Source organism: Streptomyces sp. NPDC030245 (assembly GCF_055572995.1).
Window position 1 is genome coordinate 447,816 of sequence record NZ_JBVICF010000002.1, and the last position, 57,671, is coordinate 505,486.

A 57,671-nucleotide genomic window follows, 5' to 3' on the forward strand; every position below is an offset into this window, starting at 1 on the left:
ACATGCAGGGTCCCTTTCGCCCTGTGAAATCCGTGGCGATTTCCGGTTCCCGGAGCGCTGCGGTCCCGACCGGGAATTTGTTCCTCCTCACTCCTTCCGGAGTCACTCCTTTTCGTTGTCGGCCGCGGCCCTGAGCTTGTCCGCGACGACTCCTCCGATCCGTGCCGAAGGCGCGGGTTGCAGCATGGTGTAGTGGCTGGCGGCGATTTCGTGGGACTCGATGTCGCCGCCGATGTACGGCCGCCAGCTCTCGCCGGAGACGGCTGCCGGGGTGTCCGCGGGCCGGTCCTCGGCCGCGACGAAGAGCAGCAGGTCGCCCTCGAAGCGGCGGGGCGTGTGGTGCGGGGTGAGCCGTCCCACGTTGTCGATGACCTGGCGCATGTTCGCCCGGAGTCCTTCGTCCATGTCCTGGCCGATGTTCTCGTCGGGCGGCAGCCCGAGGTCGCTCGCCCTGGGCGTGGACGTGTCGTCCTGTCCGGCCTCGGGTTCGACGTTGCTGTACTGGGCTCCGCCGAACCCCTCGGGGTAGCCGTCGATCACCGCGAGGAGTTCGACCCGTTCGCCCTGCTCCTCCAGGTGGGTGGCGACCGCCTGGGCGATGAGGCCGCCGAGGGACCAGCCGAGCAGGTGGTAGGGGCCGGTGGGCTGGACGGTCCTGATCCGCTCCGCGTAGTCGGCCGCCATCTCCGCGAGGCTCCGCGGCAGCGGTTCCGGTACGGCGAGTCCGCGGGCCTGCACGCCGTACACGGGCCGGTCCTGCGGCAGGTGCCGCAGCAGGGCGGCGTACGCCCAGCTCAGTCCGGTACCGGTGTGCATGCAGAACAGCGGCGGCAGGCTGCCCTTGGGGCGCAGCGGCAGCAGCATCTCCAGGTCGCCGTGGTCGCCGCCCGCGCGCCGCCCGGCGGTGCGGGCTTCTTCGCGGCCCTTGCCGCGGAGCGCGAGGAGGCCGTCGGCGGTCCGCCTGGCGCGTTCGCCCGTGCGCAGCATCCGTTCGCCCCCGGTCCCGAACGGGCAGGCGACGAACCGTGCACCGGTCTGCCCCGGCGCGTCGGCGTAGCCGCGGGCGAGGGACGAGCCGGCGACGTACAGGTCTCCCGTGGCGCCCGGCGGGACCGGTCGCAGGAAGTCGTCGAGGACGAGGGCGCGGGTGTTGGGCACGGGCCGCCCGGCGGGCGCGAGGTCGGGCGGGTTCTCGCCCGGCCCGGTCCGGTGGCCGAGCCAGGGGCCACCGGTCTCCGCGGCGCCGTGGGCGCTGACGAGGGTGGTGCCGGGGTGGTCCGCGAGCCAGGCCCGGGTGTCGTCGACGGCCGCGGGGCCGCCGGTGTCGACCACGGTCACCTCCGCGAACGGCGCCTCACCGGCCGCCCTGTCCGGCGCGGTCGCCAGCAACTCCCGCGCGGTGACGAGGTGTTGTGCCCCGCCGGGACCCGCGGTCGGCGCGGCGTCCGCGCCGGGGATGCCGAGGCGTACGCCGCCGCCCGCGCACAGGGCGGAGAGCAGCGGTGTCAGCAGTGCGGACACCGGGGCCCGTACGTCGAGGAGTGTCACCCCGTGGTGTGCGGGGGCGGCGTGCTGGTGGTGCACCGCGTGGTCGACGAGGGTGCGGTGCTCGACGACGGCGGCCGCGACGGTCCCGTCGGCGCTGTCCGCCGCCGTGGCGCCGAGCACGAGTGCCGCCTGCCGGGGCAGGGGCGGCGCCAGTGGTGAACCGGCCGGTGCGGGTGCGCCGTTGGTGGCGGCGAGCCGCGGGTCGTCGAGCAGCAGGACGGGCACCGTCACGCCGTCGCCGAGCAGCGGCGCCATGGCCGTCGCGCAGACCAGGGCGGCGGGGGTGACCTGCCGCAGGCAGGAGGCGACGTCCTCCATGGGCCGGTTCGGGTCGGCGATCAGGCAGGCGGCACCGGACCTGAGCACGCCGAGCAGCGCGACGACGAGGCCGGTGGTGGGCGGCAGCGCGAGGACCACCACGTCCTCGGCGCCGATGCCCCGCTCGGTGAGGCGCCGGGCGAGCCGGCCGGACGCGTCGTCCAGCGCGCCGTGCGTGAGCAGCCCGTCGTGGTCCATGACGGCGACGGCGTCGGGAGCCAGCGCCGCCTGCTCGGCGAGCAGTTCGACGACGGTTCCGTCCGGGACCCGCGCCGCCGTGGCGTCGTGGGTCTCCAGCACCTGGCGGCGCTCCGCCTCGTCCAAGAGGAGGTCCACCTGGCTCAGCCGCAGTTCGGGGTCGTCCGCGACCTGCCGGAGGACGCGGGTGAGCCGCTGGGCGAGTGCGGTGGCGGTGGTCCGGTCGAACAGTTCGGCGGCGTAGCGGATCGTGCCGTCGACGCCGTTCGGGCCGCTGTCGGAGCCGTGCCGTTCGGTGAGACCGACCACGAGGTCGGCCTCGGCCGCCGGTGTCCCCACGGGCAGACGGGTGGTGCGCAGGCCCGGCAGCTCCGGCGACTCCCACATCTCGGCGGAGTCGCCGAGGATTTCGAGCACCGCCTGGAAGACGGGGTGATGGCCCGCGGCGGGCAGCGACAGCGCGTCCACGAGCCGGCCGAAGGGCACGTCGGGGTTCTGGACCGCGCGCTGGTAGGTGTCGCGTGCGCGCCGCAGCAGTTCGCGGTACGTGGGGTCGCCGGAGGTGTCCGTGCGCAGGGCCAGCGGATCGGCGAACGGGCCGACGAGGCCGTCCAGGTCGCCTTCCTCGTCCCGGCGCGGCAGCACCGTGCCCAGCGTGACGTCGGTGCCGGCGCCGAGCCCGGTGAGGAGCAGTGCGAGCGCGGCCTGCACGACCATGAAGAACGTCGCGCCGTCGGCCTCGGCGATCTCGGTGAGCCGGATGTGCGTGGCGCTGTCGAGGGCCAGCGGCACCTCGTCGGCGCGGTGGGACGGCTGGGGCGGCCGCGGCCTGTCGGCCGGCAGCTCCAGTTCGGCGGCGGCGTCCGCCAGGGCCTTCTTCCAGTAGGCGAACTGCTCGCCGATCAGACTGTCGCGGTCCTCCTCGTCCCGGAGCATCTCCTGCTCCCAGAGCGCGTAGTCGGCGAACTGGAGCGGCAGCGGGGCGCGTTCGGGCGTGCGGCCCTCCCTGCGTGCGCCGTACGCGGCCGCCAGGTCGCGGACCAGGACGATCAGCGACGCGTCGTCCGTGGCGATGCGGTGCACGACGAGGAGCAGCACGTGGTCGGTCTCGGCGAGCGCGAACAGCCGCGCCGTCCAGGGGGTTTCCCGGGCGAGGTCGAACTCGTGCGCGGCGTGGTCGGCGAGGAGACCCGGCAGGTCGTCCTCGGTCGCGGAGGTGACGGGCAGGGCGGGCCGGGCGGCTTCGGCGGCCAGGACCCTCTGGTGCACCCCTTCGTCGCCGCTTCCGGCGAACGTCGTCCGCAGGATGTCGTGGCGTGCCGCGACGTCTCCCAGCGCGGCCTCCAGGGCCTCCCGGTCGAGCCTGCCGCCCAGGCGCAGCGCGATCGAGGTCCGCTGTGCGGCGGAGCCGGGGTTGGCCTCGGCGAGCCGCCAGGTGCGCAGCTGCCCCGCGGTGACGGGGATCTCGTCGGGGTGGTCGACCGGCCGCAGCTCCGGCAGCTCCTTCGACGTCAGCATCCGGGCCACGCCCAGCGGAGTGGACTCGCCGAAGAACCGCCGCATGCTCAGTTCGAGGCCGAGCTCCTCGCGGATCCGCGCGGAGAGGCGCATCGCGAGGCCCGAGTCGCCGCCGAGGTCGAAGAAGTTGTTGTCGACGCCGACCCGCTCCAGGCCGAGGACTTCGGCGAACAGCGCGCACAGGGTCGCTTCGAGCTCGGTCTCCGGCTCCCGGCCCGAGATGCGTCCCGCGAAGTCGGGCCGGGGCAGCGCCGCGCGGTCGACCTTGCCGTTACTGGTGAGCGGCAGCGTCTCCAGGACCACCACGGAGGCGGGCCGCATGTACTCGGGCAGCTCCTTCGCCAGGTGGTCGTGGACGGACTGGATCTCCAGATCCTCGGACTCCGGCACGACGTAGCCGACGAGGCGTTTGTCGCCGGGGCGGTCCTCGCGGGCGATCACCGCGGCCTGCCGTACGCCGGGGTGTGCCGCGAGCGCCGCCTCGACCTCGCCCGGCTCGACGCGGAAGCCGCGGACCTTCACCTGCTCGTCGGCCCGGCCGACGAACGACAGCTGTCCGTCGGCGGTCCAGCGGGCGAGGTCACCGGTGCGGTACATCCGGCCGCCGTCCCCGAAGGGGCACGCCACGAAGCGTTCCGCCGTCAGGTCGGGCCGTCCCACGTAGCCGCGGGCCACGCCCGGCCCCGCGACGTACAGCTCGCCCGTCGCCCCGGCCGGGACGGGGTGCAGGAAGCCGTCAAGGACGTACGTCCGTACGTTGTCCAGCGGACGCCCGATGGCGGGGGGCTTGTCCTGCGGCCTGATGTTCTCGTCGACGGGTCCTGCGGTCGCCATGACGGTGGCTTCGGTGGGGCCGTAGGTGTTCCACACGCGCGCCTGCGTCGTCCAGCGGGCGGCGAGGCCGGCGGTCATCAGCTCGGCGCCGAGTACCCAGTTCCGCACTCCGGGGACGGAGGCGGGGTCGAGCATCGTGAGCAGGGAGGGCACGACGCTGGCCGTGCTCACCCCGGCCGACTCGACCATGTCCGCCAGCGCCGAAGGCTCCGCGCGCTCCTCGGACGAGGCGATCGCCAACGTGCCGCCGCCGGCCAGCGTCACCGCCACGTCCAGCACCGCCGCGTCGAAGCTGAACGACGCGAACTGGAGGACCGTGGTGCCCTCGGCCACGCCGAGGACCGGACGCATCGCCGCCGCCAGGTTCGCCACGCCACCGTGCGCCACCGCGACGCCCTTGGGGCGGCCCGTGGAGCCCGACGTGTAGATCACGTAGGCGAGTCGGTCCGGTCCGGTGGGCGTGCTCAGCGGTTCGGCGGACTCGGCCGCCAGGGCCTGCGCGGTGTCCGCCGCGTCCAGCGGTACGGCCCGTGCGTTGCCGAGCGTCACCTCGGCCAGGCTCTCCGCGACGCCCAGCACGACGGCCGCACCACTGTCGGCCACCATGAACGACAACCGGTCCACCGGGTATTCGGGGTCCAGCGGAACGAACGCGCCACCCGCCTTCCACACCGCGAGCTCCGCCACCACCATGTCGACCCCGCGCGGCAGACACAGCCCCACACGCGACTCAGCACCGACCCCGAGCCCGATCAGGTACCGCGCCAGACGGTTCGCCCGCGCCTCCAACTCCCCGTACGACAAGGCGTCCCCGCCGCACCGCACCGCCAACGCCTCCGGCGAGCGCACCGCGTGCGCGGCGAACAGTTCGGGGACGGAGGTGTCCGGGTGGGAGACGTCCGTGGTGTTCCAGGTCTCCAGGACACGGGTGCGTTCCGCGGCGTCGGAGAGCTGGAGCCTGCCGACGGGTGCCTGCGGGTCGGCGGCCATCTGTCGCAGGGCGCGCAGCAGCCGGTCGAGGAGGGCTCGGGCGGCCTCCTCGTCGAAGGCGTCCGGTCGGTGGGTGAGCCGCATCCGCAGCCCGTTGAGGGGGTCGACCACCAGGCCGAGCGGGTAGTTGATGGACTCGCGCATGCCGGCCTCGGTGAGCTCCACTCCGGCCGGGCCCGGCTCGCGGGTGCTCCCGTCGTCCTCCGTCGACGCGTCCATCCCGGTGGGGAAGCTCTCGAACGCCATGAGGGTGTCGAACGTCGCTCCGCGCCCGGCCACGCGCTGGATGTCGCCCAGGCTCAGGTACTGGTGGTCCATCAGGGCGGACTGCCGGTTCTGTACGTCCGTGAGGACGTCGGCGACGGTCGTCGCCGGGTCGAACCGCACGCGTACGGGGACGGTGTTGATGAACAGCCCGAGCATGTTCTCCATGCCGGGCAGGTCCGCGGGCCTCCCGGCCACGGAGGCGCCGAACACCACGTCCTGGCGCCCCGCCAGCTGGCCGACGACCAGCGCCCACGCGGTCTGCACGACCGTGTTCAGGGTGACGCCGCGGGCGCGGGCCAGCTCGCCGAGCGCACGGTCGAGGACGGGGCCCGCCACGGCGAAGACCTCGCCGGACGTCGCGTTCGGGTCCGTCCCCGCGACCGCGCCCGGCGCCATGGGGACGACCTGTGTCGGCTCGTCCGTGCCTGCCAGCTCCGCCCGCCAGGCCTCCTGGGCCGCTTCCTTGTCCTGCTCCGCCAGCCAGGCGAGGTAGGCGCGGTAGGGCGTCACGGGCGGGAGGCCCGCCGCGGTGCCGCCGGCTTCGTAGCACGCCCACAGCTCGCGCCGCAGGACCGGCAACGACCAGCCATCGAGGACGATGTGATGGAGCGTCACCATCATGCGGTAGCGGTCCTCACCGATCCGGGCGAGGAGCACCTTCACGAGGGGCGGCTTGGCCAGGTCGAAGCCCTTGGCCCGCTCCTCCTTGCCGATCCGCTCGGACTCCTCCCACGCCGCGTCCTCGTCGAGCCCGCAGAGGTCCTCCTCGCGCCACGGCAGCGTCGCGCGGTCGGCGACGACCTGCACGGACTGACCGGATCCCGCCACCTGGCGGAAGCCCACGCGCAGGCTGGCGTGCCGGTCGAGGAGCGCCTGCCAGGATGCGCGCAGGCGTGCCGTGTCGAGCGGCCCTTCGAGGCCGACGATCATCTGCTCGACGTACACGTCGGTGCTCTGCCGGTCGAACAGGGCGTGGAAGAGGAGGCCTTCCTGCAACGGTGAGAGCGGCCAGATGTCCACCAGGTCCGGGGCTGCCGTCTCCAGCTTCTCGATCTGTGCCTGGTCGAGGGTGACCAGCGGGAAGTCGGAGGGGGTGTGGCCGCCCGCGGTGGGTTCGTCGACGTGCGCGGCCAGGCCGGTCAGCATCGCCGCCCAGGCGTCGACCAGCGCCCGTGCCGCCGTCTCGTCGAGCAGCCGCCGCGGCCAGGCCAGGCTCAGCGTGAGCCGCGGCCCGCCGGCGGCGTCGTGGACCACGCCGGTGACCTCCAGCGGATGCGCCACGGGGAACCGGCCGCCCGCGGGGTCGCCCGCCGGTGCCTGCCCGGTGTCGTCCGGCGCGCCGCCGGGGATCCGGCCGAGGTAGGTGAAGCCGATCCGGGCGGTGGGCAGGGCCGCGAGCCCGGCGGCGGTCTCCGCGTTGAGCCGGCGCAGCAGGCCGTGGCCGAGCCCGTCGCCGGGCACCGCGCGCAGTTGTTCCTTGACGCGTTTCACGGCGTCGCCCGCGGCCGGGCCGCCGTCGCGGAGGTCTTCGAGGTCGTCGGCGTCGGTGAGGCCGGCGTCGATGCGGACCGGGTGGGTGCCGGTGAACCAGCCGATGGTGCGCGAGAGGTCCATGGTGTCGGTCAGGGTTTCGCGGCCGTGGCCCTCCACGTCCACGAGGAACCCGCCATCCGGCGTGCCGCCGTCGCACCACTCGGCGACGGCGGCGGCGAGCCCGGTCAGGAGCACGTCGTCGACGCCCGCGTGGAACGCCTCGGGTACGCCGGTCAGGAGCGCCGACGTGACGTCGGCGGAGACGGTCACCGACACCCGCCGCACGGTGTCGGCGAGGTCGAGGGCCGGGTCCATGGGCAGGGCGGTGAGCTGCGGATCGGGCCCCTGGAGCAGCTCGGTCCACGCGTCGAGCTCCGCGGCGCGTGCGGCGTCCGTCGCCTGTGCCGCAAGGGTGCGCGCCCAGTGCCGGAACGAGGTGGGCACCGGCGCCGGTTCGGGCGTGCGGCCCGCGACCGTCGCGGCGCACGCCTCCTCCAGGTCGGGCAGCAGGATCCGCCAGGACACGGCGTCCATCACGAGGTGGTTGACGACCAGGACGAGGCGTCCCGCGGTGTCCGGGCCCAGGTCGAGCCAGACCACCTGCACCATGACGCCGGCCCGCGGGTCGAGCCGCTCCACGGCGGCCCGGGTCTCCTCGGCGATCGTCCGCGGCAGGTCGTCGGGGTCCGTACCGGTCGCGTCGAAGCGGCGGACGAACGATCCGGCGGGCACGGTGCCGGGCGCGGACACCACGAGGCGGCGCTCCGGTCCGGTCTCCAGGCGGGCCCGCAGCGCGTCGTGGTGGTCGACCAGCGCCCGGACCGCGTCGGCCAGGGTTTCGGTGCGCAGGCCCGCGGGGGCCTCGACCACGGCGGACTGGACGACGCGGCCCACCGCGTCGACGCCGACCCGGTCGAGCAGTTCGTGCATCACCGGCGTGAGCGGCACCTCGCCGATGCCGGAGTCGCCGCCGTCGCCGTCGCTGCCGGCGCCGGCGGACGGTACGGCGACCAGTGCCAGGGCCGCCGGGGTGCGGTGCTCGAAGACCTGCCGGGCGATGATCGCGAGGCCCGCGCGCCGGGCGCCGGACACCAGCATCATCGACGAGATCGAGTCGCCGCCGAGCGCGAAGAACGAGTCCTCGGCACCGGCCCGTTCGACGCCGAGCACCTCGGCGAACAGGTCGCACAGGACGGCCTCGACGGGCGTCCGCGGGTCGCGGCCGCCGGGCACGGCGAGTTCGGGGGCGGGCAGCGCGGAGCGGTCGAGCTTTCCGCTGACGGTGAGGGGCAGTGCGTCGAGGACGACCACCGTGGCCGGGACCATGTACTCGGGGAGCCGGGTGGCGGCGAAGGCGCGCAGGGCCTCGGTGTCGACGGCGGGACCCTGCCCCTGCCCGGGGTGTGGGGCGTCCGCCGCCGGGACGACGTACGCCACGAGGCGTTTGTCGCCCGGCAGATCCTCGCGGGCGATCACCGCCGCCTCGCGCACGGCCGCGTGGCCGGCGAGGACGGCCTCGACCTCGCCCGGCTCGATGCGGAAGCCGCGCAGCTTCACCTGCTCGTCCGCGCGCCCGGCGAACGACAGCTGTCCGTCGGCGGTCCAGCGGGCCAGGTCCCCGGTGCGGTACATGCGCCCCGCGTCCCCGAAGGGGCAGGCCACGAAGCGTTCCGCCGTGAGGTCGGGCCGCCCCACGTAGCCGCGCGCGACGCCCGGCCCAGCGACGTACAGCTCACCGGTCACGCCCGGGGGCACCGGACGCAGGAACCCGTCGAGGACGTAGGTCCGCATGTTGCCCAGCGGGCGGCCGATGGCCGGTGGGGCGTCCACCGGTTTGATGCCCTCGTCGACCCGCCCGACGGTCGCCATCACGGTGGCCTCGGTGGGCCCGTAGGTGTTCCACACCCGGGCCCGCGCCGTCCACCGGCTCGCGAGGTCGGCGGTCAGCCACTCGCCGCCGAGGACCCAGTTCCGTACGCCGGGGACCGTGTCGGGGTCCAGGGCGCGCAGCACCGAAGGCACGACGCTGGCGGCCTCGACACCGGCCGTGCGGATCATGTCCGCCAGCGCGGCGGGCTCGGTGCGCTGCTCCGCGGAGGCGATGGCGAGCGTGCCGCCGGCCGCCAGGGTGACGGCGACGTCCAGGACCGCTCCGTCGAAGCTGAAGGACGCGAACTGGAGCATCACGACGCCGTCGCGCAGGTCCAGCGCGGGCCGCATCGCCTCGGCGAGGTTCAGCACGCCGCGGTGGGCGAGGGCGACGCCCTTGGGGCGGCCCGTCGAGCCGGACGTGTAGATGACGTAGGCGAGTTGGTCGGTGGCGACCGGGGCGCCCAGCGGGGTCGCGGGCTCCGCCGCGATGGTCCGCGCGGTCTCCGGCTCGTCGACGAGGACGACCCGGGCGGCGCCGACGGGTACTCCGGCGACGGCGGCGCCGGTGGCCAGGACGACGTCGGTGCCGCTGTCGGCGATCATGTAGCCGAGCCGGTCGGCGGGGTGGTCGGGGTCGAGCGGTACGAAGGCGCCGCCCGCCTTCCACACCGCGAGCTCCGCCACGATCATGTCGGTGCCGCGCGGCAGGCAGAGGCCCACGCGGTGTTCACGGCCGACGCCGAGCCGGGTCAGGTGCCGGGCGAGCCGGTTCGCCCGCTCCTCCACCTCGCGGTAGGTGAGGGCGTCTTCGCCGCACCGCACGGCTGCCGCGTCCGGTGCCCGGCGGGCGTGCCCCTCGAACGCCTCTATGACCGAGCCCGCCGACAGGGGGCGGCCGGTCGCGTTCCACTCCTCGACCACCGAGGTCCGCTCGGCCTGTTCCAGTACGTCGATGTCGCCGACGCGGACGGACGGGTCGGCCACGACCTGCTCAAGGACGCGTACGAACCGCTGGACGACGGACTCGGCGGCGGCCCGGTCGAACAGGTCGGGCCGGTGGTCCAGCTTGAAGCGCATGCGGTCGCCGCCCGGCACGGCGACCAGGGTGAGCGGATAGTGCGAGGCGTCGCGGGACGCCCCCGACGGCCTGATGGTCACGGTGTCCGGGCCGGGTTCGGGTCCCGCGGGCGGCAGCGGGTAGTTCTCGTACAGGACGAGCGTGTCGAAGACCGCGGCGGGCCCGACGAGCTTCTGGACCTCGGCGAGTCCGACGTGCTGGTGGGCGATCAGCCCGGACTGGGCCTCTTGCAGGCCCGCCAGGAGTTCGGCCACGGGCTGTGCCCCGTCGAGGCGTACGCGTACGGGAAGCGTGTTGATGAACAGGCCGACCATCGACTCCACGCCCGGCAGCTCCGCGGGGCGGCCCGCGACGGTCGCGCCGAAGACGACGTCGGTGCGCCCGGCGAGACGGGCCAGGACCAGCGCCCACGCGCCCTGCACGACGGTGTTGACGGTCAGGCCGCGACCACGCGCCAACTCGACGAGTCCGGCGGTGAGTTCCCGCGGGAGGTCGGTGAGGACGTGGTCGGGCAGGACCGGGGCGCGGCCCGGGTCCGCCGGCGCGACGAGCGTCGATCCGTCGGCGCCCGCGAACTCGGCCCGCCAGGCGGCGTGGGCCGCGTCCTTGTCCTGGCGGGCCAGCCACGCCACGTACTCGCCGTAGGGTGCCACGCGCCCGAGGACGGAGGCGTCGCCGTCGGCCTCGTACACCTGCGAGAGCTCGTTCAGGAGGACGGGCATCGACCAGCCGTCGAGCAGGATGTGATGGAGCGTCACGACGAGGCGGTGCCGTCGGTCGCCGAGCCGTACGAGCAGGAGCCGAAGGAGCGGCGGGACGGCGAGGTCGAACCGCTGGGCGCGTTCGCGGGCCGCGAGGCGGTCGATCTCGGCGAGGGCCTCGGGCTCCACGAGCCCGCTGACGTCCGCCTCGTGCCAGGGCAGCGCGACCTCGCGGGGGATGACCTGCACCATCCGGGCGCCGGTCACCGGGCGGAAGCAGGCCCGCAGCGCGGCGTGCCGGGCCAGCAGCGCCTCCCACGACACCCGCAGCCGATCCGTGTCCACGGGCCCGTCGATGTCCAGCGCCGACTGCACGGTGTAGACGTCCGGGCCCTGGTCGTCGTAGGAGGCGTGGAAGAGCATCCCCTCCTGCAACGGCGAGAGGGGCCACACGTCCTCGACGAGGGATCGGGGTCGGGTCGTCATCGGTCTGTCTCCTCATAACGGCTGGTGGCTGTGGGCCATGGCTTCTCGCCGGCGAATCCGGCTTCGAGTTCCTCGATCTGGTGTTGTGCGAGGTTGAGGAGGTGGAAGTCGGATGGTGTGTGTCCGCCTGCCGTGGGGTCGGCGGTGTGGTCCGCGAGGCCGGCCAGCATCGCCAGCCAGGCCCGGCCGAGCTGTTCGGCGTCGGCCTCCTCCAGCAGCCGGCTCGCCCAGCTCAGCGTGATGGTCAGTGCGGGTCCGTCGGCGGTGTCCCTGACCACGGCGCTCGCGTCCAGTACGTGGGTGGCGGGCATGTCCGGGTCCACCGAGCCGCCGATCGCGGTCTCACCGGCCATCTCCCACGGCCCCGGCTCGCCCGCGGCGCGGCCGCCGCCCGCGGCGAACCGGCCCAGGTAGTTGAAGCCGATCTGCGCGGCCGGCGCGGCCTCGAACACGGGGCGTGTCGCGGGGTTGAGCCGGCGCAGCAGTTCATGGCCGAGTCCGTCGCCGGGCACCGCCCTGGCCTGCTCCTTCACGGCCTTCACCAACGTACCGGCAGGGGGCCCGCCGGCCCTAGCGGCGTCCAGGTCGGCGCCGGTCACCTCAAGTCGCACCGGGTGCACTCCGGTGAACCAGCCCACCGTGCGCAACAGGTCGACGTCGCCGAGGGGCCGGCGGCCGTGGCTCTCGATGTCGACGAGGAGGCCGGACGCGGTCTCCGGCCGCCACTGCCCGACCGCGCCCGCGAGGGTCGCGAGGAGCACGTCGTCGACGCCGCAGTGGAAGGCGGTGGGCGTGCGGCCCACGAGGGTGGCCGCGTGCTCGGCGGGCACGGTCCACGAGCGGTGGCGCAGGGTGCGCACGGTGTCGACGGCCGGGTCCAACGCCCGGGTGGCGACGGCTTGTTCGTCCTTGCCCAGCAGGGCGAGCCAGTCGTCCGTCTCCGCGACCCGCCGTTCGTCGACGGCCTCCGCGGCCAGCAGCTCCGCCCAGCGGCGGAACGACGTGCCGACGGGTTCGAGGCGGGGGGCGCGGCCCGCGGCCGCCGCCTCGCACGCGGCGCGCAGGTCGGGCACGAGGACGCGCCACGACACGCCGTCGACGACGAGGTGGTGCACGACCAGCACGATGCGGCCGGTGCGGCCGGGGCCCACGTCGACCCACACGGCCCGGGCCAACAGCCCGGCGGCCGGGTCGAGTTGTCCCGCCGCTTCCGCCGCGGCCCGGCCCGCGACCTCGTCCAGGGCGTCGGCGGTGACGGTCGTCGCGTCGACGCGGGCCACGAGGGCCGCCGCGTCGACCGAGCCCCGCTCCCCGACGAGCAGCTTCGGCTCGCCGGGCACGGTCCGGGCGCGCAGCATGTCGTGCGTGTCCAGGACGGCGGCGAGGCCTGCCGAGAGGACGTCGAGGCCGAGCGCGGCCGGGGCGCCGACGACCACCCACTGCGCGAACGCGGGCCTCGTCGCCCGTTCGCCCAGGGCGTGCATCACGGGGGTCCAGGGCACCTCTCCGACGCCGATGTCGTCGGGTGCGGCCTCCGGTTCGGCGGCCACCGCCACCTGCGCGAGGCGCTCGGGGGTCTTCTCGTCGAACACCTGCCGCGAGGTGAGCGTCAGCCCTGCCCGGCGCGCCCGTGACGCGAGCTGCATCGACATGATCGAGTCGCCGCCGAGCTCGAAGAAGCTGTCGTCGACGCCGACCCGGTCCAGGCCGAGCACCTCGGCGAACAGGTCGCACAGGGTCCGCTCGGCCGCCGTCCGCGGCGCGCGGCCGGTGACCCGCCCGGCGAAGTCGGGGGCGGGCAGGGCGGCCCGGTCCACCTTCCCGTTGGGGGTGAGGGGCAGCCGCTCCAGGGGGACGAAGGCGGTCGGCACCATGTAGTCGGGCAGGCGCTCGCGTACGTACGCGGGGAGCCCTGGTAGCTCGGGGAGCCCGGCCGGGCCGGGCGGCCCGGGTGGCCCGGGTGGCTGCTCGCCGTCGGTGACCACGTACGCCACCAGGCGGTGCGCGTCGTCGGGACCGTCGCGGCGCGCGACGACCGCGGCCTGCTCGACGTCCGGGTGCGCGGCAAGGACCGCCTCGATCTCGCCCGGCTCGATCCGGTGGCCGCGGATCTTGATCTGGTCGTCGGCGCGGCCCACGAAGCGCAGTTCGCCCCGGTCGGTCCACCGGGCCAGGTCACCCGTGCGGTACATGCGCTCCCCCGCGCCGAACGGGCAGGCCACGAACCGCGTGGCCGACAGTCCCGCGCGCGCCAGGTAGCCGCGGGCGAGCCCCGCGCCGGTCACGTACAGCTCGCCGGTCACTCCCGGCGGTACTGGCAGCAGGAACTCGTCCAGGACGAAGACCTGTACGCCGGTCATCGGGCGCCCGAGGGGGACGGTGTCACGGCCGGACGTCAGCGGTTCGCTCATCGCCGCGCAGACCGTGGTCTCGGTCGGCCCGTACGCGTTGACCATGCGCCGGCCCGGCGACCACCGGTCCACCAGGGCCGGCGGGCACGCCTCCCCCGCCACCACCAGCGTCTCCAGCTCGTCCGGCAGGGCGTCCTCGGCCGCCAGTACGCTCGGCGGCACCGTCACATGCGTCGCGCGCGTCTTCCGGAGGGCCGCGTCCAGCGACACGCGCGGCGGCAGCTCGTCCGCCTCCGCGACGACCAGCGTCCCGCCCGAGAGCAGCGCCATGCACAGCTCCGAGACGGCGGCGTCGAAGCTGAGCGACGCGAATTGCAGCACGCGCGAGTCGGCCCGTACGCCGAAGCGGTCGATCTGGGCCCGCGCGAGGTTCTCAAGGCCGGTGTGGGTGACGACGACGCCCTTGGGCGTGCCGGTGGAGCCGGAGGTGTAGATGACGTACGCGGCGTGGGCGGCCGTCAGCGGCACCGACCGCTCCGCGTCCCGCACCGGCCCACCCGGAAGCCGCCCGACCTCACCCGCCACCACCGGGTCGTCCACCACCACGACCCGCCCCGCGAACGCGTCGGGCACCACACCCCGCGAAGCCGTCGTACACACCACCACCGACGGGCCCGCGTCACCCAGCACAAACGCGACCCGCTCCGCCGGATATCCCGCATCCACCGGGACGGACACACCACCCGCCGCCGACACGGCAAGCAGCGACACCAGCAGCTCCACCGACCGCTCACCCACCACGGCCACCCGCACCTCCGGCCCCACCCCGGCGCCGATCAGATACCGGGCAAGACGGCTCACCCGGCCGCCCAACTCGCCGTATGTGAACCGCTGTTCGCCCGACACCAGCGCCACCGCCTCCGGCGATGCCGCCACCTGCCGGCCGAAGAGCTCCGGGAGCGGCGCCGGGGCCGCCGACGCTCCTGTGGTGTTCCACTGGCGCAGGACCCGGTCGCGTACGTCGGTGTCGGCGACGTCGACCCGGCCCACGGGCACCGACGGATCCGCGACCAGCTGCTCAAGGATGCGCACCAGCGAGGCGACCATGCGCTCGGCGCGGGCGCGGTCGCAGACGTCCGGCCGGAAGACGAAGTCGCCCTGCATGCGTTCGCCCGGTGAGACGACGAAGGTCAGCGGGTAGTGGCCCATGTCCTGCGGCATGCCCGCGGGGCGGATGGCGAGGGCCTCGGGGGACGTGTCACGTGCGGGCGGGTGGGGGTAGTTCTCGTAGACGACGAGCGTGTCGAAGTCCGCGCCGGGACCGGCCAGTTGGCGTATTTCGGAGAGACCCACGTGCTGGTGGGCCATGAGGGCTACCTGGCGTTCCTGGAGCCCGGCCAGCAGCTCGGCGGCCGGCTGCCGGGCGTCGAGGCGGACGCGCACCGGGAGGGTGTTGATGAAGAGGCCGATCGCCGTTTCCGCGCCCGGCAGCTCGGGGGGCCGCCCCGCCACGGTGGCGCCGAACACCACGTCGGTCCGCCCGGCGAGGCGGGCGAGCAGCAGCGCCCACGCGCCCTGCACCAGCGTGTTCACCGTCAGTCCGCGGTCGCGGGCCAGTGCGGCGACGCCCCGCGACAGCTCGGCGGGGAACGCGAAGCGCACCCGGTCGGGCACGACGGGCACCCGCACCGAGTCGGCGGGCACGACGAGCGTCGGCTCGTCGAGGCCCGCGAGTTCCGTGCGCCAGGCCTGCCGCGCCTGCTCCTTGTCCTGCCGGTCGAGCCATGCCAGGTACTCGCGGTACGACGTCACCGCCGACAGGTCCCGTTCGTCGCCGCCCGCCGCCAGGGCCTCGTACGCGGCGGACAGGTCGCCGATCAGGACGGGCAGGGACCAGCCGTCCATGATGATGTGGTGGCTGGTGATGACGAGGTGGTGCCGGTTCTCGCCGAGGCGGATCAGGAGCAGCCGCATCAGCGGCGCCTTGGTGACATCGATCCGTTCCGCGCGTTCGCTTGCGGCGAGGCGCTCGGTCTCGGACTCCGCCTCGCCCTCCGTGAGGCCCGTCAAGTCGGCCTCGCGCCACGGCAGTTCGACGTTCCGCGCCACGACCTGCGCCGCCTCGCCCGAGGCCAGGCGGTGGAAGCTCGCGCGCAGAGTCGGATGCCGGCGCAGCAGGGCCCGCCACGCGTCGCGCAGCCGGTCCGGGTCCAGGGGGCCGTCGAGCCGGAGGGCCCGCTGGCCTTCGTAGACGTCGGGGCCGTCCTCGTCGTAGGTGGCGTGGAACAGCATGCCTTCCTGAAGAGGCGACAGCGGCCATACGTCGGCGAGTCCCGGCACGGCGGCAGCCAGGTCCTCCACGTCGCCCTGCGTCAGGGCGGCGCCCATGAGGGGGAAGTCGGAGGGTGTGTGCCCGCCCGCCGCGGGGTCGGCGGTGGTGTGTGCGGCCAGCCCGTCGAGCATCGCCACCCAGGTTTGGCCGAGCCGCTCGGCCTCCGCCTCCGGCACCAGTTCGCCCGCCCAGCTCAGCGTGAGCGTCAGCTCCGGCCCTTCCTGGGTGTCGCGCACCGCGGCCCCGGCGTCCACGGCGTGGTGCAGGGGCATGTCGGGGGCGACGGTGCCGCCGATCGCGGTCTCGCCGAGCAACTGCCAGGCGGTGGGCGCGGCCGTCGCCGCGGACGCCCGCGCCGAGAAGCGGCCCATGTAGTTGAAGCCGATCTCGGGGGCGGGGCGGTCGCGCAGCAGGGGTGCTGTTTCCGGGTTGAGGTGGCGCAGCAGTTCGTAGCCGAGTCCGTCGCCCGGGACGGCGCGCAGCTGCTCCTTGACCGTCTTCAGCAGCGTCCCGGCCGCGGGCCCGCCCTCGATGACCTGGTCCAGTGCGATACCGGCCGTGTCCGTCCGCACCGGGTGCCCGCTGGTGAACCAGCCCACCGTGCGCGACAGATCCACGTCGCCGACCGGTTCGCGCCCGTGGCCCTCGACGTCGATGAGGAGGCCGGACGCCGCCGTCTGCGGCGAGCAGTGCGCGACGGCACCCGTCAGTGCCGCAAGCAGGACGTCGTCGACGCCGCAGTGGAAGGTGGCCGCCGTACGGCCCAGCAGCACGTCGGCCTGTTCCGGCGGCACCACCCAGGTGTGGCGGCGCGCGGTCCGGGCGGTGTCGACGCCGAGGTCCAACGCGCGCCGCCCGATGGGGCGTTGCTGGTCGCCGAGCAGGGTCAGCCAGTCCTCCAGCTCCGCGGTGCGGCTCTCGTCGGCCGCTTGCGCGGTCAGCAGCTCCGCCCAGCGGCGGAACGACGTGCCGACCGGGTCGAGCCGGGGCGTCCGCCCGTCGGCCGCCGCCTCGCACGCGGCCCGCAGGTCCGGGACCAGGACGCGCCAGGAGACGCCGTCCGTCACCAAGTGGTGTGCCGCGAGTATCAGTTGACCGTCCTGTTCGGGGCCGGCGTCGACCCATACCGCCCGCAGCATCACGCCCGCCGCCGGATCGAGTCGGCCCGCCGCCGACCGGGCCAGCTCGCCCAGGTCCGGGCGGTCCGCACCGGTGTCCGACGCGTCCACGCGGACGATCAGGTTCTCGGCGTCCGGTGATCCCGGCTCGCCGACGATGAGTTTCGGCTCGCCCGGGACGGTGCGGGCCCGCAGCATGTCGTGCGTGTCGAGTACGGCGGTCAGGCCCGCCGCGAGGACGTCCCGGCGCAGCCCGGCCGGGGTGGCCAGCACCACCCACTGCGCGAATTCCGCGTCGGTGACGCGGTCGCCCAGCGCCCGCATGACGGGTGTCCAGGGCACCTCGCCCACGCCGACGTCGGCGGCCGCGACCTCGCGGGACGCCGTCTCCACGACGAGCGCCAGCCGTTCCGGCGTCTTCTCCTCGAACACCTGGCGGGGCGTGAGGACCAGGCCCGCCTGACGGGCCCGCGATGCCAGCTGCATGGAGCTGATCGAGTCGCCGCCGAGCTCGAAGAACCCGTCCTCGACCCCGACCCGCTCCAACCCCAGCACCTCGGCGAACAGGTCGCACAGGACCCGCTCCACCTCCGTGCCCGGCTCACGCCCCGACACCCGCTCACCGAAGTCCGGGGCGGGCAGAGCCGCCCGGTCCACCTTCCCGTTCACCGTCAACGGCAAAGCGTCCAGAACCACCACCGCCACCGGCACCATGTACTCCGGCAACACCCCACCCACGTACGCCCGCAGCTGCTCGGGGTCGACGTCCTCGTGGCTGTGCGGCGCGACGTAACCGACAAGGCGCTTCTCCCCGGGGCGGTCCTCGCGCGCCACCACCGCGGCCTGACCGACCGACTCGTGTCCGGCGAGTACGGCCTCGACCTCGCCCGGCTCCACCCGGAACCCCCGGACCTTCACCTGCGCGTCCGCGCGCCCCACGAACAGCAGCTCCCCCTCGGCGGACCAGCGCACCAGGTCGCCGGTCCGGTACATCCGCCCGCCGCCCTCACCGCCGAAGGGGCACGCCACGAAGCGCTCCGCCGTCACCCCGGACCGGTTCAGGTAGCCGCGCGCGAGGCCGGGCCCCGCGACGTACAGCTCGCCGACGGTCCAAGGGGCGACCGGCTTCAGGAAGTCGTCGAGAGCGTAGGCACGGGTGTTGACCAAGGGGCGGCCGACCGGCACGGGGTCCTCCCCCGCCGCGGGTCGCAAGGGTTCACTCATCGCCGCGCAGACGGTCACCTCGGTGGGTCCGTACGCGTTGACCAGGCGCCGGTCGGACCAGCGCCGCGCGAGCCAGGAAGGGCACTCCTCGCCCGCCACCACCAGTGTCTCCACGGTGTCCGGCAGGGCGTCCACGGTCCCTAGGACCGACGGGGGCACGGTCATGTGGGTGACACCGAACTCGGCGGCCACCTCCTCCAGCCTGCCGTGCGGCGGCAGCCTGTCGCCGTCGGCCACGACCAGGGCCGCGCCGGACAGCAGGGCCATGCACAGTTCGGAGACGGCAGCGTCGAAGCTCCACGAGGCCAGTTGCAGGACACGGGAGTCCGGCCGTACGGCGAAACGTTCGATCTGGCCGGTGGCGAGGTTGCCGATGCCGCCGTGCGTGACGACCACACCCTTGGGCACGCCCGTCGAACCGGACGTGTAGATCACGTACGCCGGGTCCTCCGCGCGGCATGCGGGCCGCGCCGGCCGGGTCGCGCTCCGGGTGAGCGCGGAGACGGACACCGGGGTGTCCAGCACCCAGCGGGTGGTGCCCGCGGGGATCACCGGCTCGGTCGTGGTCGTGCACACGACCAACGCGGGGTCCGCGTCGGCGAGCACGTGCGCGATCCGCTCCACCGGGTACGCGGGATCGACCGGTACGAACGCCGCCCCCGCCCGGACCACGCCCAGCAGCACCGCGACCACGTCCACGGAACGCTCCATGACCACGCCGACCAGGTGCCCCCGGCGCACGCCGCGCGTCATCAGCTCATCGGCCACGCGGTCGGCTGCCCGGCCGAGTTCCGTGTAGGTCCACTCCCGTTCGGCGCCGATCACAGCCGGCGCGTCCGGGGAGCGGCGCACCTGCTCGTCGAAGAGCGCGCCCAGCGTCCCTGCGCGGACCGGGCCCGCCGTGTCGTTCCACCGCTCCACGACCGAGGTGCGCTCGGCCGTCTCCAGTACGTCGATGTCGCTCACCCGCAGCGCCGGGTCGGCCGCGAGCTGTTCGAGCACCCGCAGGAGCTGCCGGCCCACCTGGAGGGCCCGCCGCCCGTCGAACACGTCCGGCCGGTACGTCACCCTGACCTCGATGCGGTCGTCCGGGACGACGCCGATGGCCAGCGGGTAGTGGGTGCCCGCCTGACTGCTGAGCTGGGTGAGGGTGACCGGTGTGGGGGCGGTGGCGGTGGAGTCGGTTCGGGTGGTGGTGCCGGTGTCCACGGTGGTTTGGGTGTCGGTGAGCCGCGTGGTGTTCCGTGGGTAGTTCTCGACCATCAGCATCGTGTCGAAGACCGCGCCGGACCCGCCGAGCGCCTGAATCTCGGCGAGGCCTGTGTGCTGGTGGGGAAGTAACGCGGCTTGTCGCTCCTGGAGTGCGGTGAGCATCTCCGCGACGGGCTGCGCGCCGTCGAGACGTACGCGTACCGGCAAGGTGTTGATGAACAGACCGATCATCGACTCGATGCCCGGGATCTCCGGCGGCCGTCCCGCGACCGTCGTACCGAACACGACGTCCGTACGCCGCGCGAGGCGGGCGAGTACCAGCGCCCACGCGCCCTGCACGACGGTGTTGACGGTCAGCCCCTGGGTACGGGCCCATGCGGTGACGGCCCGCGTCGCCTCCGTGGACAGCCGCACCGAGCGTTCCTCGGACAGGACGAGGCCGCCGCCGAGGTCGGCGGGTGCCACGAGCGTCGGCTCGTCGGCCCCGGCGAGCTCCGCCCGCCAGGCGGCCCGCGCGGCCTCCTTGTCCTGGCGTCCCAGCCAGGACAGGTAGTCCCCGTACGAGACCGGCCGGGGTGCCGGTGTGCCGGTCGCTTGGGCAGTGCCGAGCGCGGTGGCCGCCGCGTAGGTCGCGGAGACCTCGTTGAGCATGACCGGCGTCGACCATCCGTCGGCCACGATGTGGTGGCTGGTGACGACGAGCCGGTGCTGGTCCGCACCCAGGCGGATCAGCAGCAGGCGCAGCAGCGGCGCGACCGTCAGATCCAGCCGTTCCGCCGCCTCGTTCTCGACGAGCCGGTCCGCTTCGGCGAGGGCGTCTTCGCGGGAGAGCCCCGCCAAGTCGACGACTCGCCAGGGCAGTTCGACGCTCCGGGCCACTGCCTGCACGGCCTCACCCGAAGCGAGACGGTGGAAGCCGGCGCGCAGCGCGTCGTGCCGGGCGACCAGTGCTTCCCACGCCGTCCGCAGCCGCCGGGTGTCCAGCGGGCCGTCGATGGCGAGCACACGCTGACTCTGGTACGCGTCGGGGCCTTCACGGTCGTACGTGGCGTGGAACAGCATGCCTGCCTGCAACGGCGACAGGGGCCAGACGTCGGCCAGGCCCGGCACCGCCGCCTCCACCCTGTCGACGTCGGCCTGCGTCAGGGCGGCGCCGAGGAGAGGGAAGTCGGAGGGTGTGTGCCCGCCCGCCGCGGCGTCGGCGGTGGTGTGCGCGGCCAGTCCGGCGAGCATCGCCACCCAGGTACGGCCGAACTGCTCGGCCTCGTCCTGCGTCAGCACTCCGCCCGGCCAGCTGAGGCGGATCTCCAGCGCGGGCCCGTCGGCCGTGTCGTGAACGGACGCGTTCGCCTCCAGGGCGTGCGGCAGGGGCAGGTCCGGGGCGACGGTGCCGCCGATGGGGGTCGTGCCCGACAACTGCCAGGGGCCGGTGTCACCTTGCTGTGCGTCGGCGGTGAAGCGGCCCATGTAGTTGAAGCCGATTTCGGGGGCGGGGCGGGCGCGCAGCAGGGGTGCTGTTTCCGGGTTGAGGTGGCGGAGCAGTTCGTAGCCGAGTCCGTCGCCCGGGACGGCGCGCAGCTGCTCCTTGACCCTTTTCAGCAGCGCCCCGGCCGCGGGCCCGCCCGCCAGGACCTGGGCCAGGTCGATCCCGCTCGGGTCCGTCCGTACCGGGTGCGCGCTGGTGAACCAGCCCACCGTGCGGGACAGATCCACGTCGCCGATCGGCTCGCGCCCGTGGCCCTCGACGTCGATGAGGAGGCCGGACGCCGCCGTCTGCGGCGAGCAGTGTGCGACGGCGGCCGTCAGCGCCGCGAGGAGGACGTCGTCGACGCCGCAGTGGAAGGCGGCCGATGCCGGGCCCAGCAAGGCTGCGGTCTGCTCCGGCGGCACCACCCAGATCTGCTGGCGCAGGGTTCCGGCGGTGTCGACGGCGGGGTCGACCGCCCGTTGCCCGATAGGCCGTTGGGCCTCGCCCAGCAGGGCCAGCCACTCCTCCAGCTCCGCGGTGCGGCTCTCGTCGGCCGCTTGTGCGGTCAGCAGCTCCGCCCAGCGGCGGAACGACGTGCCGACCGGCTCCAGCTTCGGTGCACGCCCCTCGGCCGCCGCCTCGCACGCGGCCCGCAGGTCCGGGACCAGGACACGCCATGACACACCATCCACCACCAAGTGGTGTGCTACGAGCACGAGTTGACCGGCTCGATCGGGTCCCGCGTCCACCCAGACGGCCCGCACCATCACCCCGGACGCCGGATCCAGCCGCCCCGCCGCCTCCTGCGCGGCCCGCCCCGCGGCCTCCTCCAACGCGTCCGGGGTGACACCCGTCGCGTCGACACGAGAGATCAGAGACCCGGCATCGACCGACCCCGGCTCACCCACGATCAGCTTCGCCTCACCGGAGACGGTCCGGGCCCGCAGCATGTCGTGCGTATCGAAGACGGCGGCGAGGCCCGCTGAGAGAACATCCAGGCCCAGTCCGGCCGGGACCCCCAGCACCACCCACTGCGCGAAGCCCGGCCGTGCGGCCCGCTCACCCAGCGCCCGCATGACCGGCGTCCACGGAACCGGACCGGTACCGACGTCGGCAGGCCGCACCTCACGCCCGGCCACCGCCCCCACGACCAGCGCCAGCCGTTCCGGGCTCTTCTCCGTGAAGACTTGGCGGGGCGTGATGACGAGCCCGGCGCGGCGGGCCCGGGACGCCAGCTGCATGGAGCTGATCGAGTCGCCGCCGAGCTCGAAGAACCCGTCCTCGACCCCGACCCGCTCCAACCCCAGCACCTCGGCGAACAGGTCGCACAGGACCCGCTCCACCTCCGTGCCCGGCTCACGCCCCGACACGCGTTCCGCGAAGTCCGGGGCGGGCAGAGCCGCCCGGTCCACCTTCCCGTTCACCGTCAACGGCAAAGCGTCCAGAACCACCACCGCCACCGGCACCATGTACTCCGGCAACACCCCACCCACATACGCCCGCAGCTGCTCGGGATCGGCATCCCTCTGCCCATCGGGCACGACGTAACCGACCAGGCGCTTCTCGCCGCCCGGGGTGTCCCGGCGGGCCACGACCACCGCCTGGCCCACGGTCTCGTGACCCGCCAGGGCCGACTCGACTTCCCCGAGCTCCACCCGGAACCCTCGGATCTTGACCTGCGCGTCCGCGCGCCCCACGAACAACAGCTCACCCTCGGCCGACCAGCGCACGAGGTCGCCGGTCCGGTACATCCGCCCGCCGCCCTCACCGCCGAAGGGGCACGCCACAAAGCGTTCCGCCGTCAGGGCCGGCCGCCGCAGGTAGCCGCGAGCCAGGCCGGACCCGGCGATGTAGAGCTCGCCGATGACGCCGGGCGGTACCGGACGCAGGAAGGCGTCGAGCACGTACGTGTGGCGATTGGTGAGCGGTCGGCCGATCGGCAGGACGGGCCGGTCGGGCGCGCCGACGGGCAGGACATGCCATGTCGCGCAGAGGGTGATCTCAGTCGGGCCATACAAGTGCCGTACCGCCACCTCCGGGCAGGCCTCACGCACCCGCGCCACCGCACCGACCGGCACCACATCACCACCGGTCAACACCTCACCCAACCCGGCAAAGCACTCCGGGGACTCCTCCGCCAGCACCCGGAACATCCCCGCCGTCACATGCAGCACCGACACGCCATCCGCCACTGCCGCACGAATCCGGCCCGCGTCCACGACACCCGGCTCCGCGACCACCACACGGCCGCCCGCAGCCAGCGGCACCCACACCTCGAACAACGACACATCAAAGGCATGCGGCGCATGCATCAACACCGCATCCCCAGGCCCCACCGACCAGCCCGAATCCGCCACCAGCCCGGTGACACTGCCGTGGGGCACCGCCACGCCCTTCGGCACCCCCGACGACCCCGACGTATACATCACATACGCCACGTCATCCGCACCGACGCCCACCACAGAGCGGCCAGCCGGGCATTCGGCGACAGCCGCACGAACCCCCGGATCGTCCACCACCACCAACCGCGCCCCGGCACCCGCAGGAAGCAGCTCTCGATACACCTCCGTGCACACGACCACCACCGGCGCCGAGTCCTCCAGCAGGAACGCCACCCGCTCCGCCGGATACTCCACATCCACCGGCACATACGCCGCCCCCACACGCCACACCGCCAGCAGAGCGACCACCAGGTCGACCGACCGCTCCATCACCACCGCGACACGATCACCACGCCCCACACCCACATCCGCCAAGTACGACGCCAGACGGCCCGCCGCCACGTCCAACTGGGCATAGGTAGCGGCCCGTTCGCCGTCGACGACCGCTACCGTGCCCGGAGCGTGTGCCACCTGCCGGGCGATCAGTTCGGGGACCGTTCCCAACGGTGCCGGTCGTCGTGTCGCGTTCCACCCCTCCACCACCAGCGACCGTTCCGCCGCGCCCGTGACGTCGACGCGTCCCACCGGCAGCGACGGATCGGCCACCAGTTGTTCGAGGACCCGCGTGAGCCGGTCGACGACCGACTGGGCAGCGGCACGGTCGAACAGGTCGGGGCGGTAGTCGAGCTTGAAGCCCATCCGGTCGGCCTCGGGCGCCACGACCAGCGTGAGCGGATAGTGCGCCGCCTCCTCGCCGCCGAGGAACCGGATGGCGAAGGTGCCGGGGGCGGGCTCCTCCTCCGGGGGGCGTGGGTAGTTCTCGTACACGACCATCGTGTCGAAGACCGCTCCGGGGCCCGCGAGCCGCTGGATCTCGGGCAGCCCGAGGTGCTGGTGGGCCATGAGGCCGGCCTGGCGCTCCTGGAGGGCGGTGAGCAGTTCCGCGACGGGCTGCGCGCCGTCGAGACGTACGCGGACCGGGAGGGTGTTGATGAACAGGCCGATCATCGATTCCACGCCCGGGAGTTCGGCCGGGCGACCGGCCGCCGTGGCGCCGAAGACGACGTCGGTACGGCCGGCGAGACGGGCCAGGACCAGCGCCCACGCTCCCTGGATCACCGTGTTCACCGTGACTCCGACGGCGCGGGCGGCCTGCGCGAGGCCGCGTGTCAGCTCCTCGGAGACGTGGGTGATCAGGCTCTCGGGGGGCACGGGCGTCCGGCCCGGGTCCGCCGGTGCCACCAGCGTCGGCTCGTCGGCTCCGGCCAGCTCCGCCCGCCAGGCGGCCCGCGCGGCGTCCTTGTCCTGCCGGTTCAGCCAGGCGAGGTATTCGCGGTAGGACGTCGTGCGGGGCAGGCCGCGGGTGTGGCCGCCCGCCTCGTACACGGCGGGCAGTTCGTTGAAGAGGACCGCCATGGACCAGCCGTCCATGACGACGTGGTGGCTGGTGACGACGAGGCGGTGCCGTTCCTCGCCGATGCGGACCAGGAGGATGCGCAGCAGCGGGGCGTTCGCCGGGTCGAAGCGTTGCGTCCGCTCCCGGGCCGCGAGCCGCTCGGTCTCGGCGAGTGCGGCGTCCTCCGGGAGGCCGGACGCGTCCACCATGTCCCACGGCAGTACGGCCTCGCGCGCGATGACCTGCACCGCCTCCCCGGACTTGCGGCCCCGGAAGCTCGCCCGCAGCGCACCGTGCCTGGCCAGGAGCGCCTGCCACGAGTCGCGCAGCCGTGCCACGTCCAGAGGCCCGACCAGCTCCAGCATGCGCTGCCCCTGGTAGACGTCCGGGCCCTGGCCGTCGAAGGCGGCGTGGAACAGCAGCCCCTCCTGCAACGGCGACAGCGGCCAGACATCCTCGACAAGGGATCGGGTCATCGTCTCTGTCTCCTCATGGCGGCAACAGCGGTGTGCTCGACGGCGAGTTGGTGTCGGTCGTGGTCGGCTCGGGTCGGTTGGGTCAGTGGCCTTCGAACTCGTCGACTTCGTCCTGCGCGAGGTCGAGGAGAGGGAAGTCGGAGGGCGTGTGGCCGCCCGCGGCGGGAGCGTCGGTGTGGGCGGCGAGGCCGCCCAGCACCTCCACCCAGGTCCGGCCGATACCTTCGGCCTCGGCGTCCGTCACGAGGTGGCCGGGCCAGCTCAGGGTGACCGTCAGCTCCGGCCCACCCGGCGTGTCCCGAACCAGCGCGCCCGCCTCCAGCAGGTGCTGAAGGGGCATGTCCGGGTCGGTCGAGCCGCCGATGGCGGTCTCGCCTGCCAACTGCCAGGTACCGGGGCTCTGTTGCGCCGTGTCGGCGGTGAAGCGGCCCATGTAGTTGAAGCCGATTTCGGGGGCGGGGCGGGCGCGCAGCAGGGGTGCTGTTTCCGGGTTGAGGTGGCGGAGCAGTTCGTAGCCGAGTCCGTCGCCCGGGACGGCGCGCAGCTGCTCCTTGACCGTCTTCAGCAGCGCCCCGGCCGCGGGCCCGCCCGCCAGGACCTGAGTGAGGTCGATCCCGGTCGTGTCCACCCTGGCCGGGTGGGTGCTGGCGAACCAGCCGACCGTGCGCGACAGGTCGGCTTCCCCGATCGGCTCACGGCCGTGTCCCTCGACGTCCACCAGGAACCCGGCAGCCGCAGGCGCTGCCACCTCGGGCTTCCAGTGCGTGACGGCGCCGGCGAGAGCCGCCAGCAAGATGTCGTCGACGCCGCAGTGGAACGCGGTCGCCGTGCCGCTCAGCAATGTCGCGACCTGCGCCGACGGCACGGACCACGCCTTGTGGCGCAGCGTGCCCACGGTGTCGATGTACGAGTCCAACGTCCGGCGCGCGAGGGCGGGTCGGTCCTCGCCGAGCAGCGCCAGCCACTCATCCAGCTCCGCGACCCGGCGCTCCTCGGTAGCCTCCGTCGCCAGCAGGTGCGCCCAGCGGCGGAACGACGTGCCGACCGGCTCCAGCTTCGGCGCACGCCCCTCGGCCACCGCCTCGCACGCGGCCCGCAGGTCCGGGACCAGCACACGCCAGGACACACCATCCACCACCAAGTGGTGCGCTACGAGGACGAGTTGACCGACGCGATCGGGTCCCGCGTCCACCCATACCGCCCGCACCATCACCCCGGACGCCGGATCCAGCCGACCCGCCGCCTCCTGCGCGGCCCGCCCCGCGACCTCCTCCAACGCGTCCGGGCTGACACCCGTCGCGTCGACACGAGAGACCACAGACCCGGCATCGACCGACCCCGGCTCACCCACGATCAGCTTCGCCGCACCAGGAACGGACCGGGCCCGCAGCATGTCGTGCGTGTCCAGGACAGTGTTCAGGCCCGTCGCGAGGACATCCAGGCCGAGCCCGGCCGGGACCCCCAGCACCATCCACTGCGCGAAGCCCGGCCGTGCGGCCCGCTCGCCCAGCGCCCGCATGACCGGCGTCCAGGGCACCTCGCCCACGCCGACATCGGCCGCGGGGCGAGCCTCGCCCGGTGTCTGCACCACGGCCGCCAGCCGTTCCGGAGTCTTCTCCTCGAACACCTGGCGGGGTGTGATGACGAGCCCGGCGCGGCGGGCCCGAGAGGCCAGCTGCATGGAGCTGATCGAGTCACCGCCGAGCTCGAAGAACCCGTCCTCGACCCCGACCCGCTCCAACCCCAGCACCTCGGCGAACAGGTCGCACAGGACCCGCTCCACCTCCGTGCCCGGCTCACGCCCCGACACCCGCTCACCGAAGTCCGGGGCGGGCAGAGCCGCCCGGTCCACCTTCCCGTTCACCGTCAACGGCAACGCGTCCAGAACCACCACCGCCACCGGCACCATGTACTCCGGCAACACCCCACCCACATACGCCCGCAACAGCTCCGGATCCACCTCCTGCCGACCATCGGGCACGACGTAACCGACAAGGCGCTTCTCGCCGGGGCGGTCCTCGCGCGCCATCACCACCGCCTGCCGTACGCCGGGGTGTGCCGCGAGCGCCGCCTCGACCTCGCCCGGCTCGACGCGGAAGCCACGGATCTTCACCTGCTCGTCCGCCCGGCCGGCGAACGACAGCTGACCGTCGGCGGTCCAGCGGGCCAGGTCGCCGGTGCGGTACATGCGCCCCGCGTCCCCGAAGGGGCAGGCCACGAAGCGTTCCGCCGTCGGGCCGGGGCGGCCCACATAGCCCCGGGCGACGCCCGGTCCCGCGACGTACAACTCGCCCGTCGTGCCCACCGGGACCGGGCGCAGGAACGCGTCAAGGACGTACGTCCGTACGTTCGCCAGCGGGCGGCCTATCGGGGGTGGGGCGTCGGACGGGCCGGTCGTGGCGTCCACCGGTCCGGCGGTGGACATCACGGTGGCTTCGGTGGGGCCGTAGGTGTTCCACACCCGCGCCTGACCGGCCCAACGGCTCGCCAGTTCGCCGGTCAGCAGCTCCGCGCCGAGGACCCAGTCGCGTACGCCCCGCACCGCCGACGGGTCAAGCACACCCAGCAGGGAGGGCACGACGCTGGCCGTGCCCACCCCGGCCGACTCGACCATGTCCGCCAGCGCCGAAGGCTCCGCACGCTCCTCGGACGACGCGATCGCCAACGTGCCGCCGCCGGACAGCGTCACCGCAACATCCAGCACCGCCGCGTCGAAGCTGAACGACGCGAACTGGAGGACCGTGGCCCCCTCGGTCACACCGAGGACCGGACGCATCGCCACCGCGAGATTCGCCACGCCACCATGCGCCACCCCGACGCCCTTGGGGCGGCCCGTCGAACCCGACGTGTAGATGACGTACGCCAGTTGGTCCCACGCCACGCGCAAGGCCAGTGGAGCCGCCACCCCTGTGGCGAGCGTCCGGGCGACCTCCGGATCGTCCAGCCGCACCGCCCGTGCCTCGCCGAGCGTCACCTCCGCCAGGCTCTCCGCGACACCCAGCACGACGGCCGCACCACTGTCGGCCACCATGAACGACAACCGCTCCACCGGATACTCCGGGTCCAGCGGGACGAACGCGCCACCCGCCTTCCACACCGCGAGCTCCGCCACCACCATGTCGACCCCGCGCGGCAGACACAGCCCCACCCGCGACTCAGCACCCACCCCGAGCCCGACCAGGTACCGCGCCAGACGGTTCGCCCGCGCCTCCAACTCCCCGTACGACAAGGCGTCCCCGCCGCACCGCACCGCCACCGCCTCCGGCGAGCGCACCGCGTGCGCGGCGAACTGATCCGGCACCGGCGTGTCCGGGATCGCGGCCGCCGTGTCGTTCCAGCGGTCCACCACCAGTCCGCGCTCCCGGGTGCCGAGTACGTCGATGTGGGCCACCGGCGCCGACGGGTCGGCGACGATGCGCTGAAGGACCCGTATGAGCCGTCGGCCCATTTCGGCGGCGTCCTCGCGGGCGATCAGGTCCGGTCGGGACGTCACGCGCAGGTGGAGGCGGTCGGTCGTGAGGATGCCGAGCGTCACCGGGTAGTTGGTGGCCTGGTGGCCGGCGGAGGCGGAGAAGACGGGCGTGTCGCCGGTCGTCGGCCGGGCGGGTGGCGCGGGGTAGTTCTCGTAGACCACGAGGGTGTCGAAGACCGCTCCGGGCCCCGCGAGCCGCTGGATCTCGGCGAGGCCCAGGTGCTGGTGGGGAAGTAGCGCGGCTTGTCGCTCCTGCAACGCGGTGAGCATCTCCGTGACGGGCTGCGCGCCGTCGAGGCGCACGCGGACCGGCAGCGTGTTGATGAGCAGGCCGATCATCGACTCCGCGCCCGGCAGTTCGGTCGGGCGGCCCGCGACGGTCGCGCCGAAGACGACGTCGGTGCGGCCCGCGAGACGGGCGAGTACGAGCGCCCACGCGCCCTGTACCAGCGTGTTCACCGTGAGCCCGCGGGAGCGGCCCGCCTCCGTCAGCGCCCGTGTCTCCTCCTCGGAGAGCCACAGGGAGGTCTCCTCCGGCAGGACGAGGGCGCCGCTCGGGTCCGCCGGTGCCACGAGCGTCGGTTCGTCGGCCCCGGCGAGCTCGGCCCGCCAGGCGGCGTGCGCGGCCTCCTTGTCCTGGCGTCCCAGCCACGCCAGGTAGTCCCCGTAGGAGGCCGCGCGCCCGAGTACGGACGGGTCGCCGCCCGCCTCGTACACCTGGGAGAGCTCGTTCAGGAGGACCGGCATCGACCAGCCGTCCATCAGGAGGTGGTGGGACGTCACGACGAGGCGGTGCCGTCGCTCGCCGAGTCGTACGAGGAGGAGGCGGAGCAGCGGGGGCACCGTCAGGTCGAGACGCTGGGCCCGTTCCTGTGCGGCGAGTTTCTCCGCCTGGTCGGTGATGTCGGGTTCGGCGAGGCCCGAGAGGTCGACGTCGCGCCAGGGCAGTGTCACCGTCCGGGTGATGAGCTGCACGGCCTCGCCGGACTTTCTGCGGTGGAAGCTGGCCCGCAGCGCCGCGTGCCTGCCGAGCAGCGCCTCCCACGAGGCGCGCAGGCGGCCGGCGTCCAACGGTCCCGTCACGTCCAGGAGGAACTGGACGGCGTAGACGTCGGGGCCCCGGTCGTCGAAGTCCGCGTGGAACAGCATCCCTTCCTGCAACGGGGACAGCGGCCACACTTCGGCCAGGGCCGAGCCGTGCGCGGCGGTTGGAGACTTCACCGGGACAGACCTCCCTCGAGGTTCGCTGCTATCGCTTGGAACTGGTCGACCTCGTCCTGCTCCAGGCGGAGGAGGTGGAAGTCGGACGGGGTGTGCCCGCCCGCGGTGGGGTCGTCGGTGTGCGCGGCCAGGCCGGTCAGCATGCGCACCCAGGTCCGGCCGAGACGTTCCGCGTCGGCCTCGGTCAGGAGCCGGCCCGGCCAGCTGAGCGTGACGGTGAGTTCGGGGCCTTCCGGTGTGTCCCGGACGGCCGCGATTCCTTCCAGGGCGTGCGGTGCGGGGGTGTCGGTGCCGTCGGTGCCGCCGGCTGCCGCGGGTCCCGCCTGCTGCCAGGCTCCGACGTGTCCGGCCTGGGCCGCCGCGCCCTCCCGCGCCTCCGCCCCCGCCCCGGCCCCGGCTCCCGCGGCGAACCGGCCGAGGTAGTTGAAGCCGATCTGTGCCATCGGGGCGGCTTCGAGGACCGGAGCCGTCCGGGAGTTGAGGTGACGCAGCAGGCCGTAGCCGAGTCCGTCGCCGGGCACCGCCCTCACCTGCTCCTTGACGGCCTTCACCAACGTACCGGCAGCCGGGCCGCCCGCCATAGCGGCGTCCAGGTCGGCGCCGGTCACGTCGAGCCGCACCGGGTGGGCGCTCGTGAACCAGCCCACGGTCCGCAACAGGTCGGTGCTCTCCGCGCCGTTCAGGGGTTCGCGTCCGTGCCGTTCGATGTCGAGCAGCAGCCCGGCCGCCCGGTCGGGGCGCCAGTGCGCCACCGCGCCCGCCAGGGTGGCGAGGAGCACCTCGTGCAGTCCGCAGTGGAAGGCGGCGGGTGTCCGGCTCACCAGGGTCTCCACCTGTTCGCAGGGGACGGTCCACGACCGGCGGCGCAAGGTCCGTGCGGTGTCGATGGCCGGGTCCAACGCGCGGTGCGTCAGGGGTTGTTGGTCGTCTCCCAGCAGGGTCAGCCAGTCCGGCAGTTCGGCGACGCGCTGCTCGTCGGTCGCCTCCTGGGCCAGCAGTTGCGACCAGCGGCGGAACGACGTCCCCACCGGGTCGAGTCGAGGCGTGCGCCCCGCGGCCGCCGCCTCGCACGCGGCCCGCAGGTCGGGGAGCAGCACCCGCCAGGACACGCCGTCGACCACGAGGTGGTGGGCCACGAGGACCAGGCGCCCGGTGTGTCCGGGGCCGGCGTCGATCCACACGGCCCGCACCATCTCCCCGGCCGCCGGGTCGATCCGCCGTGCCGCCTCCCGTGCGGCCCTGCCCGCGGTCGCGTCCAGCGTCTCGGCGGCCGTCCCGTTCCCCCGCCCCGTCGAGGTGGCCGTCGCGTCGACGCGCGACACCAGCTCGGTCGCGTCGACACGCGACACCAGCTTGGCCGCGTCGACCGAGCCGGGCTCGCCGACGATCAGTTTGGGCTCGCCGGGCACGGTGCGGGCCCGCAGCATGTCGTGCGTGTCGAGGAGCGCGGCGAGGCCCGCCGTGAGGATGTCGAGGCCGAGGCCGGCCGGCGCGCCCACCGTCATCCACTGGGTGAACCCGGGGCCCGCGACCTTCTCTCCGAAGGCCCGCATCACCGGAGTCCACGGCACCTCGCCGACACCGGTGTCGTCCGCCGCGGCCTCGTCCCCGACGGGCTCCGCCACCTCCGCGAGGCGTTCGGGGGTCTTCTCCTCGAAGACCTGCCGCGGCGTCACGACGAGGCCCGCCCTGCGGGCCCGCGACACGAGCTGCATCGAGCTGATCGAGTCGCCGCCCAGCTCGAAGAAGCTGTTTTCGGCGCCCACCCGGTCGAGTCCCAGCATGTCGGCGAAGAGGTCGCACAGGATCCGCTCGGCCGCCGTGCGCGGCTCCCGGCCCGTGGCGCGCCCGGCGAAGTCGGGGGCGGGCAGCGCGGCCCGGTCGACCTTCCCGTGGGCGGTGCGCGGCAGGGCGTCCAGGACCAGCACCGCCGTCGGCACCATGTACTCCGGCAGCACACCGGCGACGTACTCGCGGACCGTCCCGCCGTCGACCGTCCGGCCGTCGGCCGCGACATAGCCGATGAGGCGGCGCTCGCCCGGCCGGTCCTCCCTGATCGTCACCGCGGCGTGGCGCACGCCGGGGCAGGACGCGAGGGCCGCCTCGATCTCGCCGGGTTCGACGCGGTGCCCGCGGATCTTGAGCTGGTCGTCGGCGCGGCCCGCGAAGACCAGCCGGCCGTCGTGGGTCCAGCGGACGACGTCGCCGGTGCGGTACATCCGCCGCCCGGGTGCGAAGGGGTCCGGTGCGAAGGGGTTCGCCACGAAGCGCTGGGCGGAGAGTCCCGGCCGTCCGAGGTAGCCGCGGGCGAGTCCGGCCCCCGCGACGTACAGCTCCCCGGGCACGCCCACCGGCACGGGGCGCAGGGACGCGTCCAGCACGTACGCCTGGGTGTTGGTGACCGGAGCGCCGATCGGGGGCGGGCCTTCGCCGTCGGGGGCGCCGTGCCGGATCAGGCCGGCCGTGGAGATGATCGTCGACTCGGTGACCCCGTACTGGTTGTACATGGCGCGGCCCTTCGACCACCGCCGTCGCACCTCCGCGGGCATGGCCTCGCCGCCCGTGATCAGCAGGCGGAGGTCCGGCAGTTCCTCCGGGGGCATCTGCGAGAGGAAGGTGGGCGGGATCGCGGCGTGGGTGATGCGCCGGGTGCGGACCAGGCGGGCCAGTTCCTCGCCGGAGATGTCGAGGCGTGTCGGGGCGAGCACGAGCCGGCCGCCCGCGCACAGGGTGGGCCAGATGTCCGCGAGCGACACGTCGAAGCTCGGTGAGACCAGTTGCAGCACGCGGCTGTCGGGGTCGATCGCGTACCGCCGCACGTTCTCCGCCACGAGGTTCCGCAGCCCGTGGTGCGACACGGTGACGCCTTTGGGGGTGCCGGTGGAGCCGGAGGTGTAGATGACGTACGCGGCGTGGGCGGCCGTCAGCGGCACCGACCGCTCCGCGTCCCGCACCGGCCCACCCGGAAGCCGCCCGACCTCACCCGCCACCACCGGGTCGTCCACCACCACGACCCGCCCCGCGAACGCGTCGGGCACCACACCCCGCGAAGCCGCCGTGCACACGGCCACCGACGGATCGGCGTCACCCAGTACGTACGCGACCCGCTCCGCCGGATATCCCGCGTCCACCGGCACAAAAACGCCACCCGCCGCCGACACGGCAAGCAGCGACACCAGCAGCTCCACCGACCGCTCACCCACCACGGCCACCCGCACCTCCGGCCCCACCCCGGTGCCGATCAGATACCGGGCAAGACGGCTCACCCGGCCGCCCAACTCGCCGTATGTGAGCCGCCGTACGCCCGACACCAGCGCCACCGCGTCCGGCGACGCCGCCACCTGCCGGTTGAACTGCTCGGGTGCCAACGCGTCCGGGACCGGGGACGCCGTGTCGTTCCAGTGCTCGACGACGCGGATGCGTTCGGCGGGCGTCAGGATGTCGATCTCGCTGAGGCGGAGGCGCGGATCGGCCGCGACCTGTTCGAGCACGTGGGCGAGGCGCTCCGCGAGCGACCGCGCCGTGTGTTCGTCGAAGAGGTCGGTCGCGTAGAGGATCTCGCCGTCGAGTCCCGCGGGCGCGCCGCGCTCGTCGCGCCGCTCGACCATGGAGACCGCCAGGTCGAAGCGGGCGGAGAGTTCGGGCGGCAGTGGTGCGGGCCGGACGTCGACGCCCGGAAGTTCCCAGGCGACCTCGGGGGCGTTCTGGAGGGCGAGCATCACCTGGAAGAGCGGGTTGCGGGAGAGCGTGCGGGTCGGGTTCAGCTCTTCGACCAGGCGCTCGAAGGGGACGTCCTGATGTGCGTACGCCGCCAGGTCAGCGGCCCGGACGCGCTCAAGGAGCTCGGCGAAGGTGGGGTCCCCGCTCACGTCCGCGCGCAGGACGAGCGTATTGACGAAGAACCCGGCCAGCCCCTCCAGCGCCGCGTCCCCGCGGCCGGCCGCCGGGGTCCCCACGGCGATGTCATCGCCCGCGCCCAGGCGGGAGAGCAGCAGCGCCACCGCCGCGTGCACCACCATGAACATCGTCGCCCGGCCCTGCCCCGCCACCTCCACCAGCCGGCCGTGCGTGAAGGCATCCGCCGCCACCGGCACCAGCCGCCCCTGGAACGAGGGCACCGCGGGTCGCGCCCGGTCCACCGGCAGCACCAACTCCTGCGGAATGCCCTGCAACGCATCGCGCCAGTACGCCAGTTGACCACTCAGCACACTCGCCGGGTCGTCCAACTCCCCCAGCACCTCGCGCTGCCACAGCGCGTAATCCGCGTACTGCACCGGCAACGCATCCCAGCCGGGCGCCCGACCCTCGCACCGCGCCGCATACGCCACCTCAAGATCACGCGCCAGCACACCCATCGACCAGCCGTCCACCGCCACGTGATGCGCCACCACCGACAGCACGTACTCACCCGCACCGACGACCACCAGACACACCCGCCACGGCAGATCCGTACGCAGGTCGAAGCCGGTGGCCAGCTGCCCGGCGAGGGTCCGGTCGAGGTCGGCCTCGTCGACCCGCACCACGGCCAGCGGCGGCCGCCCCGCGTCACCGTGCCTCACCTGCTGGTGCGGAACACCGTCGACGTCCGGCAGGACGGTGCGCAGGCTCTCGTGGCGGTCGGCCACATCACCCAGCGCGGCCTCCAGCGCGGCCACGTCCAGCACGCCCGAAATCCGTAGCGCGAGCGGCAAGTTGTACGCGGACGAGGCGCCCGGGACCGTCTCGTCAAGCCGGTTCAGGAACCACATCCGCTGCTGCGCGAACGACAGCGGCACCACGTCCGGCCGCACCCACGGCCGCAGCTCCAGCCGCCCCTCGCCCACGCCGGCGCGCCCACCGATCAGCCCGGCGAGGCCCGCCACCGTCGGCGCCCCGAACAACTCCCCGATCCCCACCTCGACATCCAGCACCGCACGGACCCGCGCCACCAGCCGCATGCCCGACAGCGAATCCCCGCCCAGGTCGAAGAAGCCGTCGTCGATCCCGATCCACTCCAGGCCGAGCACCTCGGCGAACAGGCCGCACAGGATCTCCTCGGTCTGCGTGCGCGGCTCGCGCCGGGAGACACGGGCGGTGAAGTCCGGTGCCGGGAGGGCGGCGCGGTCGAGCTTGCCGTTGGCCGTGATCGGCAGGGCGTCGAGGAGCAGAACGGCGGCCGGGACCATGTATTCGGGCAGCGCCCGCGCCGCGTAGTCCCGTATGTCCCGAGGGTCGAGGCTCCGCCGTGTGGCGGGCACGACGTAGGCGACCAGCCGTTTGTCGCCGGGGCGGTCCTCGCGGGCCACCACCGCCGCCTGGCCGACCGACGCGTGCCCTGCCAGCACGGACTCGATCTCGCCCGGCTCCACCCGGAACCCGCGGATCTTGACCTGCTCGTCGGCGCGCCCCACGAAGAGCAGCTCGCCGTCAGCCGTCCACCGAACGAGGTCGCCGGTCCGGTACATCCGCCCGCCGCCGTCACCGCCGAAGGGGCACGCCACGAAACGTTCCGCCGTCAGGCGGGACCGGTTCAGGTAGCCGCGTGCCAGGCCGGACCCGGCGATGTAGAGCTCGCCCGTCACGCCCGGCGGGACCGGTCGCAGCGCCGCGTCCAGGACGTACACCTGCCGGTTGGCGAGCGGTCGGCCGATGGGGAGCGTACGACCCGTCTCGTCCCCGGGCCGCAGCAGGTGTGTCGTCGCGCAGAGGGTGATCTCGGTGGGCCCGTACAGGTGCCGTACGGCCACCTCCGGGCACACCTCACGCACCCGCGCGACCGCACCGACCGGCACCACGTCGCCACCGGTCAACACCTCACCCAACCCGGCGAAACACTCCGGGGACTCCTCCGCCAGCACCCGGAACATCCCCGCCGTCACATGCAATACCGACACGCCGTCCGCAACAGCGGCACGAATGCGACCGGCGTCCACTACACCCGGTCCAGCCACCATCACCTGGCCACCGGCCACCAGCGGCACCCACACCTCGAACAACGACACATCAAAGGCATGCGGCGCATGCATCAACACCGCATCCCCAGGCCCCACCGACCAGCCCGAATCCCCCACCAGCCCGGTGACACTGCCGTGCGGAACCGCCACACCCTTCGGCACCCCCGACGACCCCGACGTATACATCACATACGCCACGTCATCCGCACCGACGCCCACCACAGAGCGGCCAGCCGGGCAATCAGCGACAGCCGCACAAACCCCCGGATCGTCCACCACCACCAACCGCGCCCCTGCACCCGCAGGAACCAGCTCCCGATACGCCCCCGTGCACACGACCACCACCGGCGCCGAGTCCTCCAACAGGAACGCCACCCGCTCCGCCGGATACTCCACATCCACCGGCACATACGCCGCCCCCGCACGCCACACCGCCAGCAGAGCGACCACCAGGTCGACCGACCGCTCCATCACCACCGCGACACGATCACCACGCCCCACACCCACATCCGCCAAGTACGAGGCCAAGCGACCCGCCGCCACATCCAGCTCCCCATAGGACAAGGCGTCCGAGCCGCACCGCACCGCCACGGCGTCGGGTGTGCGCTGCGCCTGTGCGGCGAACAGGTCCGGCACCGATGCGTCCGGGACCGGGGACGCCGTGTCGTTCCAGCGCTCCACGGTCTGCGCGCGCTCGGTGGGCGTCAGGATGTCGATCTCGCTGAGGTGCAGGTCGGGGTCGGCGGCGACCTGTGCGAGGACGCGGCCCAGCCGGTCCGCCAGCGCCTGGGCGGTGCGGTCGTCGAAGAGGTCGGTCGCGTAGAGGATCTCGCCGTCGAGTCCCGCGGGCGCACCGCGCTCGTCGCGCCTTTCCGTCAGGGTCACCTCGAGGTCGAAGCGGGCGACCGGAGAGACCATCGACGCCGAGCGCACGTCGACGCCGTGGAGCCGCCACTGCGGTTCGGGCACGTTCTCCAGGGCGAGCATCACCTGGAACAGCGGGTTGCGGGATACCGAACGGGCCGGGTTGACCTCCTCGACCAGGCGCTCGAAGGGGACGTCCTGATGCGCGTACGCCGCCAGGTCAGCGGCCCGGACGCGCTCAAGCAACTCGGCGAAGGTGGGGTCCCCGCTCACGTCCGTGCGCAGGACGAGGGTGTTGACGAAGAACCCGGCCAGCTCCTCCAGCGCCGCGTCCCCGCGGCCTGCGATCGGCGTGCCCAGCGGGATGTCGTCGCCCGCGCCCAGGCGGGACAGCAACAGGGCCACCGCCGCGTGGACGACCATGAACATCGTCGCCCGGCCCTGCCCCGCCACCTCCACCAGCCGGCCGTGCGTGAACGCATCCGCCGCCACCGGCACCAGCCGCCCCTGGAACGAGGGCACCGCAGGCCGCGCCCGGTCCACCGGCAGCACCAACTCCTGCGGGACACCCCGCAACGCGTCGCGCCAGTACGCCAGTTGACCACTCAGCACACTCGCCGGGTCCTTCAACTCCCCCAAGACCTCGCGCTGCCACAACGCGTAATCCGCGTACTGCACCGGCAACGCATCCCACCCCGGCGCCCGCCCCTCGCACCGTGCCGCATACGCCACCTCAAGGTCACGCGCCAGCACACCCATCGACCAGCCGTCCACCGCCACGTGATGCGCCACCACCGACAGCACGTACTCACCCGCACCGACGGTTATCAGGCTCACCCGCCACGGCAGGTCGGCGCGCAGGTCGAAACCTCGTGCCGCCTGCTGCGCCAGTACCTCGTCGACGTGCTGCTCGGTGCACTCGCAGGTCAGCAGGGGTGGCCGGCCCGCTTCGCCGTCCAGGACACGCTGCTGGGGTACGCCGTTCATCTCGGGTAGGACGGTGCGCAGGCTCTCGTGGCGGTCGGCCACATCACCCAGCGCGGCCTCCAGTGCGGCCACGTCCAGCACGCCCGACATCCGTACGGCCCAGGGCAGGTTGTACGCCGCTGACGCGCCCGGAACCGTCTCCTCGAGCCGGTTCAGGAACCACATCCGCTGCTGCGCGAACGACAGCGGCACCACATCCGGGCGCACCCACGGCCGCAGCTCCAGCCGCAGCTCCAGCCGCTCCTCCGCCATACCCGCACGCTCACCGACCAGCCCGGCGAGGCCCGCCACCGTCGGCGCCCCGAACAACTCCCCGATGCCCACCTCCACGTCCAGCACCGCCCGCACCCGCGCCACCAACCGCATGCCCGACAGCGAATCCCCGCCCAGGTCGAAGAACGACGTGTCGGTCCCGACCTGTCCGAGGCCCAGGACCTCGCCGTACAGGCCGCACAGCACCTCCTCCACAGGAGTCGCCGGACCACGGACGGCGCCCGCGCCCGCTCCCGCGAAGTCGGGGGACGGGAGGGCGGCGCGGTCGAGCTTGCCGTTGACGGTGATCGGGAGCGCGTCCAGGACGAGGACGGCGGCCGGGACCATGTACTCCGGCAGGTGGTCCGCCACGTGACCGCGTACCGCGCGGGGGTCGAGGGCGCCCCGCTCCCGCTGCTGTTCGTCCGGCACGACGTAACCGATCAGCCGCTTGTCGCCGGCTGTGGCGCCGTCCTGGCGGGCCACCACGACGGCCTGCCCGACCCCCGCGCATCCGGCGAGCACCGACTCGATCTCGCCCGGTTCCACCCGGAACCCGCGCACCTTCACCTGCTCGTCGGCGCGCCCCACGAACAGCAGCTCGCCCTCGGCGGACCAGCGGGCCAGGTCACCCGTGCGGTACATGCGCCCTGCGCCGAACGGACACGCCACGAAACGTTCCGCCGTCAGGCCGGACCGGTTCAGATATCCGACCGCCAACCCGGAGCCCGCCACGTACAACTCCCCCACCACGCCGGGCGGGACCGGTTGCAGCGCCGCGTCCAGGACGTACACCCGCCGGTTGGCGAGCGGACGGCCGATCGGCAGCACGGGCCGGGCGGGCGCGCCCACGGGCAGGACATGCCATGTCGCGCAGAGGGTGATCTCAGTCGGGCCATACAGGTGCCGTACCGCCACCTCCGGGCACACCTCACGCACCCGCGCCACCGCACCGACCGGCACCACATCCCCACCGGTCAACACCTCACCCAACCCGGCAAAGCACTCCGGGGACTCCTCCGCCAGCACCCGGAACATCCCCGCCGTCACATGCAGCACGGACACCCCGTCCGCAACAGCGGCACGAATTCGGCCCGCGTCCACGACCCCCGGCTCCGCGATCACCACACGGCCGCCCGCAGCCAGCGGAACCCACACCTCGAACAACGACACATCAAAGGCATGCGGCGCATGCATCAACACCGCGTCCCCAGGCCCCACCGACCAGCCCGAATCCCCCACCAGCCCGGCGACACTGCCATGGGGCACCGCCACACCCTTCGGCACCCCCGACGACCCCGACGTATACATCACATACGCCACGTCATCCGCACCCACCGACACCGGAGGACCATCGGCATGGCACCCCGCGACAGCCGCACGGACCACCGGGTCGTCCACCACCACGACGTGCGCACCCATACCCGCAGGAAGCACGTCCCGGTACGCCCCCGTGCAGACGACCGCCGCCGGTGCCGAGTCCTCCAGCAGGAACGCCACCCGCTCCGCCGGATACTCCACATCCACCGGCACATACGCCGCCCCCGCACGCCACACCGCCAGCAGAGCGACCACCAGGTCGACCGACCGCTCCATCACCACCGCGACACGATCACCACGCCCCACACCCACATCCGCCAAGTACGAGGCCAAGCGACCCGCCGCCACGTCCAACTGCCCGTGGGTGATGGACCTTTCGGCGTCCTCGACCGCCACCGCGTCCCCCGCCCAGCCGAGCTGGCGGGTCAGCAGCTTCGGCACCGTGTCCGCCGCTGTCGGGCGGTCGGTGGCGTTCCACGCGGTGAGCAGCACGCCTTGCGCGGGCTCGGCCATCAGCGGCACGTGTCCCACCCGCTGCGACGGGTCGGCCGTCAGCTGTTCCAGGAAGTGCAGGAAGGAGAGGTGGCTGCCGCGGAGCCAGGCGCGGTCGTACGTCTGCGCGTTGGCCTCGAAGGTGATCTCCATGCCCTGGTCGGCGGAGGCGCCGCTCACCAGTACGCCGAACTCCTCGACCCGGCGGCTGGACAGGTCGCGCACGACGGCCCGTCGGCCTCCGAAGGACAGGGTTTCGCCGGCCATCGGCATGACGTTCACGTACGGGCCGAAGTACCAGCGGTCGCCGGTGGGCCAGTTGAGCTCGCGGCGCAGCCGCTCGCCCCGGAAGTCCTGGTGGTCGACGAGGTCGCCGATCTCACTCGCCGCCGTCCGCGCGAGGTCGAGGAGGTTCGTGTCGGCGGTCACGGGGAGGCGGAGCGGCAGGATGTTCGCCATGGTGCACGGGGTGCGCCGTGCCTGGTCGCTCGTGCGGCCGGCCACCGGGAGGCTCAGGATCGCCTCGTCGGAACCGCTCAGCCTGCCCACGAAGGCGGCGACCGCCGCGACGACGAGGCGGGGCCAGCTCACGTCGGCGCGGGTGGCCGCCGCGCGCAGTGCCATGACGGCGCGTGGGCTCAGGTGCCCCGTCTCACGCAGGACTGTGTCCGGTCCCTCTGGCCCTTCGGCGTCGGCAGGGCCGGTCGTCGTCCGGTGGCCGGGGACGCCGGTCAGGTCGGGGCGGTCCGCGAAGCGCTCGTGCCAGTACCGCCGGTCGGCCTCGTACCGGCCGGAGGCGCGGTGGGCGGTCTCCTGCTCCATCAGTTCACGCAGGGGGGCGTGGTCCGCCGGGGCGAAGGGGCGTCCGTCGAGGAGCGCCGTGTAGACGTCGGCGGCGCGGCGGGCGAGCAGGGAGCAGCCGTAGGCGTCCATCAGGAGGTGGTCGTAGCGCTGGTACCAGATGTGGTGGTCGGGCGCGAGGCGGAAGAGGGCGTACGAGAAGGGGCGGTCCGCGTGGGCGGTGATCTCCTGGTTCAGTTCCGCCCGCATCCACCTTTCGGCGGCCGTCATCGGGTCGTCCTCGGCGGTGAGGTCGAGGAATTCGGCGAGCGGGCGGTCCGTGTCCGCGCCCCTCTCTACTGCGCCCGCTCCTGCGCCCGCTGCTGCGTTTGCTTCGGCGTCTGCTTCGGCGTTTTTCGAGGTGTCGCTCTCCGGATCAGAGAAGATCATCCGCGATCCGCCGGCGCCGTCGTCCTCGAAGCGCGCGTGCAGGATTTCCGTCTCGTCCGTCAACTGCCGCAGTACGCGCTCGAATAAGTTCTCGTCGACGGGTCCGAATATCTCGACGTACTGCCCGACGCTGTACAACCGGCGGGAGCCCGCCACGCGTTGTGCCAGCCATATTCCCTCCTGGGCGTCGAGGAGGGGCAGAGCACGAGCAGCGTTGCCGTTCATCATTCCCCCTGGCCGAGCAATTCCTGTCAAGGCCGTACGAGCCGTCCAACCGCTCACTTTCCGCACTTGGACAGAGTTACGGGTACGCGCTCAGGCATGCCGGACGGGCATGCAAAGGAAAAGGCGCGCGGCCTCGCACGGAGAATTAAATGCTATGACCCAGGGGGGAATGGGCGCGACCGTCCGCGGTGGGCATTCCCGGCCGGTCCACCGGTGCCTGGTGCGGGAGCGGTGGGGCCGGTGTCCGCAGCGGGAAGCCCACTTCGACGACGAGGCCGCCCTGGGGCCGCGCGTGCGCGCTCAGGGTCGCGTCGTGGGCCGCCGCGATGGAGCGGACGATGGAGAGGCCGAGGCCGTGGTGTCCGTTGTCGGCGGTCCGGCCGAGGCGTTGGAACGGTTCGAAGAGGCGGCTCACGCCGGCGGGCGGGATCTGCGGGCCGGTGTTGGAGACGCGGACGAAGGCGCGGCCGCTCCTGACGCCGGTCACGACCGTCACCCAGCCGTCGGGCGCGTTGTAACCCATGGCGTTGTCCACGAGGTTGGCGACGAGACGCTCGACGAGCGCGTCGTCGCCCCAGGTGGCCGCCGGTTCGATGTGCGGGTCCACGCGCAGCCCCCGCCGGTCGGCCTCCGGCCGGGACGCGAGGACCACGTCGGCGGTCAGCTCCGCCAGGTCCAGCGGTTCCCTGCGGTCGAGGCCGCGCTCACTGCCGGAGAGGGTGAGCAGCGACTCCAGGAGGCGGGCCTGCTGTTCGCTGAGGGTCAGCAGCCGTTCGAAGTTGGCGCGGAAGGAGTCGACGGTGGCCTCGCGGTCGATCAGGGACTCCTCCAGGAGGGCGTGTTCGACGGTCAGGGGGGTGCGCAGTTCGTGCGCGGCGTTGGCGACGAAGCGTTTGTGGGAGTCGAGTGCGGCCTCCAGCCGGCCGAGGAGGCCGTCGACGGTGTCGGCCAGGTCCTTCAGCTCGTCGCCCGGCCCTTCGACGGCGAGGCGCTCGTGGACGTTGTGCGCGGAGATGCGCTGGACGGTGGTGGTGATGGTGCGCAGTGGTCGCAGTACGCGGCCTGCGACCAGCCAGCCGAGGCCTATGGCGATCACCGCCATGATCGCCAGCGCTATGCCGGACTGGGTCAGCAGGTGCTGCATCTCGGCGTCGTGCTGGCGCATCGCCTGTTGCTGCTGTGCGTGGGCGAAGCTGTCGACGGAGCCGGGGACCTGGTCGCGGGAGTACATGTGGACGCCGGCCTCGCCGGCGTCGCCGGGTGAGCGGGAGCCGCCGCGGCGGCTGACGAGCACGGTGCTGTTGGGGCGGTTGACCAGCAGGTAGGTGATCGTGAGCAGGACGGCGCCGGACACGACGAACAGCAGGCCGTACAGCAGGGTGAGCCGCATGCGGACCCGTCGGGGCATGAGGCGCGAGAGGAGTCCGGCTCGGGACAGGACCGCGCGGGCCGCACTTCGCGAACGCATCGGCATCTCGCTCCGCTTCGTCAGGTCATCGTCGGATCCGGTACCCGCCGCGGGGCACGGTCTCGATCACCGGTGGGGAACCGAGCTTCGGCCGCAGCCTGTTGATGGTCGCCTTGACCGTCGTGGTGAACGGGTCGGTCGCCTCGTCCCACACCCGTTCGAGGAGTTCCTCGGCGGAGACGACGCGGCCGCGGGCCGCCATCAGGTATTCGAGGACCGCGAACTCCTTGGGGGTGAGCGAGAGCCGCTGCCCGGCCCGGGTCGCGATCCGCTGGGCCGGGTCGAGCCGCAGGTCGCCGTGGACGAGGACCGGCGGTACGGCCGGCTGGGCGCGGCGGGCCACCGCCCGGATGCGGGCGACCAGTTCGGCGTACGCGAAGGGTTTGGGGAGGTAGTCGTCGGCGCCGAGGCTGAGGCCTTCCACGCGGTCCGCGATCGTGCCGGACGCCGTGAGCATCAGGACCCTCGTGCGGGCGGGTTCGGACATCAGGGCGCCGCACACCTCGTCGCCGTGGACGGTGGGCAGGTCGCGGTCGAGGACGACGACGTCGTAGTCGACGACGGAGGCGCGCTCCAGCGCGCCCTCTCCGTCGTAGACGACGTCGACCGCCATTCCTTCGCGGCGCAGCACTCTGGCCACGGAATCCGCTAGTTCGGTCTGGTCCTCTACCACCAGCACCCTCACAGCCCCACCCCCCGATGGATCATGGCTGACCAGGATCTCCGAGCGGGGGTCACACACTGGTCACACCCCGCCGCCACGGTTCAGCGTACCGGCGGGGTGCCCGTGTGCGGGCCGGTGTGACGGAACGGCATCCGCGATGCGGTGTGCCGCATCGCGGATGCCGTGGGAGGGGCAGGGCTCAACTCAGCCGTGGCGCGGGGGCGGTGGGCCGCCGGGACCGCCCGGTCCACCCGGGCCGCCGGGGCCACCCGGACCGCCCGGTCCACCGGGACCGCCAGGACCGCCGGGGCCTGCCAGGAAGACTCCCGGGCCGCCCGGGAAGGCTCCGTGCGGGCCGCCCTGCATCGGTCCGCCGGGGCCGCCGGGGCCACCGGTCAGGACGGGCCCCGGGCCGTGCGGGCCGCCGACCGGCTCGGGCACGGGCCCGTCGCCGTTCTTCGAGGGCTGGCGGGAGAACTGGGTGCGGTACAACTCCGCGTACATGCCGTCCAGTTGCATCAGTTCCTCGTGGGTGCCGCGTTCCTGGACGCGGCCCTTGTCGACGACGAGGATCTGGTCGGCGTCCCTGATGGTGGACAGGCGGTGCGCGATCACCAGCGAGGTGCGGCCCTTCAGCGCGGTCTTCAGGGCCCGTTGCAGTGCCGCCTCGGACTCCGAGTCGAGGTGCGCGGTGGCCTCGTCGAGCACGACGATGGGCGGGGCCTTGAGCAGCAGCCGCGCCATGGCCACGCGCTGCTTCTCGCCGCCGGAGAAGCGGTAGCCGCGGTCGCCGACGACGGTGTCGAAGCCGTTGGGCAGCGATTCGATCAGGTCCCAGATCTGCGCGGCCTTGCACGCGTCGATCAGTTCCTGCTCGGTGGCGTCGGGCCGCGCGTAGGTGAGGTTGTCGCGGATGGTCGCGTGGAAGAGGTGCGCGTCCTGGGTGACCATGCCGACGGTGTCGTTCAGCGACTTCAGCGTCACGTCGCGGATGTCGTGGCCGCCGATCCGGATGACGCCCTCGACGGGGTCGTAGAGGCGCGGCACCAGGTGGGTGATGGTGGTCTTGCCGGCGCCCGACGGGCCGACCAGAGCGGTGAGTTTGCCCGCGGGCACGGTGAACGTCAGGTCGCGCAGGGTCCAGGTGTTCTGCGCGCGCTCCTGCGAGGGCAGCGCGATGGACTCCAGCGAGGCGAGTGAGACGTCCGCGGCCTTCGGGTAGCGGAACGACACGTTCTCGAAGGTGATCTCCGGTGCCCTGGAGCCACCGTCGGCGGCGGCCGTGGCCGCGGCGGCCGGCAGGGGCACCGCGTTCGGCTTCTCGGAGATCAGCGGCTTCAGGTCGAGGATCTCGAAGAGCCGGTCGAAGCTGACGAGGGCGGTCAGCACGCTCGTCTGCGCGCTCGACAGCTGGTTGATGGGGCCCATCAGCCGGGTGAGCAGCGTCGCGAGGGCCACCAGCGTGCCGATCTGGAACGTGCCCTCGATGACGAGGGCGCCGCCGATGCCGTAGACGAGGGCGGTGGCGATGGCGCCGACGAGCGTCATCGTCAGGAAGAGCATCTTGCCGTAGACGGAGGTCAGGACCCCGAGGTCGCGTCCCTTGCGGGCCAGTCGGGAGAACATGCCCGTCTCGGTCGCGGGGCGGCCGTACAGCTTGCTCAGCAGGGCACCGGTCACGTTGAAGCGCTCGTTCATGAACGAGCCGACCTCGGCGTTGACCTGCATGTGCTCCCGCATGATCCGCTGAAGCCTGCGGCCGACGACCCGGCCCGGCAGGATGAAGAGCGGGATCACCACGAGGGAGACCAGGGTGACCACCCAGGAGAGGTAGAACATCGCGCCGAGGACGAGGAGCAGGGTCAGCCCGGCGGAGACCACGGTGGACAGCAGCGCCGTGACCGCCTGTTGGGCGCCGACGACGTCGGTGTTGAGGCGGCTGACGAGTGACCCGGTCTGGGCGCGGGTGAAGAACGCCAGCGGCTGCCGCTGCACGTGGTCGAAGATCTTGGTGCGCAGGTCGTAGATGAGCCCTTCGCTGACCCTGCCCGAGTAGTAGGCCTCCGCGAATCCGAAGCCGGTGCTCAGCAGGGCGAGGACGGCGACGATCACGGCGATCCACACGACCACCGAGGTGTCGCCTTCGACGATGCCGTCGTCGATGAGGTACTTGAAGAGAAGGGGTGTGGCCACCACGTTGCCCGCGTTGAGCACGGTGACGACCAGGAGAACGCCTATGTTGAAGCGATACGGTTTCGTATAGGGGAGGATTCGCTTGGCCGTGCCAGGCTTTATCTTCTGCTTGGTCACCGACTCGTCAGGACCCATCCCCCGCATCAGTACCGGCCCCGGGCCGCCGATCATGGCCACGAAAACCTCCTGTTTTCGTTGTCGTTTCGGTCGGGGATCGCCTAGCCGGCGGCTTCGGACTTCTCCATCTCGTCGATGAGACTCTTGGGACGCATGTCCGTCCAGTTCTCCTCGATGTAGTCCAGGCAGGCCTTGCGCGTGTCTTCTCCGAACACGGCCTTCCAGCCGGCCGGCACCTCGGCGAAGGCGGGCCAGAGCGAATGCTGGTTCTCGTCGTTCACGAGAACCAGGAAGGTTCCGTTTTCGTCGTCGAACGGGTTCGGCATAACCACTCCGATCAATTTCCGTGGGCTCATGCACGTCGACTGAATTTCCGTCGGCAGGACGTGTTTCACGCTAGCGGGGCGATTCGGGGGCTACAAGGTTGTCCAGACGACCTGCGAAGAATCCGGTGATCGCCGAATTCACTTCCGCGGGCCTCTCCAGATATCCGTAGTGGCCGCAGCCCGGGATCTCCGTATAGGAGGCGCCGGGAATGCTCCGCGCGACCTCGCGGGACAGGTGCGGGCGGATGACCAGGTCGTCCTGGAACCCGATGACCAGGCACGGCGTGCTGATGCGGCGGTACGCGGCCAGCCGGTCCGGGATGAGCTGGAGCCCGAGCTGGCCGCGCACGCCCGCCGCCGTGGCGTCCACGGCCGACATCTCCAGGACGGCGAGCCAGTCCCGCAGGCGGTCCTCGTCGTTGAGCGTGCGCGGGGAGAGGTTCTGAAGGGCCTGTACGCAGGCCGCGAAGCGGGGCGGGAGTTTGCCGCCGCTGTCGCTGAGTTCCATGTCGGCCGCGGTCATCGCGGCGGTGAGGGCGTCGGTGCGTCCGCTGGTCGCCATCAGGACGGCCCGGCTCACGAGGTCGGGCCGGGTCAGCAGCAGTTCCTGGACCACGATGGCGCCCAGTGAGTAGCCGACGATCCGGCACGTGCCGTCGTCCGCGCCCACGTGCTCGATGAGCCCGGCGACGTCCGCGACCATGTCGACGAGGGTGAACCCGTCGGGGCACGGATCGCTGGGCGGGATCCCCCGGTTGTCGAGCGTGATCACCCGGTGGCCCGCGGCCGTGAGGGCGGGCACCTGGTGGGTCCGCCACATCCGGCCGGGGGCACCGGTGCCGGTGACCATGACGACCGGCTCTCCGGTGCCGTACTCGTCGTAACCGAGGTTGATCCCGTTGATCCGGGCGATCGGCATCGCGGTGTCCCCTCAGCCGTGCGGTGCCGCACCGAAGCGGCCGACCTTGTCGATGACGTCCTGGCCGTAGATGCGGAGGGCCTGTTGGAGCGCGAACTCCGCCATGTACGCGCGGAACGCGTCCGGCGGCTCCTCCGCGAGGTTCAGCATCCGCCGGTTGGCGAGCACCGCGTCGCCGTCGAGCCGGGCCACGCTCGCCTCGACGGCGGCGTCCATCTCCTCGGGCTCCACGACCTCGTCGACGAGCAGCCGCGCGGCGGGCTCGGCGGCTCTGATCCTGCGGCCCTCCAGGATCACCTGCCGGGACAGACGCGGGCCCGCGTACCGGCTGAAGCGGAAGTTGGCGACGCCGGGGATGATCCCCTCCTTCGCGGCGGGCAGGCTGAGGTAGGCGTCCGACGCGGCCAGCACGTGGTCGCAGACCAGCAGCAGCTGGGCGCCGCCCCCGATGGCGAAGCCGTCGACGGCCGCGACCCACGGCTTCTCCACGAAGGGCGAGTGCCAGCGGCCGGGGTGGTCGGCGCGCACGCCGCGCACGAGCTTGTGCAGATAGCCGAGTTCGCGCCGCAGCAGGAACCCGACGAGCGGGATGTCACCGGCGCTCAGGCTCTTGAGGTTGATGCCCGCGCTGAACACGCGCCGGCCCCGGTAGCGGGGGTGGGTCATCTCCCCGCCGCGCAGCAGCCCGACCCGGACGGCCGGGTCGAGCAGGGCGAGGTCGACGGCGGTCTCCATGTCGTCGACCTGGCGGACGTCCTCGGCGTTCAGACAGTCATCCCTGCACAGGGTCAGCCGCGCCACGCCGTCGGCGCGCCGTTCGACGCGCACCGACTCCGTCTCCACCACTCCGGTACGGGTGAACTCATCGAGGAGCCCCAGCGCGCGGGGGGTCGGCCGCAGCATGGCGTCGAGCAGGTGCGGGCCCGCGGACGGGGAGCGGAGCACGGCCCGCAGGAAGATGCCCTGGTCGATCTCGTCCCCCTCCTTGGCGGCCTGCGGCCTGCTCCGCTCGGCGGCGAGCCGGGCCTCGCCGGGCACCAGGCCCGGGAAGGCGACGGCCGCGGCGGCGAGCAGTTCCTCGATGCGCAGGGGCCGGGTGCGGCCCGCGGTCAGCCGGTCGTGGACGGCGTCCGCGTACGTGTCGAGAAAGGCGACCCGCAGTGCGCGCGCCGCGTCCTTGGCCGCGGCGATGTCGGCACGCTGCTCGGCGGTACGGGCGGGCGGCTCGGGCAGAGCGTCCACCAGCTCGTCGACACGCGCCACGGCTCCGGACCCCGCGACGAGCTCCGCCCAGGCGTCCCGCACATCCGCGTGAGCGGTCTCGGGAAGGCCGCTCAGCTGCCCCGACTGCGCGGGCTGCCCCGGGAGCGTGGTCGTCACGATGCTTCCTCCGCCGCTCCGGCCACCTGCCGCAAGGCGCGGTCGCAGGCCGCGAGGTGGGCGCCGAGCGCGTCCTCGAAGCCGGTCGTCGCCGCGTCGAACATCAACTGCCGGCGGATCGCGAGCTCCTTGCCGGACAGCCCGCCGACCAGCTCGGCGACGACGCCGACCGCGGCCGCCGGATCGTCCGTCAGCTCGTCGACGACGCCCAGCGCGACCGCCTCGGCCGCCTCGATCGCCCGGCCGAACAGGAGGGTTCTGCGGATCCGCGCGACCCCGGCGAGCCGGACCAGGCGGTAGCCGGCCATCCCGGGCCAGGTGGCCGCGGTGTCGCGCGGCAGGAGCAGCCGCGTGTCCGGGAGGGCGACACGGATGTCGGCGGCCAGGAACGCCTCGAGCGCGGTCCCTCCGCAGTCGCCGCGGGCCACCGCGACCGTGGCCGCGGGCAGCCGCTCCAGGCGGCGCAGCGCGCGCTCCCACTTGGTGACCAGCATGACGTCGAGCCCGTCGGCCCAGCCGTCCCGCGGCGCCCCGGTGACGTGCAGGGCGACGACGGGGCGGCCCTCCCCGTCCTCGGTCCGGTCGCAGAGGGCGCCGACGGCCTTGACCGCCGTGGCCGACAGGGGCTCGGATCCATCCAACTCCAGTGCGTACACCGCGTTCCTCGTCTCTGCCGCCCTCACCATCGGATCAGCGCCGTCTCGATCGTGGAGCCCGGTCCCATGGTCATGAGCACTCCGTACTCGCCGGGCCGGGTGACCCCCTCGTCGAGGAGGCGTTCGTACGAGAACAGGAACGAGCCGCTGGACACGTTCCCGTGGTCGCGCAGCACACCGACGGTGTGGCGGACGTCGTGGCGGGTCAGCCCGAGGTTGACGACGACCGCGTCGATCACCTTCTTGCCGCCGGAGTGCACCAGCCAGTGCCGGATGTCGCTCCTGCGCAGACCGGTGCCCGCCAGCAGCCGGTCGACGACCAGTTCGGCGTGCGCGCCCACCACATAGGGGATCTGCGGGTCGAGGAAGAAGCTGAACCTGCCCTGGACGCGGTCCCAGTCGTAGCGCATCGCGTCGACCGCTTCGGGGATGACGCAGCTGGCGAACTTCAGGACGGAAGGCGCCGGAGGCTCGGCGTCCACGTCCGGGCCCAGGTGCGCGTGCGTACCCGTGTCCGCGCCCGTATCCGTGTCCGTGAGCAGGGCGACCGCCGCCGCTCCGTCGCCGAACAGGCTGTTCACGACCGCCGTCCGCATCGTCGAGTCCACGGTGTACGCGGCCGAGCACGCCTCCACGCAGAGCACGACGGCGAGTTCGCCGGGGTGGGCCGCCGACCAGCCGGACACCACGCCCAGGGCGTTGAGGCCCGCGTTGCAGCCCATGCCGACGATGTCGGTCCTGCCGCAGTGGCGGTCGATGCCCAGCTCGCGGATCAGCAGGGCGCTGAGGCCGGGCGTGAGCAGTCCGGTGGAGGTCACGCAGCACAGGTGGCGCAGGTCGGCGAGGTCGGCGCCGGCCTTCTTCAGGCAGGCGCGCAGGGCCTCGCCGCCCATCTCCAGGGCCAGTGCCTTGTGTTTGTCGAGCAGGTCGCCCTGGGACTCGGAGGTGCGGACGCCGTGGGCGTCCTCCGGGGGGAGGGCGAGGTTGCGCCGTTCGATCGCGCTGTTGAGGAAGACCGAGCGCACTTTGGGATCGGTGATCCCGAAGGCGTCGAGCACCTCCAGCTGCGAGTAGGACGCGGCGGTCACGGCCGTGCCCACGCCGACGATGCGGGGGCGGGCGACCGCCGTGGCGGGTCGCGTCGGCGCCAGGGCGCCGTCGAGGGTTGCGGGTGGTGCGAGGTCCGTGGTCGTCGGTGCTGTTCCCGTGGTCATCGGAAGGTCCACCCCCACATACGTGGCTTGCTGCGCAGGTGCCGCATGGTCTCGGTGCCGGTCACTGTCCTGTCCTTCCTTGTCAACTGTCCTGTCCTTCCTTGTCAGGACACGGTGCGCGCGCTCTCCGCCTCGATGAACCGGACGAGGCGCGCGGTGCCCTCCCGGATCTGGGCGGGCGTCAGATAGCTGGTCGACAGGCGGATGCCGTCGAGGCCTCCGCCGCCGGGATGGAAGTACGCCATCGGCGTCCAGATGACGCCGAAGTCCTGTGCGGAGCGGATCAGCGCGGCGTTGTCCGCGCGGAAGGGCACCCGCAGGGTGAGGAAGAACCCTCCGGTGGGTTCGTTCCACCGCACGCCGAGCTCCGCCCGCCGCTCCGGGGGCAGGTGCGCGTCGAGCTCCCTGAGCGTGGCCCGCATGGCGTCGCCGTAGTACGTCGCCGCCGCAGCGTTCAGCTCCGAGACCCGGCCGCCCGCCGCGAGCAGCGTGCCCGCGACCGCGGCCTGGCTGAGCGAGGAGGTGTTGACCGTCACCATGCTCTTGATCTTGGACAGTTCGTCCGCGAGCAGGCCGGTGTGCCCGGACTCGTCGACGACGGGCTGGTCGGCGACGACGAAACCGACGCGGGCGCCCGGGAAGACGGTCTTCGAGAACGAGCCCAGGTGGACGACGGTGTGCGCGCGGTCCTGGGACTTCAGTGTCGGCAGCGGCGGTCCGGGGCTGACCAGGCGGTAGGGGCTGTCCTCCAGGATGAGGATGCCGTGCCGGGCGGCGAGGTCGAGGAGTTCGGCCCGCGTACGCCGGCCCATCGTGGTGCCCGACGGGTTGGAGTGGTCGGGGACGACGTAGAAGGCACGGGGGCGGCGCCCACGGGCCCGCTCGTGCCTGATCGCCTCTTCCAGGTCCGCGCAGGAGACACCGTCCTCGTGTTCCTCGACGGGGGTCACGGCGACGTCCAGGAGGCGGGCCGCTCCGGTGATGCCCACGTAACAGGGGCTGGAGACCAGGAGCACGTCGTCGGGGCCGGTGATCAGGGCGCGCAGGACGAGGAGCATGGCCTCCTGCGCGCCGACGGTGACGACGATCGACTCGGCCGGGACGTCGATGTTCTCGTCGGCGCGCAGCGAGTCGGCGATGATCTCGCGGATCTGGCCGGCGGTGGGCCCGTACTGGTACATGGCGGTGCGCGCCTGCTGCGGCGAGAACCCTTGCTCCGCGAGGTGGTCCAGGTACCGGCGGAGGTGGGTGAAGATCTGCTCGGTGTCGAAGAAGCCGTCGTGGGGGCGGCCCGGTGCGAAGGAGATGGCCTCCGGGTAGCGGGAGGTGATCTCGTTGAGGAAGGTCATCGTGTCGAGGACCGGGGCGGACACGCTGGCGTGCAGGTCGGCCTTCCGGAGCGGCCGTGCGGCCGTGGGCGGTGCCGGGTCCGCGGGGGGTGGTGCGGTGCGGACCAGGCCGGGGCCGATGTCCGCGACGGTGGCGGTGCCGGTGAACGCCATCGCCTCGCCCAGCTCCCGGACGAGGCCGTCCAGCGCCTCCGCCACGCCCGCGCGCCCCCCGGCCCGCAGCCCGTCGAGTACGGGCCGCCCCGCGAACACCGCGTCGGCCCCCGCCGCGAGCGACACCAGGATGTCCGCGCCGCGCCGGATCCCGCCGCTGAGCAGGACCGGGCAGCGGCCCGCCACGGTCTCCGCGATCGCGGGCAGCGCGTCGAGGGAGTCGACCACGATGCCGTCGGCGCCGCTGTCCACGGCGCGCGAGGCGTCGGACGCGGTGCGCACGCCCGCGACCAGCAGCGGCAGTGCGGTGGCCGCGCGCAGCCCGGCCACGTCGGCCCAGTCGGCGCGGGCGGCGAGCAGGGGGCGGATGTCGCTGGACGGTGCGTGCCGCGTGAGGTTGGCGGGGGCGGCGACCTTCCTGGGGCGGATGTCGTCGCGGCTGCCGAGCGCGAGGAGCACCGCCCCGAATCCGGCGTCCTCGGCCCGCGCCGCGAGGTCGTGCCCGGTGCCGCGGTCCCGGAAGGCGTAGGTGCGCAGCCACGGCGGGACGTCGGCGGCCGAGGAGAGCTCGCCGAAGGTGCGTTCGGCGAAGGCTCCGACCACTGCGGGGAGTTGGGCGGCGCCCGCGGCGCGGACCACGGCGAGCTCGCCGCCGGGGCGGGCCGGGGCGGAGAGCGGCCCGACGACCAGGGGCGCCGCCCAGCCGCGGCCGAGGATCTTCACGGTGGTCTCAGGAGGCCCCGGGTTTCCGGGTGCGCCCTGGCGCAATCCCCTGCGGTCGAACGCCGCTCGGTTCGCGGCGGAGTGGTCGGAGCCGTCGGCCGTCAGTTCCGGCATGGATTTTCCCCCAGGCGTCCGGAAGTTTTCGAGAAAGTGCCATACGTCGCTCAGAGTCACACGGTTCCGGACGGTCCAACAACGCCGTCCAACCGGCCGATTCGCACACTTGGACAGGCACGGACACGCTCCAACACGCCGGCCGACGGTCACGCGGGGCGACGGTCACGCGGGGCGACGTTCCGGCCGGGTCGCCGCGACGCCCGTGTCCCGTACGACATCCCATCCGCCGGCGCCGAGCACGGCCGCGAGCCGGTTGGCGGTGCGCGCCGGGACGGTGAAGCGTACGGCGAACCCTCCGCCGTCCGCCTCACCTCCGGACGCGGTGTCCCCGCGGCCCGCTTCCTCGACCCGGGCGTCGTCCGCCGCGATGCCGAAGTCCGCCACGGCGGCGAGGAGCCGCGCCAGTTCGCCGGGACGGTCCGGGACGGCGACCCGGAAGCGCGGGTCGTCGGACGAGGCGCCGGACCGGGCATCCGGGATCTCCGCGAGCCCCGAGATACCCCGGTCGAGCAGGTCCACCAGGGTCCGCATGCCGAGGTCGCGCTCCTGCCCACCGGGGGCGGCGAGCGCGTCCAGCGCCGGCACGAGACGGCAGAGGTCCCGGTGCAGGTCCCGCAGCACGCCGGCGATGGCCGGGGCGTTGGCCTGGAGGATGTCGCCCCAGAGCCGTGAGTCGCCGCCCGCGATCCGGGTGGCGTCGCGCAGGCCCTGCCCGGCGAGGCGGGGCAGGTCGGCCGGGCCCTCACACAGCCGTGCCGCCAGCAGGCTCGCCATGAGGTGCGGCACGTGGGAGGTCACGGCCACGGCGGCGTCGTGGTCCTTGCTGCCCATCACGACCGGGACGGCACCGCACAGGGCGACCAGTTCCAGGGCCCGATCGAAGGTGTCGTCCGAGGTCAGCGGGGAGGGGGTCAGCACCCAGTTGCGGCCGAGGAACAGGTCGGCGCGGGCGGCGAGCGGGCCCGAGCGCTCCCGGCCCGCCAAGGGGTGGCCGCCGACGTAGCGGTCGGGGTCGGGGGCGTGGCGCAGGGCGGCCCGCTCCGGTTCGGCCTTCACGGACGCCACGTCGGTGTAGCTGTCGGCGAGGCGGCGTTCCTGTGCCTCGGCGAGCACGGCACCCACCTGGCTGGGCGGCACGGCGAGCACGGCCAGATCCACCCGTTCGGGCGGCGTCCGCACGAGTCCGGCGCCGAGGGCGGCGGCCGTCCGGGCCGCCGCGGGGTCCCGGTCGGACAGGTACACCGTCACGCCCCGCCGGCTCACGGCCAGCGCGACGGAGGTGCCGATCAGGCCCGTACCGATGACGGCCATGGTGCGCATCACAAGTCATCACCCGTCCAAAAGGCCATCGACCATAAACCGAAAGGTGCAGGATAAAGGACCGCCGGTTATCCGCGCGGCCCTGCGAAGTCGCCCTTCTGGACGGCGAAGCCGGACGTCCATAACGGCATTAGCCTGATTGGCGACCGGGCTCGTAGAGTCCCAAGAGCTCTTTTCTCTCCGGATCTGGAGACCTTCATGAGGGATTTATCGGCAGCACCGGAATCAGCAGAATCAGCGGATCCACTCGCGGATCTCTCCATCGACTACGTGGAGATGTACGTCGAGGACCTGGACGCCGCGGTGACCCACTGGACCGACCGGTACGCGTTCACCGTGATCGGCACCAGCACCTCCGCCGAGTACCGCGGCGTCACCGTGCGGCACGGGCAGATCACGCTCGTCCTGACCCAGGCGACGTCCGAGCTGCACCCCGCGTCCGCGTACGTGCTGGCCCACGGCGACGGCGTCGCGGACATCGCGCTGCGCACCGCCGACCCGGAAGCGGCCTTCCACGCGGCGCTGGCGCGCGGCGCCCTGGCCCACCGGCACCCGACGCCGCCCACCGAGGCCGGCCCCGGCACCACCGCGGCGCTCCGCGGCTTCGGGGACCTCGTCCACACACTGGTCCGGCGCGCCCCCGGGGAAGGCCCCGGGCTGCCGGTCGGCCACGTCCCGGTGGCGGCGCCGGACGGCGAACGGTCCGACGCGGTCGGCCTGTTGGAGCTCGACCACGTCGCGGTGTGCCTGCCCGCGGGCGACCTCGACGCGATGGTCGCGTACTACCGCGACGCGCTCGGCTTCCGGTTCGTCTTCGAGGAGCACATCGTCGTGGGCACGCAGGCCATGGAGTCGAAGGTCGTGCAGAGCCGTTCGGGGACCGTGACCCTGACGCTCATCGAGCCCGACACCTCGGCCGCCACCGGCCAGATCGACGAGTTCCTCAAGGGCCACCAGGGCGCGGGGGTCCAGCACCTGGCGTTCTCCGCGCGGGACGCGGTGAGTTCGGTGCGGGCCCTGTCCGAGCGCGGCGTCACGTTCCTGCGCACCCCGTCGTCGTACTACGACCTGCTCGGCCGGCGCGTCGAGCTGGGCGAGCAGCGGCTGGCCGACCTGCGCTCGACGCACGTGCTCGCCGACGAGGACCACGACGGCCGGCTCTTCCAGATCTTCACGGCGTCGACCCACCCGCGGAAGACCCTGTTCTTCGAGGTCATCGAGCGCCAGGGGGCGGCGACCTTCGGCAGCGCGAACATCAAGGCGCTCTACGAAGCGGTGGAGCTGGAGCGGACGAAGCAGCGTGGATTCGACCAGCGCTGAGGCGGCTCCCGCGGCCTCGGCCGACGGTCTGCACTGTGTGGCCGACGCCGAACGTGCCGCCGACGCGGTCCTGCCCGCCGCCGTCCGGGACTTCGTGGCCGGGGGCAGCGGCGCGGAGGTGACGCTCGACGCCAACCGGGCGGCCCTCGACCGGGTCTTCGTCGTGCCGCGCGTCCTGCGGGACGTGTCGCGGTGCACGACGGAGACCACCCTGCTGGAGCGGCCGGCCCGGCTGCCGCTCGCGGTCGCGCCGGTCGCCTACCAGCGCCTTGTGCACCCCGAGGGGGAGCTGGCCGCCGCGCGGGCGGCGAAGGCGGCGGGGGTGCCGTTCACCGCGAGCACCCTCAGCAGCGTCCCGGTGGAGCGGCTCACCGCGGCCGGCGGGGCCGTCTGGTTCCAGCTGTACTGGCTGCGGGAGCCGGGGCGCTCACTCGACCTGGTCCGGCGGGCCGAGGACGCCGGCGCGGAGGCGGTCGTGCTCACGGTCGACGTGCCGTGGATGGGCCGCAGGCTCCGCGACGTACGCAACCGGTTCGCGCTCCCCGGCCACGTGCGCGCCGCCCACCTGGCGGCGGGGCCCTCCGCGGCCCACCGGACGCCTTCCGGTGCCGCCTCCGCGCTGGCCGCGCACACCGAGGCGGCGTTCTCGCCCGCGCTGACGTGGTCGTCGGTGGTGGCGCTGCGGGAGCGGACCCGGCTGCCGCTGGTGCTCAAGGGGGTCCTCGCGCCGGAGGACGCGGTGCGCGCCGCCGAGTGCGGCGTCGACGCCGTGGTGGTCTCGAACCACGGCGGCCGCCAGCTGGACGGCGCCGTGCCGAGCGTCGAGGCGCTGCCGGACGTGGTGGCGGCGCTGGCCGGCCGGTGCGAGGTGCTGTTGGACAGCGGTGTCCGCAGCGGTACGGACGTGCTCAGGGCGCTGGCTCTCGGCGCGTCCGGCGTGCTGGTGGGGCGCCCGCCGCTGTGGGGGCTCGCGGTCGGCGGCGAGGACGGGGTGCGGCGGGTCCTCGACATCCTGTCGGACGAACTCCGGGACGCTCTGGGGCTCGCGGGATGTGCGGACGTGGCAGCGGCACGCGAACTGCGGACGGTCCGCCGGGAGCGGTGAATACGTGGCGGGTCGGTGCGTCGAATTCCTGGGGCCGCACGAGGGAACGCCCCGCGAATCCAGCGAATCCCGCGAAGCCTGCGAATCCCGCGAAGCCTGCGAACCGTCTGCGGAATTCCCCCCTATTACGACCACCCCTACTACGACACCCCCTATTGCGACACCCCTTTGCACCCCTACCGGCTCGCGCGACCGCCCACGGCCTAGAATCGTGGGGTTTGCCACCGAGCCGCGTACGGAGCCCCACCATGCACAGCGCCCACGATCCATTCGTACGCGTCCGGGGTGCCCGGGAGCACAACCTCCAGAGCGTCGACGTGGACATCCCGCGCGACGTCCTCGCGGTCTTCACGGGCGTCTCGGGCTCCGGCAAGTCCTCGCTCGCGTTCGGCACGATCTACGCCGAGGCCCAGCGACGGTACTTCGAGTCCGTCGCGCCGTACGCGAGGCGGCTGATCCACCAGGTGGGCGCCCCGAAGGTCGGGGAGATCACCGGGCTGCCGCCCGCCGTCTCGCTCCAGCAGCGCCGCTCGGCGCCGACCTCCCGCTCCTCCGTCGGCACCGTCACCACGCTCTCCAACTCCCTGCGGATGCTCTTCTCCCGCGCCGGCCGCTACCCGGAGGGCGCCGAACGGCTGGACTCCGACGCCTTCTCGCCCAATACGACGGCCGGCGCGTGCCCAGAGTGCCACGGTCTGGGCCGTGTCCACCGGACCACCGAGGAGCTGCTGGTCCCCGACCCCTCGCTGTCCATCCGCGAGGGCGCCATCGCGGCCTGGCCGGGTGCCTGGCAGGGCAAGAACCTGCGGGACGTCCTCGACGCCCTCGGCCACGACGTGGACCGCCCGTGGCGCGAGCTGCCGCAGCGGGACCGCGACTGGATCCTGTTCACCGACGAGCAGCCGGTCGTGACGGTGCACCCGGTGCGGGAGGCCGGCCGGATCCACCGCCCCTACCAGGGCACCTACATGAGCGCCCGGCGCTATGTGATGAAGACCTTCGCGGACTCCAAGAGCCAGACGCTGCGCGCCAGGGCCGAGCGGTTCCTGACGAGCGCGCCGTGCCCGGCGTGCGGCGGGAGCAGGCTGCGGCCGGAGGCGATGGCGGTGACGTTCGCGGGCCGTGCGATCGCCGAGCTCGCCGCGCTGCCGCTCTCCGACCTGGCCGACGTCCTCGCGGGCGCGGCCGACGTGTCGGAGACGGCGCGTGTCCTGACCGAGGACCTGCTGGCCCGCATCGCGACCATCACCGAGCTCGGCCTCGGCTACCTCAGCCCGGACCGCGCCACGCCCACCCTGTCGGCGGGCGAACTCCAGCGCCTGCGTCTCGCCACCCAACTGCGCTCGGGGC

Annotated in this window: 18 protein-coding genes (2 of these 18 cut by a window edge); 3 read left to right on the forward strand and 15 right to left on the reverse strand. The window is 73.2% G+C overall.

The features are described 5' to 3' along the window. The 15 genes from ACZ4Z4_RS06650 to ACZ4Z4_RS06720 all read right to left on the reverse strand — a co-directional run. On the reverse strand, positions 1-4 hold the start of the coding sequence (locus tag ACZ4Z4_RS06650; protein WP_468323126.1) for a cytochrome P450. It extends 1,202 nt beyond the left edge of the window; only the first 4 of its 1,206 coding nucleotides appear in the window; the start codon lies at positions 2-4; its stop codon lies off the left edge, out of view. Between the two features lie 98 nt (positions 5-102). Continuing rightward, a complete protein-coding gene (locus tag ACZ4Z4_RS06655) occupies positions 103-11,343 on the reverse strand; it encodes an amino acid adenylation domain-containing protein (protein ID WP_468323129.1) in 11,241 nt (3,746 codons plus the stop codon). Next, positions 11,340-25,301, reverse strand: coding sequence for an amino acid adenylation domain-containing protein (locus tag ACZ4Z4_RS06660; protein WP_468323131.1), 13,962 nt, complete (start codon positions 25,299-25,301; stop codon positions 11,340-11,342). The genes ACZ4Z4_RS06655 and ACZ4Z4_RS06660 overlap by 4 nt, the downstream gene beginning before the upstream one ends. An 82-nt stretch (positions 25,302-25,383) precedes the next feature. Next, positions 25,384-29,994 (reverse strand): amino acid adenylation domain-containing protein, encoded by a 4,611-nt coding sequence (locus tag ACZ4Z4_RS06665; protein ID WP_468323134.1) that lies wholly within the window; start codon positions 29,992-29,994, stop codon positions 25,384-25,386. Continuing rightward, positions 29,991-41,300 carry an amino acid adenylation domain-containing protein gene (locus tag ACZ4Z4_RS06670; RefSeq protein WP_468323137.1) on the reverse strand — a complete coding sequence of 3,770 codons (11,310 nt, stop codon included), beginning with the start codon at positions 41,298-41,300 and terminating at the stop codon, positions 29,991-29,993. The genes ACZ4Z4_RS06665 and ACZ4Z4_RS06670 overlap by 4 nt, the downstream gene beginning before the upstream one ends. A 142-nt stretch (positions 41,301-41,442) precedes the next feature. Further along, positions 41,443-42,765 (reverse strand): sensor histidine kinase, encoded by a 1,323-nt coding sequence (locus tag ACZ4Z4_RS06675; RefSeq protein ID WP_468323140.1) that lies wholly within the window; start codon positions 42,763-42,765, stop codon positions 41,443-41,445. A gap of 25 nt (positions 42,766-42,790) precedes the next feature. Beyond that, entirely contained in the window at positions 42,791-43,450 is a 660-nt protein-coding gene (locus ACZ4Z4_RS06680; protein ID WP_468323141.1) for a response regulator transcription factor, read from the reverse strand. A gap of 183 nt (positions 43,451-43,633) precedes the next feature. After that, complete coding sequence (locus ACZ4Z4_RS06685) at positions 43,634-45,793, reverse strand: ABC transporter ATP-binding protein (RefSeq protein WP_468324160.1); 2,160 nt, start codon at positions 45,791-45,793, stop codon at positions 43,634-43,636. A 47-nt stretch (positions 45,794-45,840) separates the two neighbouring features. Beyond that, a complete protein-coding gene (locus ACZ4Z4_RS06690) occupies positions 45,841-46,065 on the reverse strand; it encodes an MbtH family protein (RefSeq protein ID WP_398298708.1) in 225 nt (74 codons plus the stop codon). Positions 46,066-46,135: 70 nt separating this feature from the next. Then, positions 46,136-46,984, reverse strand: coding sequence for an alpha/beta fold hydrolase (locus tag ACZ4Z4_RS06695; RefSeq protein WP_468323143.1), 849 nt, complete (start codon positions 46,982-46,984; stop codon positions 46,136-46,138). A 12-nt stretch (positions 46,985-46,996) separates the two neighbouring features. Next, positions 46,997-48,289, reverse strand: coding sequence for a (3,5-dihydroxyphenyl)acetyl-CoA 1,2-dioxygenase DpgC (dpgC, locus tag ACZ4Z4_RS06700; protein WP_468324163.1), 1,293 nt, complete (start codon positions 48,287-48,289; stop codon positions 46,997-46,999). Positions 48,290-48,360: 71 nt separating this feature from the next. Next, complete coding sequence (gene dpgB, locus ACZ4Z4_RS06705; RefSeq protein WP_468323146.1) at positions 48,361-49,005, reverse strand: enoyl-CoA-hydratase DpgB; 645 nt, start codon at positions 49,003-49,005, stop codon at positions 48,361-48,363. A gap of 38 nt (positions 49,006-49,043) precedes the next feature. Further along, a complete protein-coding gene (gene dpgA, locus ACZ4Z4_RS06710) occupies positions 49,044-50,234 on the reverse strand; it encodes a 3,5-dihydroxyphenylacetyl-CoA synthase DpgA (protein ID WP_468323149.1) in 1,191 nt (396 codons plus the stop codon). A 104-nt stretch (positions 50,235-50,338) separates the two neighbouring features. Further along, complete coding sequence (locus tag ACZ4Z4_RS06715; RefSeq protein WP_468323153.1) at positions 50,339-52,573, reverse strand: aminotransferase class I/II-fold pyridoxal phosphate-dependent enzyme; 2,235 nt, start codon at positions 52,571-52,573, stop codon at positions 50,339-50,341. Positions 52,574-52,738: 165 nt separating this feature from the next. Further along, positions 52,739-53,896: a prephenate dehydrogenase gene (locus ACZ4Z4_RS06720; RefSeq protein ID WP_468323155.1), complete on the reverse strand. Its 1,158-nt coding sequence runs from the start codon at positions 53,894-53,896 to the stop codon at positions 52,739-52,741. A 198-nt stretch (positions 53,897-54,094) separates the two neighbouring features. On the opposite strand from ACZ4Z4_RS06720, the gene hppD reads away from it, so the two are divergent. The 3 genes from hppD to ACZ4Z4_RS06735 all read left to right on the forward strand — a co-directional run. Beyond that, on the forward strand, positions 54,095-55,216 hold the full coding sequence (hppD, locus tag ACZ4Z4_RS06725) for a 4-hydroxyphenylpyruvate dioxygenase (protein WP_468323158.1): 1,122 nt from the start codon (positions 54,095-54,097) through the stop codon (positions 55,214-55,216). Then, positions 55,197-56,321 (forward strand): alpha-hydroxy acid oxidase, encoded by a 1,125-nt coding sequence (locus ACZ4Z4_RS06730; protein WP_468323161.1) that lies wholly within the window; start codon positions 55,197-55,199, stop codon positions 56,319-56,321. Before hppD ends, ACZ4Z4_RS06730 begins: the two co-directional genes overlap by 20 nt. Positions 56,322-56,569: 248 nt before the next feature. Beyond that, positions 56,570-57,671 carry the beginning of an ATP-binding cassette domain-containing protein gene (locus ACZ4Z4_RS06735; protein WP_468323163.1) on the forward strand. The gene runs 1,259 nt beyond the window's last position, so only the first 1,102 of its 2,361 coding nucleotides appear in the window; its start codon is at positions 56,570-56,572; its stop codon lies beyond the right edge, outside the window.

What these genes read in the sequence shown, in the direction of transcription:
- ACZ4Z4_RS06655 (WP_468323129.1), bottom strand. Translation starts at nt 11,343, where the DNA reads ATGACGACCCGACCCCGATCCCTCGTCGAGGACGTGTGGCCCCTCTCG.
- ACZ4Z4_RS06660 (WP_468323131.1), bottom strand. Translation starts at nt 25,301, where the DNA reads ATGACCCGATCCCTTGTCGAGGATGTCTGGCCGCTGTCGCCGTTGCAG.
- ACZ4Z4_RS06670 (WP_468323137.1), bottom strand. Translation starts at nt 41,300, where the DNA reads ATGATGAACGGCAACGCTGCTCGTGCTCTGCCCCTCCTCGACGCCCAG.
- ACZ4Z4_RS06675 (WP_468323140.1), bottom strand. Translation starts at nt 42,765, where the DNA reads ATGCGTTCGCGAAGTGCGGCCCGCGCGGTCCTGTCCCGAGCCGGACTC.
- ACZ4Z4_RS06685 (WP_468324160.1), bottom strand. Translation starts at nt 45,793, where the DNA reads ATGATCGGCGGCCCGGGGCCGGTACTGATGCGGGGGATGGGTCCTGAC.
- ACZ4Z4_RS06690 (WP_398298708.1), bottom strand. Translation starts at nt 46,065, where the DNA reads ATGCCGAACCCGTTCGACGACGAAAACGGAACCTTCCTGGTTCTCGTG.
- ACZ4Z4_RS06695 (WP_468323143.1), bottom strand. Translation starts at nt 46,984, where the DNA reads ATGCCGATCGCCCGGATCAACGGGATCAACCTCGGTTACGACGAGTAC.
- dpgA (WP_468323149.1), bottom strand. Translation starts at nt 50,234, where the DNA reads ATGACCACGGGAACAGCACCGACGACCACGGACCTCGCACCACCCGCA.
- ACZ4Z4_RS06715 (WP_468323153.1), bottom strand. Translation starts at nt 52,573, where the DNA reads ATGCCGGAACTGACGGCCGACGGCTCCGACCACTCCGCCGCGAACCGA.
- ACZ4Z4_RS06720 (WP_468323155.1), bottom strand. Translation starts at nt 53,896, where the DNA reads ATGCGCACCATGGCCGTCATCGGTACGGGCCTGATCGGCACCTCCGTC.
- hppD (WP_468323158.1), top strand. Translation starts at nt 54,095, where the DNA reads ATGAGGGATTTATCGGCAGCACCGGAATCAGCAGAATCAGCGGATCCA.